The organism is Streptomyces sp. NPDC127100 (assembly GCF_042724095.1).
In the GTDB taxonomy this organism is placed as follows: domain Bacteria; phylum Actinomycetota; class Actinomycetes; order Streptomycetales; family Streptomycetaceae; genus Streptomyces.
In genome coordinates this window covers 352,613-396,864 of record NZ_JBHXFL010000002.1, presented here as the reverse complement: position 1 = coordinate 396,864, position 44,252 = coordinate 352,613, and the positions used below count along the sequence as shown (strand labels likewise).

General features: G+C 73.5%; 35 protein-coding genes (1 of these 35 cut by a window edge). 17 read left to right on the top strand and 18 right to left on the bottom strand.

The features are described 5' to 3' along the window. Nucleotides 1–96: 96 nt before the first annotated feature. Entirely contained in the window at nucleotides 97–678 is a 582-nt protein-coding gene (locus ACFWJB_RS04580) for a biotin transporter BioY (RefSeq protein WP_385470357.1), read from the bottom strand. 403 nt (nucleotides 679–1,081) lie between these two features. Here ACFWJB_RS04580 and ACFWJB_RS04575 point away from each other — a divergent pair, with 403 nt between their 5' ends. Then, nucleotides 1,082–2,464: an amino acid permease gene (locus ACFWJB_RS04575; protein ID WP_386920230.1), complete on the top strand. Its 1,383-nt coding sequence runs from the start codon at nucleotides 1,082–1,084 to the stop codon at nucleotides 2,462–2,464. Between the two features lie 142 nt (nucleotides 2,465–2,606). On the opposite strand, the gene ACFWJB_RS04570 is transcribed toward ACFWJB_RS04575, so the two are convergent. From ACFWJB_RS04570 to ACFWJB_RS04555, 4 genes are all read right to left on the bottom strand, one after another. Next, nucleotides 2,607–4,814: a S1 family peptidase gene (locus tag ACFWJB_RS04570; RefSeq protein ID WP_386920228.1), complete on the bottom strand. Its 2,208-nt coding sequence runs from the start codon at nucleotides 4,812–4,814 to the stop codon at nucleotides 2,607–2,609. Nucleotides 4,815–4,848: 34 nt separating this feature from the next. Further along, nucleotides 4,849–5,355: a hypothetical protein gene (locus tag ACFWJB_RS04565; RefSeq protein ID WP_385470363.1), complete on the bottom strand. Its 507-nt coding sequence runs from the start codon at nucleotides 5,353–5,355 to the stop codon at nucleotides 4,849–4,851. 268 nt (nucleotides 5,356–5,623) lie between these two features. Next, entirely contained in the window at nucleotides 5,624–6,013 is a 390-nt protein-coding gene (locus ACFWJB_RS04560; RefSeq protein WP_385470365.1) for a hypothetical protein, read from the bottom strand. Then, entirely contained in the window at nucleotides 6,010–9,354 is a 3,345-nt protein-coding gene (locus tag ACFWJB_RS04555) for a hypothetical protein (RefSeq protein WP_386920225.1), read from the bottom strand. Before ACFWJB_RS04555 ends, ACFWJB_RS04560 begins: the two co-directional genes overlap by 4 nt. A gap of 523 nt (nucleotides 9,355–9,877) precedes the next feature. Between ACFWJB_RS04555 and ACFWJB_RS04550 the strand changes: the two genes are divergently transcribed. Both ACFWJB_RS04550 and ACFWJB_RS04545 read left to right on the top strand, forming a co-directional pair. Next, nucleotides 9,878–10,519: a superoxide dismutase gene (locus ACFWJB_RS04550; protein WP_386920223.1), complete on the top strand. Its 642-nt coding sequence runs from the start codon at nucleotides 9,878–9,880 to the stop codon at nucleotides 10,517–10,519. A gap of 170 nt (nucleotides 10,520–10,689) precedes the next feature. Then, entirely contained in the window at nucleotides 10,690–10,917 is a 228-nt protein-coding gene (locus tag ACFWJB_RS04545; RefSeq protein WP_385470370.1) for a hypothetical protein, read from the top strand. Here the strand turns inward: ACFWJB_RS04545 and ACFWJB_RS04540 are convergent. Further along, entirely contained in the window at nucleotides 10,904–11,542 is a 639-nt protein-coding gene (locus ACFWJB_RS04540) for a DsbA family protein (protein WP_386920221.1), read from the bottom strand. The two genes, ACFWJB_RS04545 and ACFWJB_RS04540, sit on opposite strands and share 14 nt — an antisense overlap. A gap of 147 nt (nucleotides 11,543–11,689) precedes the next feature. Between ACFWJB_RS04540 and pepN (ACFWJB_RS04535) the strand changes: the two genes are divergently transcribed. The 3 genes from pepN (ACFWJB_RS04535) to ACFWJB_RS04525 all read left to right on the top strand — a co-directional run bounded on the left by pepN (ACFWJB_RS04535) (nucleotide 11,690) and on the right by ACFWJB_RS04525 (nucleotide 15,801). Further along, nucleotides 11,690–14,272, top strand: coding sequence for an aminopeptidase N (gene pepN / locus ACFWJB_RS04535; protein WP_385470374.1), 2,583 nt, complete (start codon nucleotides 11,690–11,692; stop codon nucleotides 14,270–14,272). Nucleotides 14,273–14,470: 198 nt separating this feature from the next. Further along, the gene (locus tag ACFWJB_RS04530; RefSeq protein ID WP_385470375.1) at nucleotides 14,471–15,055 is read left to right on the top strand and encodes a sigma-70 family RNA polymerase sigma factor; all 585 of its coding nucleotides are present in this window, start codon (nucleotides 14,471–14,473) and stop codon (nucleotides 15,053–15,055) included. After that, complete coding sequence (locus ACFWJB_RS04525; RefSeq protein WP_385470377.1) at nucleotides 15,052–15,801, top strand: anti-sigma factor domain-containing protein; 750 nt, start codon at nucleotides 15,052–15,054, stop codon at nucleotides 15,799–15,801. Before ACFWJB_RS04530 ends, ACFWJB_RS04525 begins: the two co-directional genes overlap by 4 nt. Before the next feature lie 55 nt (nucleotides 15,802–15,856). Here ACFWJB_RS04525 and ACFWJB_RS04520 read toward each other — a convergent pair whose 3' ends face one another. Continuing rightward, a complete protein-coding gene (locus ACFWJB_RS04520; protein WP_385470379.1) occupies nucleotides 15,857–16,519 on the bottom strand; it encodes a fasciclin domain-containing protein in 663 nt (220 codons plus the stop codon). 102 nt (nucleotides 16,520–16,621) lie between these two features. Beyond that, nucleotides 16,622–18,241, bottom strand: coding sequence for a molybdopterin-dependent oxidoreductase (locus ACFWJB_RS04515; RefSeq protein ID WP_386920217.1), 1,620 nt, complete (start codon nucleotides 18,239–18,241; stop codon nucleotides 16,622–16,624). A 305-nt stretch (nucleotides 18,242–18,546) separates the two neighbouring features. Between ACFWJB_RS04515 and ACFWJB_RS04510 the strand changes: the two genes are divergently transcribed. Beyond that, complete coding sequence (locus tag ACFWJB_RS04510) at nucleotides 18,547–19,599, top strand: hypothetical protein (RefSeq protein WP_385465099.1); 1,053 nt, start codon at nucleotides 18,547–18,549, stop codon at nucleotides 19,597–19,599. Nucleotides 19,600–19,881: 282 nt separating this feature from the next. Beyond that, on the top strand, nucleotides 19,882–23,175 hold the full coding sequence (locus ACFWJB_RS04505) for a S8 family serine peptidase (protein WP_386920215.1): 3,294 nt from the start codon (nucleotides 19,882–19,884) through the stop codon (nucleotides 23,173–23,175). Nucleotides 23,176–23,253: 78 nt separating this feature from the next. Here the strand turns inward: ACFWJB_RS04505 and ACFWJB_RS04500 are convergent, their stop codons facing one another. Together ACFWJB_RS04500 and ACFWJB_RS04495 are read right to left on the bottom strand one after the other, a co-directional pair. Beyond that, nucleotides 23,254–24,018, bottom strand: a complete 765-nt coding sequence (locus tag ACFWJB_RS04500; protein WP_386920213.1) for a hypothetical protein — start codon at nucleotides 24,016–24,018, stop codon at nucleotides 23,254–23,256. Between the two features lies 1 nt (nucleotide 24,019). Continuing rightward, a complete protein-coding gene (locus tag ACFWJB_RS04495; protein ID WP_386920211.1) occupies nucleotides 24,020–24,550 on the bottom strand; it encodes an RNA polymerase sigma factor in 531 nt (176 codons plus the stop codon). A gap of 146 nt (nucleotides 24,551–24,696) precedes the next feature. Between ACFWJB_RS04495 and ACFWJB_RS04490 the strand changes: the two genes are divergently transcribed. Both ACFWJB_RS04490 and ACFWJB_RS04485 read left to right on the top strand, forming a co-directional pair. Next, nucleotides 24,697–26,799, top strand: a complete 2,103-nt coding sequence (locus tag ACFWJB_RS04490; RefSeq protein WP_386920209.1) for a TerD family protein — start codon at nucleotides 24,697–24,699, stop codon at nucleotides 26,797–26,799. 129 nt (nucleotides 26,800–26,928) lie between these two features. Then, the gene (locus tag ACFWJB_RS04485; protein WP_385471888.1) at nucleotides 26,929–27,945 is read left to right on the top strand and encodes an aspartate-semialdehyde dehydrogenase; all 1,017 of its coding nucleotides are present in this window, start codon (nucleotides 26,929–26,931) and stop codon (nucleotides 27,943–27,945) included. On the opposite strand, the gene ACFWJB_RS04480 is transcribed toward ACFWJB_RS04485, so the two are convergent. Continuing rightward, on the bottom strand, nucleotides 27,942–28,418 hold the full coding sequence (locus ACFWJB_RS04480; RefSeq protein WP_385471885.1) for a DUF1203 domain-containing protein: 477 nt from the start codon (nucleotides 28,416–28,418) through the stop codon (nucleotides 27,942–27,944). The genes ACFWJB_RS04485 and ACFWJB_RS04480 overlap by 4 nt on opposite strands. Before the next feature lie 111 nt (nucleotides 28,419–28,529). Here ACFWJB_RS04480 and pepN (ACFWJB_RS04475) point away from each other — a divergent pair, with 111 nt between their 5' ends. Beyond that, complete coding sequence (pepN, locus tag ACFWJB_RS04475) at nucleotides 28,530–31,103, top strand: aminopeptidase N (RefSeq protein WP_386920206.1); 2,574 nt, start codon at nucleotides 28,530–28,532, stop codon at nucleotides 31,101–31,103. Between the two features lie 29 nt (nucleotides 31,104–31,132). On the opposite strand, the gene ACFWJB_RS04470 is transcribed toward pepN (ACFWJB_RS04475), so the two are convergent. Genes ACFWJB_RS04470 through ACFWJB_RS04460 form a run of 3 tightly spaced genes read right to left on the bottom strand, consistent with a single transcriptional unit; the run spans nucleotide 31,133 to nucleotide 34,011 of the window. Next, nucleotides 31,133–32,062 carry a LysR family transcriptional regulator gene (locus ACFWJB_RS04470; protein ID WP_386920204.1) on the bottom strand — a complete coding sequence of 310 codons (930 nt, stop codon included), beginning with the start codon at nucleotides 32,060–32,062 and terminating at the stop codon, nucleotides 31,133–31,135. Nucleotides 32,063–32,091: 29 nt separating this feature from the next. Beyond that, nucleotides 32,092–33,030, bottom strand: coding sequence for a DMT family transporter (locus ACFWJB_RS04465; protein ID WP_386920202.1), 939 nt, complete (start codon nucleotides 33,028–33,030; stop codon nucleotides 32,092–32,094). A 33-nt stretch (nucleotides 33,031–33,063) separates the two neighbouring features. Further along, on the bottom strand, nucleotides 33,064–34,011 hold the full coding sequence (locus ACFWJB_RS04460; protein ID WP_386920200.1) for an EamA family transporter: 948 nt from the start codon (nucleotides 34,009–34,011) through the stop codon (nucleotides 33,064–33,066). 127 nt (nucleotides 34,012–34,138) lie between these two features. Between ACFWJB_RS04460 and ACFWJB_RS04455 the strand changes: the two genes are divergently transcribed. Next, a complete protein-coding gene (locus ACFWJB_RS04455) occupies nucleotides 34,139–34,660 on the top strand; it encodes a MarR family winged helix-turn-helix transcriptional regulator (protein ID WP_386920198.1) in 522 nt (173 codons plus the stop codon). A gap of 38 nt (nucleotides 34,661–34,698) precedes the next feature. Here ACFWJB_RS04455 and ACFWJB_RS04450 read toward each other — a convergent pair whose 3' ends face one another. The 4 genes from ACFWJB_RS04450 to ACFWJB_RS04435 form a co-directional block, all read right to left on the bottom strand. Continuing rightward, nucleotides 34,699–34,974 carry a hypothetical protein gene (locus ACFWJB_RS04450; RefSeq protein WP_385460010.1) on the bottom strand — a complete coding sequence of 92 codons (276 nt, stop codon included), beginning with the start codon at nucleotides 34,972–34,974 and terminating at the stop codon, nucleotides 34,699–34,701. Between the two features lie 70 nt (nucleotides 34,975–35,044). Beyond that, nucleotides 35,045–37,147 (bottom strand): 4-alpha-glucanotransferase, encoded by a 2,103-nt coding sequence (gene malQ, locus ACFWJB_RS04445; RefSeq protein ID WP_386920195.1) that lies wholly within the window; start codon nucleotides 37,145–37,147, stop codon nucleotides 35,045–35,047. Then, a complete protein-coding gene (locus tag ACFWJB_RS04440) occupies nucleotides 37,148–37,462 on the bottom strand; it encodes a hypothetical protein (protein ID WP_385460014.1) in 315 nt (104 codons plus the stop codon). It abuts the gene before it with no gap. 286 nt (nucleotides 37,463–37,748) lie between these two features. Next, entirely contained in the window at nucleotides 37,749–38,285 is a 537-nt protein-coding gene (locus tag ACFWJB_RS04435; protein WP_359397602.1) for an HNH endonuclease, read from the bottom strand. A 333-nt stretch (nucleotides 38,286–38,618) separates the two neighbouring features. Between ACFWJB_RS04435 and ACFWJB_RS04430 the strand changes: the two genes are divergently transcribed. The 5 genes from ACFWJB_RS04430 to ACFWJB_RS04410 all read left to right on the top strand — a co-directional run. Continuing rightward, the gene (locus ACFWJB_RS04430; protein WP_385460016.1) at nucleotides 38,619–39,713 is read left to right on the top strand and encodes a mechanosensitive ion channel family protein; all 1,095 of its coding nucleotides are present in this window, start codon (nucleotides 38,619–38,621) and stop codon (nucleotides 39,711–39,713) included. Between the two features lie 199 nt (nucleotides 39,714–39,912). After that, a complete protein-coding gene (locus ACFWJB_RS04425; RefSeq protein WP_386920192.1) occupies nucleotides 39,913–41,124 on the top strand; it encodes an ROK family protein in 1,212 nt (403 codons plus the stop codon). Between the two features lie 134 nt (nucleotides 41,125–41,258). Beyond that, entirely contained in the window at nucleotides 41,259–42,524 is a 1,266-nt protein-coding gene (locus ACFWJB_RS04420; RefSeq protein ID WP_386920190.1) for a 6-phospho-beta-glucosidase, read from the top strand. Beyond that, entirely contained in the window at nucleotides 42,515–43,486 is a 972-nt protein-coding gene (locus tag ACFWJB_RS04415; protein ID WP_386920188.1) for an N-acetylglucosamine kinase, read from the top strand. The genes ACFWJB_RS04420 and ACFWJB_RS04415 overlap by 10 nt, the downstream gene beginning before the upstream one ends. A 193-nt stretch (nucleotides 43,487–43,679) precedes the next feature. Beyond that, nucleotides 43,680–44,252, top strand: partial view of a hypothetical protein gene (locus ACFWJB_RS04410; protein WP_385460024.1) — the 5' portion only. Its footprint extends 864 nt past the window's final position; 573 of the gene's 1,437 nt are visible here — the first part of the coding sequence; the start codon lies at nucleotides 43,680–43,682; its stop codon lies beyond the right edge, outside the window.

Sequence of the window (44,252 nt, the reverse complement as noted above, 5' to 3'; positions counted from 1 at the left end):
CGGGGGCGGGCCCCGGCGGGGGGGCCGAACGTCCTAGGGGGCGGGGGGGGCCCCCCGCCCCCCCGCCGCGCCTCTTGCGTGTCTGCCGCTACGGCGTCAGCGCCGGCCGGCCAGCTTCCAGGCGGCCGGCAGCACGCCCATGGCCAGGGCGGCCTTGAGGGCGTCGCCGATCAGGAACGGCGTGAGGCCGGCCGCGACCGCGGCGCCGAGGGACATGTCAGCGGCGAGGGCCAGGTACGGGACGCCGACGGCGTAGATGACCGCCTCGCCCAGCAGCATCGTGCCGGCCGTGCGCAGCACCGAGCGGTCGGCGCCGCGCCGGGCGAGGGCGCCCACGACCGTGGCGGCGAGCATCATGCCGAAGACGTAGCCGAGGGACGGGGCGCCGGTGCCGGAGCCGCCCTCCGCGAACCACGGCACGCCCGCCATGCCCACCAGCGCGTACAGCGCGAGGGACAGCAGGCCGCGGCCGGCGCCGAGGGAGGTGCCGACGAGCAGCGCCGCGAAGGTCTGGCCGGTCACCGGCACCGGGGAGCCGGGCACGGGCACCGCGATCTGGGCCGCGACGCCGGTGAGCACGGCGCCGCCCGCCACGAGCGCGACGTCCCGGACTCGGGAGGAGGGGAGGAGGTCGGCGAGGACCTGCCGGGTGCGGACGGGGACGGCAGCGGTGCTCATGGGGGACTCCGCGGTGGTGTGGACATGTCGGGACACCGCGACGCTATCCCAGCGGGCCGGAGCCGATCACGAGCAGCGCTCGACAAAGGCTGGATCGGGGACTTGGTGGGCTCCCGACAAAGAACGCCGGGCACGCCCGTTCCGGCGTGATACCGGTCACTGAGGTGGGGAGGTGAGCGTCACCGGAGACCGGGAGCGACGGCTGTGGGGTCCCGCCAAACACCTCGGGGCACGAGGGGCCGGGGAGGAGCGGCGGACGTCCGGACGGCCGGCGGGCTACTGGACGATCACGTTCCGTATCGTGGTCGTCCGCATGGTGGGCAACCGCTGTCGCCGCCCGGCGGCACCGCCCAGACTGTGGGCGTTTTACCCCCGTCCCCCCACGCATTGGACGAGCCGCCAGATGCCCGAAAGCACCACCACCGAGGCGCCGCCCCAGTCGGACGAAGTCTCCCTCTCCCACGGCCTCAAGCAGCGCCATCTGTCCATGATCGCCCTCGGCGGAGTGATCGGTGCCGGGCTGTTCGTCGGTTCCGGGGCCGGCATCGCCGCCGCGGGGCCGTCGATCGTCGTCGCCTACACCCTCTCCGGTCTCCTCGTGATGCTGGTGATGCGGATGCTGGGCGAGATGTCCGCCGCGTATCCCTCGTCGGGCTCCTTCTCCGCCCACGCCGAGCGGGCGATCGGCCCCTGGGCCGGCTTCACCGCGGGCTGGTCGTTCTGGGTGCTGCTGTGCACGGCCGTCGGCCTGGAGGGCATCGGCGCCGCGCAGATCGTGCACGGCTGGCTGCCGGGCACGCCCGAGTGGGCCTGGGTGGCGCTGTTCATGGTGGTGTTCTGCGGGACGAACCTGGCCGCCGTGAAGAACTTCGGCGAGTTCGAGTTCTGGTTCGCGACCCTCAAGGTCGGCGCGATCTCGCTGTTCCTGGTGCTCGGCGTGCTGGCCATCGCCGGCGTCCTGCCCGGCACCGACTCCCCCGGCGCCTCCCACCTGAACGACTTCCTGCCCAACGGCGGCAACGGCCTGATCATCGGCCTGCTCGCCTCGGTGTTCGCCTACGGCGGCCTGGAGACGGTCACCATCGCCGCGGCCGAGTCGGAGAACCCGGTCAAGGGCGTGGCGAGCGCCGTGCGCACGGCGATGTGGCGGATCGCGCTGTTCTACATCGGGTCGATGGCGGTGATCGTCACCCTGGTGCCCTGGGACTCCGAGGAGGTCGTGGCGAAGGGCCCGTACGTCGCCGCCCTCGACGAACTGGGCATTCCGGGTGCCGGCCAGCTCATGAACGTCGTCGTGCTGGTCGCGCTGCTCAGCGCGATGAACGCCAACATCTACGGCGCCTCGCGCATCGGCTACTCGCTGGTCGAGCGCGGCCAGGGCCCGAAGGCGCTGGGCCGGGTGTCGGGCGGGGTGCCGCGGATCGCGGTGCTCGTCTCCTCCCTCTTCGGCTTCGGCTGCGTGCTGCTCAGCTACTGGCGGCCCGACGACGTCTTCTCCTGGCTGCTGAACATGATCGGCGCCGTCATCCTGGTCGTCTGGATCTTCATCGCCGTCTCCCAGCTGCGGCTGCGGCGCCGCCTGGAGCGGGAGGCGCCCGAGAAGCTGGTCGTGCGCATGTGGGCCTTCCCGTGGCTGACCTGGGTCGCGCTGGCGGGCATGGCCACGGTGTTCGTACTCATGGCCCGAGAGCCGGACACGCGGGTGCAGCTCTACTCGACGGGCGGGATGACGCTGGCCCTGGCGGCCGTCGGCTACGCCCGGCAGCGGCGACGGGCCCGCGCCTAGCCCTCACGGCTCCTTCCGTCCGGGACGCCCCCGCGGCCCCGCCGAGCCGAAGCCCGGCGGGGCCGAGAAGAGCCTGCCCCCGAATCGACCGACGTCGTGACCGCCGGCCTCCCCGGGGGCTCATGGCGCACGGCGGCAGCCGTCAACCCACCGAGTACCCGAAGTAGTCGCCGTTGGCCGGGAGTCCGCCCTTGCCCGGCTGGTACGTGGTCGCCGGCAGGCTCGTACCGCCCGGCACTGCGTTCGGGAAGGGCAGGACGTGCAGGGCTCCGGTGGCGGCGGGCCCGTAGGGCATACCGGCGTAGAGGTTCCGCGGCGTGAAGAGGATGCTCGTGCCGAGCTTCTCGCCCTCACCCGGGGTACCGGGGATGCCGTCGCCGTCGCCGGCCTCGATCCACAGGTCGTTGGCGCCTGCCGCGTCCATCAGCGAGAAGGTGTGGATGGCACCGGCGTCGGTGAAGCCCGCGAGGTCCTCACCGGGTGAGCCCACGGCGATCTTCAGGGTGGCGGCCGAACCGACCTTCCGGGGAGCGGTGTTGACCGCGCTGAGGGAGGCGCCCACGGAGTCGCCGGCCTCGATGGTGCCGGAGCGGTCGTCGGTCGCGGAGCCCTGGTTGAGCGCGTGCAGGTAGTCCCAGGTGCCGTTGGCAGCGAAGTGCACGAGTACGACGTTGCCGGCGCCGGCCGCCTGCGCGGCGCCGGTCTCAGGGGCGAGGGCCTCGCCGGGCGCGCCGATGGCGAGGATCGAGTCGGTCGCCGCGGCCGCACCGGACGGGCGGTAGGCGACCAGCGCGAGGGCCTGACCGAACTTGTCACCGGCCTCGGCGGCGCCGCTGATCTTCTCGTTGTCCTGGTCCAGGCCCGCGACCACGGTGGGCCGTCCGGCGGCGTCCAGCTTGTGGCTGAGCACGGCCAGGTTGCCGGCGTTCGCGTTGTCGCCGATGGCGTCGCCGGGAGCGCCGATGGCGATGAAGTTGGAGTCGCCCGCGACGGACGTGCCGAAGGCGTCGTTGGCCTCGGCCGCGCCGGGGACGTCCGCCGTGTCCTGGTTGATGGCGATGTTGGTGTCGCCGTGCACGTAGAAGGCGGCGCCCGCCTTGGCGAGCGAGCCGAGCGCCTCGCCCGGCGTGCCGATCAGGATCCACGGCTCGCCCGCGGCGGTGGTGCCCGCGGCGAGGGAGGCGCCCATCCGGTCGCCCGTCTCCGGCGCGGAGCCCTTGATGGAGCCGTTGCCGGAGCCCTGCTCGAAGTGGCGGGTGGCCGGGCCGCTGCCGAGGCCGTTGCTGCCCCCGAACAGGATGTCGACGAGGCCGGCGTCGACCGCGGTGCCGACGTTCTCCTCGGACGCGGAGACGACGAGGTCGGTGTAGCCGTCCTCGTTGTAGTCGACGGTCGCGAGGTGGTTGCCGAAGTGGTCCCCGGCCTCGGTGCCGCCGGGCACCCAGTCGAGGTCCTGGGTGATCTCGGCGGTGCCCTTGCCGCCGCCGTGGACGACGCGGACGAGACCCGCGGTGGTGTCGCCGCCGACCGTGGCCATCGGGTCGCCGATGGCGATGTCCTCGACGGCGTCGCCGTTGAAGTCGACGATGCGGGTCGCGCCGACCGCCGCGTCGATCCAGGAGGCGAGGTCGTCGACGCGCGCGATGACGCCCGCGGTGGAGGTCTGGGTCTCGTCGGTGCCGAGGCAGCCGCCCTGGAAGGACTGGCTGTTGAGGCCGACGAGCTTGCCGCCGGAGATGACCGGGCCGCCGGTGTCGCCCATGCAGGCGGCCGCGCCGCCCTTGCCGGTGACGCCCGCGGAGGTGGCCGCGGTGGAGTCGACGGTGTAGGTGCCGGTGTGCAGTTGGAGCGGCGCCCACACGGTCTTCGTACGGCCGTAGCCGGCGAAGGTCAGCTCCGCACCGGCCGCGGGCGCGGTGGTGGCGAGCTGGGCCGGGACCACGTCGGTGACGGGCCGGTTGAGGCGGGCCAGGACCACATCGCGGTCCGTGCGCGGCACGATCTCGACGACGCGGCGCTCGGCGCCCTGCGTGCCGGAGAGGTCGGAGCGGCCGATGACGGCGGTGGTCGCCTTGGCGGGGACGCCGGCCGGGACGGCGAGCGAGGCGGCCGGGTTCTCGGCGAAGCAACTGGCCGCGGTGAGCAGCCATTCGGCGTCGACGAGGACGGCGGAGCAGCCGCGGTCGTGGTCGCCGATGGTGATCTGTGCGGTGTAGGCGTGGGTGGTGTCCGAGCCGGCGACCGGCGTGCCGCCGGTGATGGCGACGGCGGGTGCCGCGCTCAGCGCGAGCGACCCGGCGGCCACGACCGCGCCGAGCGCGGCCAGACGGGGACGTCTGATGGAAGACATACGAGTGGTTTCCTCAATCACGGGGCGATCCCGGCTAGTTGTTGACGCGGATCTCGACCAGGACGTGCTCGCGGCCGTCGACGGACTCGCCGACGCCCTTCCACGTGTCAGCGGGGATGTCGTACTCGACCTGGTCGCCCTCGGCGGTCATCTCCAGGTGGGTGTTGGTGGAGTCGTCCGTCTTCACCCCGTGCACCGCGGGCAGTTCGAGGGTCAGGAAGCCCTCGTCGGCGGTGACCTGGAAGCAGACGTCCTCGTGGTCGCGCGCGAGGAACTGCAGGAGGTTGCCCCCGCCGGCGCAGTCGGCGAGCACGATGTGGCCGTCGCCGCGCTTGAGGACGACGTTCTGCTCGGCCAGGATCTTGTCGGCGTTCGGGTAGTTGTAGTCCTCGACGGCGTAGCCGGGCGTGCCATCGGCGACGGCATGGGTGGCGGACCCGGTGGCGGCACCCGCGCCGCCCTGGGCGAGTACGGCCCATGCCAGGGCGCCGGCGGTGGCCGCGGCGCCCAGAATGCGCACGAATGCGCTGCGTGACTTCATCACAGTCCTAAAACTCGGCAGTTCTTCGGTTCAAGTCCCTTATCGAAGCGGGCAATTGGCGAGCGCGTCCAATACCGGAAACGGACGGAAACCGGATAACCGGCGGGTATGGATCGTGATCCGCGTCACACCCGAGAAGGGTTGTGGCAATCTCCATAACGACTTCGCAATAGCTCGCCGTGCGGCCCGCCGAGAGGCGCCCGGGAAGGAGAGGGAAAGGGCGCGAAGGAGAACTTCGCACCCTTTCCGCCCCGCGCCGTCAGATCACTCAGCTCGTCTTGTTGAGCTCCTGCGTGACCGGCCCGTCCGGATCGGACTGGAAATACAGCGTGTCCTGATCGTCTACATAGAGCTGGATTCCGGCGGTCTTGCCGAGCGCGCCGTCCTCGACGCCCAGGTACACGAAATCACTCGAAGTTCCCGGGTCCTCGTAATCCCAGCTGCCATGGAAATCGACCGGATCCGCGCCCTCGCTCGTCGTCACACCGGTGGCCGTGAACGTGCCCTTCGCCGAGAGCTCGATCCGCCCGCCGTCGTCGGATCGGTACACACCGGGCAGCTTCTCCGGGTCGACCGCCCCCGAGCACCCCGAGACGAGCACCGCCGAGGCGGCGAGTACGGCGAAGAGCCACCGTTCGCCTGTCCTCCTGCGTGTCACGGGCCCAGCGTAACGTCGAACTCGATCACCTGGGTCTTGGGCGACATCGGCCCCTCGTCACCGACGACCTTGTCCACGAACGCGCCGACGGTGTCGCTCCACCATTCGGTGTACCCGATGACCGGGGGGTGCGTCGCCGACTCTATGTCCGACTCGTTGTACGCGGTGTAGCGCCAGGTGACCGACCCGTCCGAGTTCTCCCGGATGGGCGTCATACGGACCTGGTGCGAGCCCAGGAAGGTGTACGCGAGGTTGCCGGTGAGCCCGCCCGTGGTGAGGGTCCCGTAGTCCGTGAGGTACTTGCCCACCCCTTCGGGGCCGCTGAGCGCGTAGTCGTACAGGTAGGTGTGCCCCAACTCGTACTTCCCGGTCCGCTGCCACTCCCTGAGGAAGTACTCGAGCGCCCCCTTCGTGTGCGCGTGCTCGCGGTAGATGCGGGTGAACTCGTCGTTCGGACCGAAGCACTGCGTTCCGGGACCGCTACCGGTGAGCCAGCTCCATCCCAGCTCCCACGGGTTGGTGTTGTTGCGGTGCTCGATCGGGTCTCCGAACGGCGTCAGGCAGCTCTCGGCGCCGTCGGGAAGCCCGGTCTCGCCGTCGATCGGCACCTTCGAGTTGTTGATCGAGTCCTGGATCGCCTGCTTGATCGCGGCCTTGACGACCTCGATCCACGCCTCGGTCGCGGCTACGGCCGCCTCGGCGTAGGACTTGCCCGCCGCGAGTTCGGCCTGCCGGGCACGCGTGGCGGAGGCCTGCGCGTCCGCGGCGTACGACGCCGCCGTCTCGGCGGAGCGCACGGCCCGGTTCGCCGCGTCCCGCGCCACACTGCTCGCCCTGCGGGCCGCCGCGGCCGCGTTCGCCGCGGTCTGCGCCGACTTGGCGGCGGCGTCCGCGGAGGCTTCCGCGGCCTCCGCGTTCTGCCGGGCCTCCTCGGCGGATGCCTTGGCGTCCTTCGCCCAGCCCTCGGCCTTGTTGGACCACTCGGTCGCCTTGTCGGCGGCCTGGCGTGCGAGCGCCGCGGCCTCGGATGCGCGTGCCGCGTCCTCCAGAGCGTCCTGGGCGACCTTGGCCGCCCGCGCGATCGCCGCACGGATGGCGCTGACGTGCGTGGCGTAGTCGTGGTCGATGCGCGCGAACTCGTGCTGCGTCGTGCCGATGAACTGGCGCAGCATGTGCGTGTCGCCTTCGAGGGCGACCTTCGCCGCGGCCTGGACGTACGGGCCGCCGTTCACCAGGAGCGTGGTGGCCGCGACCTTGTCGTCCTCGTGGACTGCCGCGGCGCGCGTCACGTGCAGGAAGGTGTGCAGCGCCTCGGCGGAGCCGTCCGTCAGGGCGGCCTCGGCGGCACGCCGTACGGCGGTGCCGGTGGACGGGTCCGCGAGGAGCGTGGTGATCTCGACCTCGTTGTCGTCCCTGGCCGCCTCGACCGCGCCCTTCTCCAGGAAGGTCCTGATGGCGGCGGCGTCCTCGGTCTCCAGCGCCGCCGCGGCCGCCTCGGCCACGTTCTGCGTGGAGATCGCGGCGGTGGACGCGACGAACTCCGCGTTGTCCTGCTGCAGGGCGATGAGCCGGTCGGCCTCGATCCAGCGCAGGACGTCCTCGTCCACTCCGGCCAGCGCGTACGCGGCGGCCTCCCGGGTCCACGTGCCCGGCCCGTCGAGCAGCTGGACGGCGGCCTGCCGCCCCTTGCTCACGGCCTCCCCGGTCCGGCCGTCCTCGAGCGCCGCCTCCATGGCGGTGATCAGCGCGACGAGCTCCTCGGACAGGCGCGCTTCCTGCGTGCGCTCCCGGTTGGCCCGCTCCAGGCGGTCGCTCTCCTCGCTCCGCTGCTGCCTGGCGACCTCGATCGCTTCCTCGGTCTCCTCGTTCAGGCGGGCGATCTCTGCCTCCCGGGCCTCCTTCTCGACCTCACGCGCCTCGGTGACGGCGTCGTACGCCTTGGTCGCGGCCTCCACGGCGGCGTCCGCGGCGGCGGTGGAGCGGTTGGCGTAGTCCACGGCCTTGCCGGCGTTGCGGGCCGCTTCCTCGGCGGCGTCGGCAGCCTTCTCCGCGTGATTGGCCGCGCTGTCGGCGGCGGCGGACGCGGAGCGCGCGGCGGCGGCAGACCTGCGGGACAGGGTCGAGGCCCGGCTCGCGGCCGCCGTGGCGCGGCCGGCGGCGGCCTCCGCGATGGAGGCCTGGCGCTGCGCCTCGGCGGCCTGGGACTGCGCGGCACCGGCGGACACGGCGGCGTCGGCCGAAGCGCGGGCGGCTGCGGCCGAGTTGACCGCGGCTCCCGCGGCGGCGTTGCCCGCGGCCTCGGCCGCGTCGGAGGCGAGGGCCGCGAGCTTGGCCTTCGCGGCCACGGAGCGCACCCAGTCGACCATGAGCCGTGCGGCCTGCGCCGCCTGGTTGGCGGCATCCGCCATGTTGGCGTTCTTGGAGGCGCTGATCGCGGCGTGGTAGGCACGCGACGCGGCGCGCCCCGCGGCGGCGGCGGCCGCCGCGGCGGCGTTGGCGGCGGCCACCGAACGCCGGGCCGCGGCCTGCGCGGTACGGGAGGCGGACACCGCGGTCGACGCGGCGGCCGCGGCGCCCTGGGCGGCCCGAGCCGCCTTGTTCGCGGCCTTGGCCGAGCGCTGCACGTCCTGCTCCGCGGCCTGCGCCTCGGCCTTCGCCTCCAGCGCGGCCGTCTTGGCCTTGTCGGCGGCCTCGACCGCCTGCTCGGACAGCTGGACCGCTTCGTCGGTCTTGCGCTCGGCGAGCCGACCCTCCGACTCCACGATCTTGACCAGCTGCTGGATCTCCGCCGTCTCCTCGTCCCGCGCCCGGGCGATGTACTGCCCCGTCGTCAGGAACCACTGGATCGCCCGCGGCGATCCGTCGTCGAGCGCCCGCTCCGCGTACTCCCGCACCTGCGGCGAGGCGGTCACGAGGATGGAGGTCACCTGGACGCGCCGGTCCTCGTGGAGGGCGTCGTACTGGCCGGTGCTGAGGAAGGCCCGCAGCGCGAAGTCCGTGCCGGCCGTGAGCGCCTCGGAGGACTCGCGCTGCACGGCCCTGCCACCGTGCGCGTTGACCGTGGTCACGCCCACTTCGAGGTCTTCGGTCACGGCGGCCGCGAAGCCGCCCTCCAGAAAGGCGGCGACCGCCGCGTCCCCGCCGGACAGCGCCTGACCGATTCCGGCACGCGTCGCCTTGCCCGCGGTGACCAGGGCCTCGGTGAGCGTGAACCGGTTGTCCTCGGCCGTGGCCGCCGGCAGCCTCTCGCTGAGAAACGTGGCCACGTCGTCCGCGTTGCCCACGAGCGCCGCCGCCGCGGCCGTGCGCACCGCGCGGCCACCGGTCCGGTACGCCTGCACGACCTTTCCGCGGTCGGTGTCGGGCAGCCCCGTACCGGCCTCGGCCGCCGCCGTGCCCGCCGCGTACGCGGGCCGGGACCCGAATGCCCCCAGAGGCAGTGCGGTACCTGCCGCAATCCCGCCGAAAATGGCCAGAGACTGGCGTCTGCTGAATATCCGTCGTGATGGTGACATCACGACTCCCTTCTCGATTACGAGGGGAAATCTCGCCGCCCCCCTGAATGCCAAGTCCCTTATCGAAGCCGGGGGTTGCCGGACTCGTCCATTGCAGAAACCGGGCAGAAATCGGGTAACCGTCAGGTATTCGCTGTGATGTGCACCACACGCTAAAAGGGTTGTAGTGATCTCTGTAAAGAAATTGTGGGCCGATTCGGAGGCAGGTCCCTCCGGCGCCGGTCTCCCGCTCGGCCCGAGCGACCCCCGTCAACACGCCCGGCCGCCCCCTCGGACGCCCCCGCAGCCACTCTTGCTGCTAGCCTGCACTTGCAAGTAGGTTGCAATAAGACCTCGGAGGGGATCCGCCATGTCCGTCTACACGCTCCCTGAACTGCCCTACGACTACTCCGCGCTGGCCCCCGTGATCAGCCCCGAGATCATCGAGCTGCACCACGACAAGCACCACGCGGCCTATGTGAAGGGCGCCAACGACACGCTGGAGCAGCTCGCCGAGGCGCGGGACAAGGAGCAGTGGGGCACGATCAACGGCCTGGAGAAGAACCTGGCCTTCCACCTCTCCGGCCACATCCTGCACTCCATCTACTGGCACAACATGTCCGGCGACGGCGGCGGCGAGCCGCTGGCGGAGGACGGCGTGGGCGGGCTCGCGGACGCGATCGCCGAGTCGTTCGGCTCCTTCGCGGGTTTCAAGGCGCAGCTCACCAAGGCCGCCGCGACCACGCAGGGCTCCGGCTGGGGCGTGCTGGCGTACGAGCCGCTGAGCGGGCGCCTGATCGTCGAGCAGGTCTACGACCACCAGGGCAACGTCGGCCAGGGATCCGTCCCGATCCTGGTCTTCGACGCCTGGGAGCACGCCTTCTACCTGCAGTACAGGAACCAGAAGGTCGACTTCATCGACGCCATGTGGGCCGTGGTCGACTGGCAGGACGTGGCCAGGCGGTACGACGCCGCCGCGTCCCGTGCGGACACGCTGCTGCTGGCGCCCTGACACCCCCCCGGACGTCCCGCCTCGTGATCGTCTTCTCACCCTTCACGGCGGCGGGCGGAATGAGGGAAGCCCCCGCGAGGACGTGACTCGCGGGGGCTTCCTGTCCCCCTTCGGGGGAATCCGCGCGGCGGGCTCCCCGGTGGGAGGGGTTCCGGGCGACAGTGGCCCGTATGGGTCTTCCGAACAGGCGGTGCCCCAACTGCGGGGACACGGACCAGGACTTCCGGCCGCTGACCGACGACGAGAAGGCGTACGCCCTGGGGGCGGGCCAGGTGCCCAGGGCCGACCTGGGCACCTACCGGCGCTGCGCCCGCGACGGATGCGTGCGGGTGCAGTCCTACTTCAACTGGAGGTCCGGCTTCGATCTGCCGGAGTCCTTCCGCACTACAGGTTGCTGAAGTCCGGGCCCTTGGTGCGGGTGCGCTTGATCTCGTAGAAGCCGGGGACGGAGGCGACCGCGAGGGTGCCGTCCCAGAGCTTGGCGGCGTCCTCGCCCTTGGGGGCCGGGGTGACGACCGGGCCGAAGAAGGCGAGCTGCCGGCCGTCGGCGCCGGGGACGGCGATGACGGGGGTGCCGACCTCCTGGCCGACCTTGTCGATGCCCTCCTTGTGGGAGGCGCGCAGCTGGGGCTCGTAGGGGGTGGAGTCCCAGTGCTCCATGAGCGACTCGGGCAGGCCGACGTCCTTCAGGGCGGCGGCGATCGTCTCCTTGCTCAGGCCCTCGCCCCGGTTGTGGATGCGGGTGCCGAGCGCGGTGTACAGGTCGCCGAGCACCTCGGCGCCGTGCTCCTCCTGGGCCGCGATGACGATCCGGACCGGGCCCCAGGCCTTGGTCTCCAGCATGTCGCGGTAGTCCTCGGGCAGCTCGTCGAGCTTGTCCTCGTTGAGGACGGAGAGACTCATCACGTGCCAGCGGACCTCGATGTCCCGCACCTTCTCGACCTCGAGGACCCAGCGGGAGGTCATCCAGGCCCAGGGGCACAGCGGGTCGAACCAGAAGTCGACGGGAGTCTTGTCCGACATGTCTCTCCTCATGGGGCGTGCGCAACCGTGCGTTCCTCCGGGCAACGCGACAGCTCACCCCCGCCATTCCCGCCTGCCGCGTGTTCGGGTCGCATGGCAGGATCAGTGCTGTCCGCATACTGAACACCTTCCGAGGGAGTGCCGCCCGTGCCCGGTGAGAATCTGTCCCGCGACGAGGCCCGGGAGCGGGCCGCCCTGCTGTCCGTCGACGGGTACGAGGTGTCCCTCGACGTGCGCTCGGCCGTCGGTGACGCGGCGGGCGGGGGACCGCGCACGTTCCGCTCCGTCACCACGATCCGCTTCCGCTGCAACGAGCCCGGCGCGAGCAGCTTCGCCGACCTGGTCGCGCCGAGCGTGACCGCCGTGTCCCTCAACGGCCGGGACCTCGACCCGAGCGAGGTCTTCGACGGCTCCCGGATCGTCCTGGAGGACCTGGCCGCCGACAACGAGCTGGTCGTCGACGCCCAGTGCGCCTACTCCCGCACCGGCGAGGGCCTGCACCGCTTCGTCGACCCCGAGGACGGCGAGGTGTATCTGTACACCCAGTACGAGCCGGCCGACTCCCGCCGGGTCATGGCCTGCTTCGAGCAGCCCGACCTCAAGGCCCCGTTCCGCTTCGAGGTGCGCGCGCCCGAGGAGTGGACGGTGTGGAGCAACGGCGCCGGTGAGTGCGCGGACGGTGTGTGGCGGTTCGCGGAGACCAAGGCGATCTCGACGTACATCACGTGCGTGGTCGCGGGGCCGTACCACTACGTCACGGACTCCTACGAGCGCGTCCTCGAGGACGGTACGCGGCTGGAGATCCCGCTCGGCGCGATGTGCCGCAAGGGACTCGCGCCGCACTTCGACGCCGAGGACGTCTTCCTGATCACCAAGCAGGGCCTGGACTTCTTCCACGACCACTTCGACTACCCGTACCCCTTCGGGAAGTACGACCAGGCGTTCGTCCCCGAGTACAACCTCGGCGCGATGGAGAACCCGGGGATGGTGACCTTCCGGGAGGAGTACATCTTCCGCGGGAAGGTGACGCGGGCGTCGTACGAGGGCCGCGCCAACACGATCCTGCACGAGATGGCGCACATGTGGTTCGGCGACCTGGTCACCATGGAGTGGTGGGACGACCTGTGGCTGAAGGAGTCCTTCGCGGACTTCATGGGCGCCTTCGCGAACGTCGGCGCGACGCGCTTCAAGGACGCCTGGATCACGTTCGCCAACCGCCGCAAGGCCTGGGCCTACCGCGCCGACCAGCTGCCCTCCACCCACCCGATCACGGCCGACATCCGTGACCTGGAGGACGCCAAGCTCAACTTCGACGGCATCACGTACGCCAAGGGCGCCTCCGTGCTCAAGCAGCTCGTGGCGTACGTCGGCCAGGACGCCTTCATGGAGGGCGCCCGGCGCTACTTCAAGCGGCACGCCTACGGCAACACCCGCCTCGGCGACCTGCTGTCGGTGCTGGAGGAGACCAGCGGGCGGGACATGGCGGCCTGGGCACGCTCCTGGCTCCAGACGGCGGGCGTCAACTCGCTGACCCCGCAGGTGCTGCTGAGCGCCGAGGGCCGCGTCGACGAGCTGGCCGTCGTGCAGGAGGCCGCCGAGTCGCACCCCGAACTGCGCCCGCACCGCGTGGCGGTGGGCCTGTACCGGCGTACGGCCCAGGGCGCGCTGGAGCGGTACGCGCGCGCCGAGGTGGACGTCGAGGGGCCCCGCACGGTGGTGACGGAGCTGGCCGGCGCCGAGGCGCCCGAGCTGGTCCTGGTCAACGACGACGACCTCACGTACTGCAAGACGCGCTTCGACGACACGTCGCTGGCGACCCTGCGCGAGCACCTGGGCGCCCTGACCGACCCGCTGGCCCGTGCCCTGTGCTGGTCGGCGCTGTGGAACATGACGCGGGACGCGCTGCTGCCGGCGCGGGACTTCGCCGGCCTGGTGCTGCGGTACGCCGGGCGCGAGTCCGACATCGGCGTCCTCCAGATGCTGCACGCCTGGGCCGGCTCGGCGCTGGTGCACTACGTGGCCCCCGACGCCCGCGAGGCCTGCGGCCGGCTGCTGGCCGAGGGCGCGCTGCGGGAGCTGCGCGACGCGGAGCCGGGCGGCGAGCAGCAGCTCGCGTGGGCGCGGTTCTTCGCGACGGTCGCCTCCGGCGGGGAGGAGCTGCGGCTGCTGCGCGGTCTGCTGGAGGGCACGGAGAAGATCGACGGGCTGGACGTGGACCAGGAGCTGCGCTGGGCGTTCCTGGAGCCGCTCGCCGCGCACGGCGAGGCCGACGAGGCCGTGCTGGCGGCCGAGCTGGCCCGGGACGACACGGCCTCCGGCAAGCGGCACCAGGTGCGCTGCCTGGCCGCCCGTCCGTCGGCGGCGGTGAAGGCCCAGGCCTGGGCGCAGGTCGTGGAGTCCGACGCGCTGTCGAACGCCCTGGTGGAGGCGACCATCGCGGGCTTCGCGCAGGCCTCGCAGCGGGAGCTGGTCGCGCCGTACGCGGAGCGGTACTTCGCGGCGATCGAGCGGGTGTGGAGCGAGCGGTCGATCCAGATCGGGATGGACGTGGTCCGGGGCCTGTTCCCGTCGCTGCGCGACTCCCAGGACACGCTCGACGCGACGGACGCCTGGCTGTCCGCCCACGAACAGGCCGCGCCAGCCCTGCGCCGGCTGGTGCTGGAGGCGCGCGACGACCTGGCACGGGCCCTGCGGGGACAGGCCTGCGACGCGGCCGCCGGCGGCCGGTGAGACGGACGCCCCGCCGGGCCGCCGGCCGTCCGGCGGGGCCCCGCCGACCATGACACCCTCCGCCCGGCCACCGGGCGGAACCGCCTCTCCACGGGACAGGGCGTCCCGGGTCCGCATCGGGGCCGTGCCGCACCAATCCGCAGCTCACGTGGCCTCGGAATACCTATGGACACCAGTCGCGCCCACAGGAGAGGCATTGTGAAGGAACCAGTACACATCGGGGTCAACCCTTCCGCGAAACCTGATCTGCAGCACCTGATGCGCGAGGTGGCGCTGGGGGACCAGGACGCGTTCGCCGCGGTCTACGACGCCGTGGCCGGCTCCGTGCTCGGAGTCGCTCGCGCGGTGCTGCGCGACCGGGCACAGTCGGAGGAAGTCGCCCAGGAGGCGCTGGTCGAGGTGTGGCGTACCGCGCCGCGCTACCGGCCCGAGCGCGGTTCGGCCCTCAACTGGATCCTCACTCTCGCCCACCGGCGGGCCGTGGACCGGGTCCGGTCGGTGGAGGCCGCCGCGGCTCGCGACACCAGGGCCGCCCTGCTCGAACGGCAGCCGGCCTATGACGAGGTGACCGAGCAGGTCGAGACCCGGCTGGAGCAGGAGCAGGTGCGGCGCTGCCTGCGCACCCTGACCGAGCTCCAGCGCCAGTCGGTCACCCTGGCCTACTACCGCGGACTGACCTACCGCCAGGTCGCCGAGGCCCTCGCTCTGCCGCTCGGCACGGTCAAGACGCGGCTGCGTGACGGACTCATCCGGCTCCGCGACTGCCTGGGGGTGACGGCATGACCACGACCGATCCGCACGCCCTGACCGGTGCCTACGCGGTGCACGCGCTGGACGGCGAGGAACGCGCCGCCTTCGAGCGCCACCTGGCCGCGTGCGACGCCTGCGCACAGGAGGTCGCGGAGTTCACGTCCACCGCCGGACGCCTGGCCCTGGCCGCCACCGTGCGCCCGCGCCCCGCCCTGCGGGAGCAGGTACTGCGGCGCATCACCGCCGTGCGGCAGGTGACGCCCGGTGCCGCGCCCGCGGAGCGGGTGCGCCGTGGCGAGCGGGGCGGACGGAGCCCGGCGCGGTGGGCGCTGGCCGCGTGCGTGGCCGCCGCGGCCGCTCTCGGCGGCACCGCCGTGTGGCAGTACGAGCGCGCCCAGGACGCCCGGCACGAGGCCGCCCGGGCGCAGCGGCAGGTCGAGGACCTGGCGGGGGTGCTGGCGGCGCCCGACGCCGAGTACCGCTCCGCCCGCCTGGCGGGCGGCACGGGAACACTGGTCGTGTCGGCCGGCCGGGACCGGGCCGTCTTCATGGCCTCGGACCTGGCCGCACCGCCCGAGGGCAAGGTCTACCAGCTGTGGTTCGCCGACGGCGAGGCGATGCGCCCGGCCGGCCTGATGGATCCCGGCCGCGGCGACCAGGCCGTGCTCATGCGGGGTACCGTCGACGGTGCCTCCGAAGTCGGCATCACCGTGGAGCCGGCCGGTGGGTCCGACCAGCCCACCTCGGCGCCGCTCGCCCTGCTCGACGTACCGGCGTGACGGGCGCGCGGGGGCGCTCGGCCCCCGCTGCCCTGCCCCGGCCCGCGAGCGGATGTCAGCTCATGGGCATGAGGACGGTGTCGATGATGTAGACGTTGGCGTTGGCGGTCTTCACGTTGCCACAGACGACCTTGGCGGAGTCGTCGACCGTGTAGGACTCGTCCGAGCCGGAGGTCGTCACCTTGGACTTCTCCAGGGTGTCGAAGGAGCCGTTCTCCAGGTCGTTCGGGGTGAGCTTCTGACCGACGACGTGGTAAGTGAGGATCTTCGTCAGCTGGGCCTTGTCGTTGAGGACCTTGTCCAGGGTCGCCTTCGGGATCTTCGCGAAGGCGTCGTTGGTCGGCGCGAACACGGTGATGTTCTGCGCGTTGTTGAGGGTGTCGACCAGGCCCGCCTTCTTCACCGCCGTCACCAGGGTGGACAGCGCCGGGTTGTTGGAGGCCGCGGTGGCGACCGGGTCCTCGGCCATGCCGTCGAAGGAACCGGCGCCGTCCTTCGGCACGGCGGAACAGGCCGGGCCGAAGGGCTGGTCCATGCTGCTCGTGGCGTTGCTCGAGCCGCCCATGTCGTCGCTGCTCCCGGTGGCCGAGGCCGACGCCTTGCCGGAGGAGTCGGCCTTGCCGGAGTCGCCGCTGTCGTCGGAGCAGGCGGTGAGTGCGAGCGGCAGGGCGGCGGCTGCGGCGAGAAGGCCGGCGGTGCGACGGATACGCGTGTTCATCAGGTTCTCCTGTCGGTGGGCGCAGCACGGTGCGGCTGCGTCTCGGGGTGGTGCCAGGTGGTGCGGAAAGGGCACGAGGCCCTTGTGTGTGGGGGGGGTCGGTCAGTCGACCGTGACGACGACGGAGTGCCACCCGCTGGCGCCGTCGGGGATCGTCCGGGCGCGTTCGCCGGTCTGGACGGTGCCGGTGCGGTCGGTCGCCCGGACCGTGAGGGTGTGGCCGCCTCTGGTGGCCTGCCAGGGGATCGACCACTGGCGCCAGGTGTCGCGGGTGTCCTCGGCGGCCAGCCGGGCTTCCTCCCAGGGACCGTCGTCGATGCGGACCTCGACCTTGTCGATGCCCCGGTGCTGGGCCCAGGCGACGCCCGCGATCATCACCGTGCCCGCCGCGGGCCGGGCGAAGGGCTTGGGTGTGTCGATACGCGACTGCGTCTTGATCGGGGCTGTGCGGGCCCAGCCGCGCTCGACCCAGTACGGGTCGTAGGCGTCGAACGTGGTGAGTTCGATGTCCTCGATCCACTTGCAGGCCGAGACGAAGCCGTACAGACCCGGGACCACCATCCGAACCGGGAAGCCGTGTTCGAAGGGCAGGGGCTCGCCGTTCATGCCGAGGGCGAGCATCGCGTCCCGGCCGTCCATGACGTCCTCGACCGGGGTACCCAGCGTCATGCCGTCCACCGACCGCGCCACCAGCTGGTCCGCCGGGCCGCCCTCGGACGGAGCCCGCACCCCGCACTCTGCCAGCAGCTGTGCCAGCCGCACGCCGGTCCAGCGGGCGTTACCCACGTAGGGGCCGCCGACCTCGTTGGAGACACATGTCAGGGTGATGTCCCGCTCGACGAGCTCCCTGCGCAACAGGTCGTCGAAGGAGTACGTGGCGGGGCGGCGTACGCCCTTGCCGTGGATCCGCAGGCGCCACTCGGTGGCGTCGATCCTGGGCACGACCAGAGCGGTGTCCACCCGGTAGAAGTCGTCGTGCGGGGTCACGAAGGAGCTGAGTCCGGGGACGCGCGGTGCGGCCCTCCTGGGTACCGGTCGTGCCGGTGACCCGGGACGCGGCAGGACGAGGTTCTCGCGCGAGGCGACGGCCTCCTTGCCGTGCGAGGCGTTCAGCGACCTGCCGACGGCGCCCAGCCCGGCGGAGGCCGCCGCGGCGGACGCGGCCACCAGGACGAATCCCCGCCGGTCCCACTCCCGGCTCGCGGACGGACCGTCAGCCGCCTCCTGGGCCACGGACGCCGATGACCTCCTCGCCGCGGTCAGGCGGCCCGCCAGGACGTACAGAAGCGCGGCGCCGGCCACGGCCCCCACGACGGAGGGCAGCGCGTCGGCCGGGCCGACGGAGTCCGGCCGGCTCACGGCGGCCCCTGCCCCCACCGCCCCGAACAGAAGGACACCGGCGGCGCCGGCCCGCCGGAACCGCACCGCCAGCACGCCCAGGGCCAGAGCCAGGACGGCCAGCACGGCCAGGATGCCGAGCTGCAGCGCCGGCTTGTCGTTGGTGCCGAAGTGGCGGATCGCCCAGTCCTTGACCGCGGTGGGCGCCGCGTCGATCGACGCGCCGCCCACCGCTACGACCGGACTGGACTGCGGACGCGCCGCCGTCGAGGCCAGTTCGGCCACCGCGAGCGCGGCGAAGCCGGCCAGCGCCCCGCCGAGCGCGCCGGCCGCCGCACGCGGCAGCCCCGGCCGTACTCGCTGGTCCTTCTCCTCGTCCCTCACGCGGGGAATCCGGTCCCGCGCGCCGGGCGGATTGGTCCCGAACCCGATCAGGTGGAAAAAAACTTTCCCGCCCTGCGGAGGGAGAGGGCCGTACGGGCCAGGGGCCAGAGCTTTGGCCAACGATTGGGCGTTCCGTCATCGTTACGGAATACGGGCAATCACAGCCGTAACCCCTGGCCGCGCCTCGGCGGACCAGGGGTTTTCGGCATCCGAACACCCGTCCTTTAGGGCGGGCTTGTCCGGATTCGGCGATGGGCTTGTAACAACGGTTAACGGGCGGACCGGGTACGGGAAAGTCCCCGGTCATGACGCACAACACCCCGCTCTCCCCCCGCCCCCTCCACCGCCTGGCCGACGGCCGGCGCCGCCTGATGACGGCCGCGCAGCTGCGGGCGCACGGTGTCTCGGCCGCCGAGGCCAACGAGCAGTGCCGACCCGGCGGGCCCTGGCAGCAGTTGCTGCCGAACGTCGTCCTGCTCCACCCGGGTCCGCCGACCAGCGACGAGCGGCTGCACGCGGTGCTGCTGTACGCGGCCCGGGAGCGACCCGCCGGCGGAGCGGCCGGGGTGCCGGTCCAGCCCGGCGCGCGGCAGGCGCCGGACACCGCCTACGCGGAGGCGGTGATCACGGGCCTGGCCGCCCTGACCCTGCACGGCTTCTGCGCCGCTCCCCCGCTGCCGTCCCTGGACGCCGTCGACGTGCTGGTGCCGCGGATGCGCCGGCTGCGCTCGACGGGCTGCGCGCGGATCGTGCGCACGGCCGCGATGCCCGCCGCCGTACAGGTCACCGGGGTGCCGGTGGCGCCGGTGGCGCGGGCCCTGGCCGACGCGGTGGCCGGGCTGACGGACGCGGGCCTCGTCCGCCGGCTGCTCACGGAAGCGGTGCGCGCCGGACACTGCGAACCGGCGGCGGTGGTGCGGGAGCTGAACCGGGCGCGGCTGCTGGGCCGGCCGCACGTGGTGGACGCCGTGGACTCGCTGGTGGCCGAGGGGCGGGCGATCGCCGAGCAGCGCCTGTACCGGATGGTGCGCGAGCACGGCCTGCCGGACCCGGTGTGGAACGTCGACCTGCGCCTGCCCGGCGGCCCCCACCTCGGCGGCCTGGACGCCTACTGGCCGGAGCAGGCGGTGGCCCTGGAGCTGGACACCCGCGCCCAGCGCCGGGAGGACGACGCGCTGTGGTCGGAATACGCCCGCAAGCGCGAGCACTTGGAACGACTGGGCATCACGGTCGTGCACGTCACCCCGCGCAAGCTGCGGGAGTCGCCGGAGCATCAGGCGGCCGTGGTGCGAACGGCGTTGATGGCGGCCGGAGACAGGGAACCCGCCGCGTACGTCGTGGTACTGCCCCGGTCGTGACGGACCGGGGCGTACCAGGAGGGGAGAGGAGGGGCCGGCGGGCATGACTGTCCGCCGGTCCCTCCTCGTGCCGCACGGCATTGTCACGGACCGTCCCTTACGTCCCCGATGGCGTATGGCGGAAGTACGCCATGACTCCCTCACGTCACGGACAACTCTCCCCAGACAGTGACCCCTTGGGTAAAGCTGAGCGGTCGTCCGGGATCGCATTCCGGACTCCTTCGGCCAGGGCCGATCGGCCCCGGTCGTACCCGCTCGCTCCTTCACCACCAAGGGATGCCGATGACCCACACCCCTCAGCGTGAACCGATACCGGGCGCGAGACGCGCGGCCCGCCTGGCCGTGGCCGCGGGGCTCGTCGCCGCGCTCTCCGCGGCCGGGCCGATACCGCTGGCCCTCGCGGCCGACGGGCCGGGCACCGGGACCACGCCGCCGGCCGACGTCTCCGTCAAGTCAGCGCACGACAAGCTCGGTTCGGACGACGCGGACCGGCTCGCCGAGGCGAAGGCCGACGGCACCAGGAACGTCACGATGATGGTCGCCACCGCGCCCGGCCGGACGGAGCAGGTCGCCGAGGCGCTGGACGCCGTGGGCGGCGGCGCGGTCGGCCGCACCGACGACCGGCTCGGCTACGTCCGCGCCACCGTCCCCACCGCCAAGGCCGACTCGGCCATCGCGGCCGCCGCGAAGCTCTCCTCCGTGCAGGGCATCGACCTGCGCGACGAGATACCGCTGGACGACCCGACGCCGGGCGCCGACACGGCGAAGGGCGCCCCGCAGCAGGTCCGCGCCTACCCGGCGCCCGGCCGGAGCACGCCCGCCGAGAACCCGTACAACCCGTCCTTCGAGACGGGCGCCGTCGACTTCGTGAAGAAGAACCCGAAGGCGGACGGCCGGGGCATCACCATCGGCATCCTCGACTCGGGTGTGGACCTGGCCCACCCGGCGCTGCAGCGGACCACCACCGGCGAGCGCAAGATCGTCGACTGGGTCACCGCGACCGACCCGGTCGTCGACCAGGACGCCACCTGGCGGCGCATGGACACCGCGGTCTCCGGGCCCGTCTTCACCTACGGCGGACAGACCTGGACGGCGCCCGCCGGGTCCTACGGGGTCAACGTCTTCCGCGAGTCCGTCACCGCCGGCGGCGACGCCAAGGGCGACGCTAACCGGGACGGCGACACCACCGACTCCTGGGGCGTCCTGTACGACGCGCAGGCCGGCACCGTCCGCGTCGACCTGAACAACAACCACGACTTCACCGACGACACCGCGATGAAGCCGTACAAGGACGGTCTCCAGGTCGGGTACTTCGGCACCGACGACCCGGGGACGGACGTGGCCGAGCGCCAGCCGTTCGTGGTCGAGATCCGCAAGGACGTCGTCGACGGGGCGGGCACCAAGGCCGACTTCGTCAACATCGGTGTCATCGAGTCCGAGCACGGCACGCACGTGGCCGGCCTCACCGCCGCCAACGGCCTGTTCGGCGGGAAGATGAACGGCGCGGCCCCGGGCGCGAAGATCGTCTCCTCGCGCGCCTGCACCTGGTCCGGCGGCTGCACCAACATCGCGCTCACCGAGGGCATGATCGACCTCGTCGTGAACCGCGGCGTCGACATCGTCAACATGTCCATCGGCGGGCTCCCGGCGCTGAACGACGGCAACAACGCGCGTGCCCTCCTCTACACGCGGCTCATCGACACCTACGGCGTCCAGCTGGTGATCTCCGCGGGCAACTCGGGCCCCGGCGCCAACACCATCGGCGACCCGGGCCTGGCCGACAAGGTCATCTCGGTGGGCGCGTCCATCTCCCGTGAGACATGGGCCGCCAACTACGGCTCCGCGGTGCGGACCAAGTACGCGATGATGCCGTTCTCCTCGCGCGGCCCGCGCGAGGACGGCGGGTTCACGCCGACCCTCACCGCGCCCGGCGCCGCCGTCAACGCCATCCAGACCTGGCTGCCCGGCGCCCCCGTCCCGGAGGCGGGCTACGACCTCCCGGCCGGCTACGGCATGCTCCAGGGCACCTCGATGGCCTCCCCGCAGGCCGCCGGCGCCGCCGCCCTGCTGCTGTCCGCCGCCAAGCGTGAGGGCATCGACCTCACCCCGGCGAAGCTGCGTACCGCGCTGACCTCCACCGCCGACCACATCAAGGGCGCGCAGGCGTACGAGGAGGGCGCGGGCCTGGTCAACGTGCCCGACGCCTGGCGCGCGGTCGAGCGCGGCGCCACCGCGCACGACTACACCGTCAAGGCGCCGGTCGACACCGCGATCGACCAGTTCCTGAAGACCCCGGGCTACGGCACCGGCCTGTACGACCGCGAGGGCGGCCTGCAGGCGGGACAGAAGAAGACGTACGAGATCACGCTCACCCGTACCTCGGGCGCCGACAAGGCGATCCGGCACGAGCTGCACTTCGAGAACAACGCCGGGCGCACCTTCCGGATCGTCGGCTCCGACGAGGTGAAGCTGCCGCTGAACGAGCCGGTGACCGTCAAGGTCGAGGCGCGGCCGGGCTCCGAGGGCCTCAAGAGCGCGATCCTCGAGGTCGACGACCCGCGCACCGAGGGCATCGACAAGCAGGTCCTGACCACCGTCGTGGTCTCCGCGCCGCTGAAGTACACCTTCTCCGCGAAGAGCTCCGTGCAGCGCAACAGCACCCAGTCGTACTTCGTGACCGTCCCCGAGGGCGCCAGGACGCTCGAGGTGGCGATCGGCGGGCTGAAGGACGGGAGCCAGACCCGGTTCATCGCCATCCACCCGTACGGCGTCGCGGTCGACAACACCTCCACCCCGTACTGCTACAACAACTACCTCGACGGCAACGGCTGCCGGCCCGACGTGCGCGCGTACGCCGACCCGCAGCCCGGCGTCTGGGAGATCGAGGTCGAGTCGCGGCGCACCTCGCCGCTGCTGGACAACCCCTACACGCTGGACGCCGGCATCCTCGGCGCCGTCTTCGACCCGGAGGTCGTGACCGTGCCCGAGGCGAAGGCGGGCACCCCGGTGACCGCCTCCTGGACGGTGACGAACCAGTACGCCGCCCTGGAGGGCAAGCTGGTCGGCGGCCCGCTCGGCTCGGCCGCCACGTCCCGCCCGACCATCACGCAGGGCCAGACCAGGACCTCGACGGTGGAGGTGCCCGCGGGCGCCACGTCGCTGGACGTCGCCATCGGGGGCGTCTCCGACGCGGCCGCCGACCTGGACCTGACGGTCTACAAGGACGGCAAGGCCGTCGGCCAGTCCGCCGACGGCGACTCGGAGGAGTCGGTGTCGATCCCGAACCCGGCCGTCGGTACCTACACCGTGGCGGTCGCGGGCTACTCCGTGCCGTCCGGCACCACCGAGTACGACTACCGGGACGTGTACTTCGCCGCGTCCCTCGGCTCGGTCACCGTGGACGGCTCCGCGCCGGTGAAGCTCGGCACGGGCGAGTCCGCGACGGTCTCCGGCAGCGTGACCGCGCTGGCCGCCGCGCCGGCGGGCCGTGAGTTCTTCGGCCGGGTCCAGCTGGTGAACGCCCACGGCACGGTCGCGGGCCTCGGCAGCGTCCGGATCGGGACGGTCGTGCCGTAGTCCGGTACGGCACACGGCAGTCCCTGAGGGGGCGGGCGCCCTGCGGCGCCCGCCCCCTTCTGCGTGCCGCCCTCCGGGTCAGCCGTCGCAGCCGACGGTGCGGGACCCGGGCAGGGAGGCGACGACCTCGGCCCGGACGGCGGCGACGTCCTGCTCGCCGGTGACCACCTCGTCCGGGGCGGAGCCGCCCCGGGGGATGCCGATCATCAGCGCGTCACCGGCCCGGAGCACGGGCGCGTCGCCGTCCAGCAGGAAGCTGATGCCCGGCTCCTCCGCCTTCCTGCCGTCCGGCCCCGGCCCCGGCTCCGGCTTGTAGAGACGGGTGACCCGCATGGTGATCCGCGTTCCCGCCCCGGGCACCGGGGCCGTGCCGGTCACCCGGCCCTCGGCCACCGTGGCCGCGCAGGCGAGGTAGTCCGCGGTGCCGAGGGCGTGGGCGGGTCCGCCGGTGTCCTCCTTGGCCGCGCTGCTCGCCGAGTCGGCGCTCCCGCCACCGGCCGGCAACGACCACCCCAGGCCGGCCACGACCGCGCCCGCGCAGGCCGCCGCGAGGGCCCCGAGGACGAGGCCGCGCCGGCGCCGGGACCGAGGGCCCGGACGAGGAGCGGAACGGAACGGCGGCAGGAGCTCCGGCTCCCCGAACCCGAGGGTGTCCGGTTCGGTGGCCGGTGCGTCGCCCAGCGTCCGCCCGATGATCCCCAACTGCTCCCGCAGCAGCGCCACGTCGGCCGTCGCCGCCCGGTACGCGTCGCGGGCGCCCGCGTCCGCGCCGGGCGGCAGCGGCTCGCCCGTGATCGCGGCCATCAGCGCGTCGTGCCCACCTGGGGGCTGTTCGGCGGCCATCTCACACCACCTCGTCCTCGTGCAGGCGGGCCCGCAGCGCCCGTACCGCCGTGTGCAGCCTGCTCTTGACCGTGCCCTCCGGGACGCCGAGCTGCTCGGCGATGGCGCGCACCGGCAGGTCGGCGAAGAAGCGCAGGACCACCACCTGCCGCTGGGTGTCGGGGAGCCCGTCCAGGCCCTGGGCGACGGCGACGGAGAGGACGCTGGTGTCCTCCCCCGACGGCTGGGCGGACTGCCGCAGCGCCGCCAGCCGCTCGCCGAGCCGGTCCTGGCGGTGCCGGGCCCGGTGCCAGTCCATGGCCAGGTTGGAGGCGACGACCGCCGCCCACGCGGACACGTCCCGCGGCGCCTCGTGTCCCCGCGCCGCCCGCTCCAGCAGCCGCAGGCGGACCTGCTGCACCCCGTCCGGCAGGTCCGCCTGCGGCACGCCGCCCAGCGCGAGCACCGCCCGCACCCGGCGTTCCTGGGCCGCGTCCAGGGGATCGTCGCGAACGGCGTCCCCCTGGCCGCGGCGGCCTCTTCCGCGCAGCACGACCACCCCTCCCCTCACGGCGTTTCCCCTATGACGCCGGTCCGGGGCGAAACGTTCGCCCGGTGCGGCGGCGATCTTCCGGACCACCGACCTCCACTTCTTCCGGCCATCGACTTCACAGCTTCTTCACTGTCACCATGTGCCTCATGACGCACATCACCAAGGGCGCCAACACCCCTGTCCCCGCCGGGCTCCTGCGGGTCGCGGTCTGCCGGCAGAACGTCCCGGGGACACCGGCGGTGGACGCCTCCGCCCTGCTGCTCGACGCCGTGGGCAAGGTGCGCGGCGACGCCGACCTCGTCTTCTACAACCAGCCCGCGCACCCCTCGGGGGCCGTGCGCCACGCGGGTACGGCCGAAGGGGGCGGGCAGCTCGCGGAGTGGCTGGAGGTGGACCTGCCGCGCGTGGAACCCGCCGTGCAGCGGGTGCTGATCGCCGCGTCCTGCGACGGCGGGGTCTTCGGCCAGGTGCCCGGGCTGCAGGTGCAGGCCCTGACGGCCGAGGGTGTGACGGCGGCGCACTACGCGGTGAGCGACGCGCGGGACGAGACGGCGTTCGTGCTCGGGGAGTTCTACCGCCGGGACGGCCAGTGGAAGTTCCGGGCGGTGGGCCAGGGATACGCGTCCGGACTGGCGGGCCTGGCGACGGACTTCGGCATAGCCGTGGAGGACCCGGCCCCGCCGGCGCCGGCCGCCGCGCCCGCACCCGCCCCTGCCTTCGTCCCCGCCCCGGCGGTCGCCGCGCCCGCCCCGGCCGGTGCGCCGACGGGCGGCCACCCCGCCGCCCCGTCACCGGTCACGGCACCCGCCGCCGCGCCGGTGGACGCGGTGCCGTACTCCTTCGGCCCCGAGTTCCACCCGTACACCCAGCGCGGACAGGGCAACGGCGTGGTCTCCGTGGACGCGCCCCTGCCGCCGGGGCCGGTCGTCGTCGAGGCCTGGCACCAGGGCGAGGGCTACTTCGGGCTGCACACCCTCTCCCGCCGCAACAAGGACGACGACCTGCTGTTCAACTCCACGCTGCGCGACTTCCGCGGCCGCGTCCTGGTCCAGCCCCCGAAGGACCGCCCCCTGCGGCTGCGCGTGGAGGCGGACAACGACTGGACGGTGCTCGTGCAGCCCCTGTCGGTGCTCCGCCGCCTGGGAACCGGCCCCCTCAGCGGCTACGGCCCCGAGGTCGTCGCCTACACCGGGCCCGTGGCCGACCTGGACGTGGACTTCGCCGGTGACGAGGACGGCGGCGGGTACTTCGGCCTGTGGACCCTGGAGGCGTCCCGGCTGCACGACCTCGACGACCGCGACCTGCTGGTCAACGACACCGACCGGCTGCGGCAGACGGTCCCGATCGCCGACGGCCCGCTCCTGGTGCTCCTGGAGGCCGACGGCGCCTGGCAGCTCGGCGCCCGCCCCCTGGACGTGCCCGACCAGGCCGCCGCGCAGGCCTCCGGCGTCCACTCCGGCCGCGGCGACACAACGCTCACGCTGGTCAACCCAGCCCCGGGGCGGCCGGCCCTGCTGGAGTACGCCTGCCCGGACACCCGGGGCGGCCTCGGCCACCGGCTGCTGCTCGTCGACGAGTACGACGACGAGGAGGAACTGGTGCAGGGCTACCGGCACGGGGAGCACGGCCGCACCCTGCTGTTCACCAGGGGCGAGGCCCAGGTCCGGCTGCGGCTGGCGGACGTCGGCGACTGGACCCTGCGGCTGCTGCCGGTGGAGCAGGCACCCCTGCTCACCGGACCGGCCGAGGGACAGGGCAGCACCGTCTTCCGCTACGAGGGGCCGCCCGCCCTGCTCGGCCTGTGCCGGACCGCCGCCGGCGACCAGATGGTGACCGCGCGTACGGTCCAGGCCGACGGCCGGTCGAAGATCTCCGCCGACACCACGCGCCGGCGTCCGGTCACCGGGCCGCTGTGGGTGTCGGAGGCCGGCTACTGCTACGTGCAGATCTGGACCGCCGACGGGACCGGATGGCGGATCGAGCCGGCCGCCCTGGCCACCGCGCCGGTGCTGGACCGGGCGCCCGTCGAGGGCCAGGGCTACGGAGTCGTACGTCACACCGGACCCGAGGCCGAGGTGATGGTCCAGCACGACGCGCTGGGCGGGGCCACCCTGCCGGTGCTGTGGGAACTGGACGAACGCCTGCAACCGGTACGCCGGATCAGTACGGCTTCCGGTCTGCAGCGCGTTCCGGGCGGATATCTCCAGATGCGGACGTCCGGCCGCTGGGCCCTCGAACCCCGGGCGTGACCCCTCTCACCACCCCTTTCGTGTCCCGGTCCGTGGGCAAAGGATTGGACATGTGGCCGTTGGAGAGACGCATGATGGACAGGTCTCGGCCACGCAGGCCGGCAACGCACGTCACGAGAAGGAGTCACCGTGAGGGTCGGAATCGTCGGAGCCACCGGTCAGGTCGGCACGGTCATGCGCAGGATCCTCACGGAGCGCGACTTCCCGGTCACCGAGCTGCGGCTGTTCGCCTCGGCCCGCAGCGCCGGCAAGGAGCTCGACGGCGTGACGGTGGAGGACGCGGCCACGGCCGACTACTCCGGGCTGGACATCGTGCTGTTCTCCGCGGGCGGCGCCACCTCCAAGGCGCTGGCCGAGAAGGTCGCCGCCCAGGGCCCGGTCGTGATCGACAACTCCTCCGCCTGGCGCCGCGACCCCGAGGTGCCCCTCGTGGTCTCCGAGGTGAACCCGCACGCGATCGCCGACCGCCCCAAGGGCATCATCGCCAACCCGAACTGCACCACGATGGCCGCGATGCCCGTGCTGCGTCCGCTGCACGCGGAGGCGGGCCTCGAGGCGCTGGTCGTCGCCACCTACCAGGCGGTGTCCGGCTCCGGCGTGGCCGGCGTGGACGAGCTGTTCGAGCAGGTGAAGAAGGTCGGCGAGGACGCCCCGAAGCTCACCCACGACGGGTCGGCGGCCGAGTTCCCGAAGCCGGAGAAGTACGTGGCGCCGATCGCGTACAACGTGCTGCCGCTGGCCGGCTCGATCGTCGACGACGGCCTGCACGAGACGGACGAGGAGCAGAAGCTCCGCAACGAGTCCCGCAAGATCCTGGAGATCCCGGAGCTGAAGGTCTCCGGCACCTGCGTGCGCGTGCCCGTCTTCAGCGGCCACTCCCTCCAGATCAACGCCCGTTTCGCCCGCCCGATCAGCGTGGAGCGTGCCAAGGAGCTGCTGGCCGGCGCCCCCGGCGTGGCGCTCACCGAGGTGCCCACCCCGCTCCAGGCGGCCGGCCAGGACCCGTCGTACGTGGGCCGCATCCGCCGGGACGAGACCGTCGAGAACGGCCTCGCCCTGTTCGTCTCCAACGACAACCTGCGCAAGGGCGCGGCCCTGAACGCGGTGCAGATCGCGGAGCTCGTGGCGGCGGAGCTGAAGGGCTAGCCGCGCCCGACCTCGTAGAGGAAGCAGCCGTACTCGACGGCCCGGACGTGGACGAGCGCCACGGCCGGGTCGTCGAACGCTTCCCGGAGGGCGGGTCCGAAGGCATCGGGCTCCCCGACCAGCCGCCCGCCCAGGATGTGCCCGTCGGCGGAGTAGCGGCGCAGGACGCGGTGGGCGTTCGTGAAGGCCGGGCCGTCCGTCTCCGGTCCCGCGCACTCCTCGGCGTGGACGAAGACCGGCCCCTGCTCGTCGTACGCGCCCGGGTCGGCGCCCGTCGCCGCCGCCCAGCGGCGCAGCGGGGCGTAGGACACCAGGGCGACGCGCTCGCCCGGGCGGCTGCGGCGCAGGCAGCAGCGCAGCGGCGCGCCGCCCTCGTCGTCGGTCACGGGGACGGGGACGCGGCCCGCGTCGTCGGCGGCGCGCAGTTCCCTCAGTACGGCCGGGGCGATGGGTCGTGCGGTGTGGCTGCTCATGGCACCAGGTTCCCGCGCGCGCTCCACCGCCACCGGCGGTAAACGGACATCGCGTCGGATGCGGTCCCGTGGAAGGATGGCGCAACCCACACATAACGAGGAGATGACCGCGTGCCTGGCACAAACCTGACTCGCGAAGAGGCGCAGCAGCGGGCGAAGCTGCTGACCGTTGACTCGTACGAGATCGATCTCGATCTCACCGGCGCGCAGGAGGGCGGCACCTACCGGTCCGTGACCACGGTGCGCTTCGACGTCGCGGAGACCGGCGCCGAGTCCTTCATCGACCTGGTCGCTCCGGCCGTCCACGAGGTGACCCTCAACGGCGACGCGCTCGACCCGGCCGAGGTGTTCCAGGACTCCCGCATCGCCCTGCCGGGGCTGCTGGAGGGCCGCAACGTCCTCCGCGTGGCCGCCGACTGCGCGTACACCAACACCGGTGAGGGCCTGCACCGGTTCGTCGACCCGGTCGACGACCAGGCGTACCTCTACACCCAGTTCGAGGTGCCGGACGCGCGCCGGGTCTTCGCGAGCTTCGAGCAGCCGGACCTGAAGGCGACCTTCCAGTTCACCGTGAAGGCGCCCGAGGGCTGGACGGTCATCTCCAACTCGCCGGCGCCCGAGCCGAAGGACCACGTCTGGTCCTTCGAGCCGACCCCGCGCATCTCGTCGTACGTCACGGCGCTGATCGTCGGCCCGTACCACTCGGTGCACAGCGTGTACGAGAAGGACGGCCAGTCGGTGCCGCTCGGCATCTACTGCCGGCCCTCGCTCGCCGAGCACCTCGACGCGGACGCCATCTTCGAGGTGACCCGGCAGGGCTTCGACTGGTTCCAGGAGAAGTTCGACTACCGGTACCCGTTCAAGAAGTACGACCAGCTCTTCGTGCCGGAGTTCAACGCGGGCGCGATGGAGAACGCGGGCGCGGTCACCATCCGCGACCAGTACGTCTTCCGTTCCAAGGTGACGGACGCCGCGTACGAGGTGCGGGCGGCGACGATCCTGCACGAGCTGGCGCACATGTGGTTCGGCGACCTGGTCACCATGGAGTGGTGGAACGACCTGTGGCTGAACGAGTCGTTCGCCACCTTCGCCGAGGCCGCCTGCCAGGCCGACGCCCCCGGCTCCAAGTGGCCGCACTCGTGGACGACGTTCGCGAACTCCATGAAGACCTGGGCGTACCGGCAGGACCAGCTGCCGTCCACGCACCCGATCATGGCGGACATCAGCGACCTGGACGACGTGCTCGTCAACTTCGACGGCATCACGTACGCCAAGGGCGCCTCGGTGCTCAAGCAGCTCGTCGCGTACGTCGGTGAGGACGCGTTCTTCCGGGGCGTGCAGGCGTACTTCAAGCGTCACGCGTTCGGCAACACGCGCCTGTCCGACCTGCTGGGCGCGCTGGAGGAGACCTCCGGCCGCGACCTGAAGACCTGGTCGAAGGCGTGGCTGGAGACGGCCGGCATCAACGTGCTGCGGCCGGAGATCGAGACGGACGCCGAGGGCGTGATCACCTCCTTCTCCGTCCGCCAGGAGGCCCCGGCGCTCCCGGCCGGTGCCAAGGGCGAGCCCACCCTGCGCCCGCACCGCATCGCGATCGGCGCCTACGACCTGGACGCCGACGGCAAGCTGGTGCGCGGCGACCGGATCGAGCTGGACGTCGACGGCGAGCTGACGGCCGTGCCGCAGCTGGTCGGCAAGCGCCGTCCGGCGGTGGTGCTGCTCAACGACGACGACCTGTCGTACGCGAAGGTCCGGCTGGACGAGCGGTCCCTCGCGGTGGTCACCGAGCACCTGGGCGACTTCACCGAGTCGCTGCCGCGCGCCCTGTGCTGGGCGTCGGCGTGGGACATGACCCGGGACGCGGAGCTGGCGACCCGCGACTACCTGTCGCTGGTGCTGTCCGGCATCGGCAAGGAGTCCGACATCGGTGTCGTGCAGTCGCTGCACCGCCAGGTGAAGCTGGCCATCGACCAGTACGCGGCCCCCGCCGCCCGCGAGACGCTGCTGGCCCGCTGGACCGAGGCGACGCTGGCCCACCTGCGCGCCGCCGAGGCGGGCAGCGACCACCAGCTCGCGTGGGCCCGCGCGTTCGCGGCGACGGCGCGGACGCCGGAGCAGCTCGACCTGCTGGACGCGCTGCTGGACGGCACGCGCACGATCGAGGGCCTGGCCGTCGACACCGAGCTGCGCTGGGCCTTCGTGCAGCGGCTGGCGGCCGTGGGCCGGTTCGGCGGCTCGGAGATCGCGGCCGAGTACGAGCGGGACAGGACCGCCGCCGGTGAGCGCCACGCGGCCACCGCGCGGGCGGCCCGGCCCACCGAGCAGGCCAAGGCGGAGGCCTGGGAGTCGGTCGTGGAGTCCGACAAGCTGCCGAACGCCGTGCAGGAGGCGGTCATCGCCGGCTTCGTCCAGACCGACCAGCGCGAGCTGCTGGCGCCGTACACGGAGCGGTACTTCGAGGCGCTCAAGGGCGTCTGGGAATCCCGTTCGCACGAGATGGCCCAGCAGATCGCGATCGGCCTGTACCCGGCGGTGCAGGTGTCCCGGGAGACCCTGGACCGCACGGACGCCTGGCTGGCCTCCGCCGAGCCGAACGCGGCCCTGCGCCGGCTGGTCTCGGAGTCCCGCTCGGGCGTGGAGCGCGCCCTGAAGGCCCAGGCCGCGGACGCGGCGGCGGGCGAGTAGGGGATACGCCCACGGGGGGGCGTCCGGCATCACGCCGGGCGCCCCTCTTCCCGTGGCGGGCGCCGTGCGTCCGCCGCCGTGCGCAGCGCGGTGAGGACGGTGGCGACGGCCGCGCCCTCCCCCGCCCCCCTGCGCACCGCCGCGACCACGTGCCGTACCGGGCGGTCCTCGTGGAGGTCGCGCATCACCACGCCGTCGCGGTGGACGGCCGCCATCCGCGGTACCAGGGCCACGCCCATGCCCGCCTCGACCATCGCCAGGATCGCCGTCCAGCCGGCCGCCGTGTGGGCCTGGTGCGGGCGGAAGCCGGCCGTCTCGCAGGCCGCCCTGGTGATGTCCGACCAGGGTCCGCTGCCGCCGAAGATCCACGGCTCGGCGGCGAGGTCGGCCATCCGCAGCCCGTCCGCGGCGGCCAGCGCGTGTCCGCGGGGCAGGGCCACGTCCAGCGGGTCGGCGAGCAGGGTTACGCGGGTGAAGCGGGGGTCGCCGGCGGTGGGCGCCTGGGCCGCCAGGGACAGGGCGAGGTCCACGTCCTGGGCGGCCAGCAGCTCGTACGCCTCCTGCGCCTCGGCCTCCCGCACCCGCACGGTGATGCCCGGGTGCGTCGCCCGCAGCGCGGTGACGGCCGGGACGACGAGGGCGGGCACGGCGGTGGAGAAGGCCCCGACCCGTACCTCGCCGGCCTCCCCGTGCAGGTAGGCCGCCAGGTCGGCGTCCGCGCGCTCCAGTTGCTCGAAGACCGCCTCGGCGTGGCGCAGTACCAGCCGGGCCGCGTCCGTCAGCCGGACCCGCCTGCCCTGGGCCCGCAGCAGTTCCACCCCGAGCTGCCGGGAGAGGTTCGTCAGCTGCTGGGACACGGCCGACGGCGTCATGTGCAGGGCCTCGGCCGTCGCGGTCACCGTGCCTCGTTCCCGCAGCGTGCGCAGGATCAGCAGCTTGCGGATGTCCCAGTCGGCCATGGCCGCAATGTATCCGCGGGCCGCGCCCGTCACCGACGCGGCCCGGCCCCCGATGCCGCGCCGAGCACGACCCCGCCGAGGATCAGCGCCATGCACCCGGCCTGCGCCCAGCCGGTCGGTTCGGCCAGCAGCGCCCAGGACAGCAGGGCGACGCACACCGGCTGGAGGTAGTAGACGACGCCCGCGCGGGCCGGGCCGATGAGGGAGATCGCCTTGTTCCAGGCGAAGAAGGCCACGGCCGAGGAGGCCACGCCGACGTAGAGGAGCGGCAGGACCGTGCCGGCCGTCGGGGTGAAGCCGCCCTGGACGGCGAGGCTGACGCCCTGCGCGGGCAGGAGCAGCACCGTGCCGGCCAGGAAGGTGGTGAACAGGAACGCGGCGCCGTCGAGGCCGGCGGGTCGGCGGCGCAGCAGCGCGCTGTAGGAGCCGAAGCAGCAGGCGGCGGCGATCATCCACAGGTCGCCGGCCGAGAACGACGTCCCGCCCCCGACCAGCAGGAGCACGCCCGTGCAGGCGATGAGGAGGCCGGCCACCCGGCGGGCGCCGAGCCGGACGCCGCCCGCGCGCTCGAAGACCGCCATCAGCACCGGCGAGGCGGCCATGATCATGCCCATGTTGGCGGCGGGGGTGGTGACGCCCGCCTGGTTGACGAGGGTGTTGTAGACGGTCACGCCGAGCAGCGAGGCGAGCAGCACGAAGCCGAGGTGGCGGCGGATCAGCTCGCGCTGCCGCCAGGCCCGCCGGGCTCCGAAGGGGGCGACGACGGCGAGGGCCACCACCCAGCGCCAGAAGGCGTGCTGGACGGGCGGGACGCTGTCGCCGAGGGCCCGGGAGGTGACGAAGCTGCCGGACCAGACGAGGGTCGCGAGGACGGCGAGCGCGAGGCCGAGGGCGACGGGAGTCGTCGGCCCCGGCCCGGCGGGGTTTCCGGCGGAGTGGCCGGTGGTGCGGCGGTCGGCGATGGCCACGGAGGTCCTTTCCTGGTGGCAGGCCCGGTGCCGCTACCGTCGCAGGGCCGGAACCGTCAGGTCCATCGAATCCTCGTGACCGTTCTTTGAAGGAGAACTGAAAGGTCGGGTCCGCACGGCCCGGCTGCGCGGGGCGAGCTGGCCCGCGACGGTCGCACCGAAGGCCAGGGCCATGCCCGCCGTCTGAACGGGTGTCAGCGACTGTCCCAGCGCCACCCAGCCGACCACGGCGGCGGTCAGCGGGGAGAGCGGGCCGAGGAAGGTGACCTGGGTGGCGGAGAGCCGCCCGATGCCGCGGAACCAGAGCCAGTACGCCACCGCCGTGTTCGCCAGCGCGAGGTAGAGGTAGCCGCCGACGGCCGGGCCGTCCAGCGCGGGCGGGGCTCCCTCGGCCAGGAGGGCGAGCGGCGCGACGAGCAGACCGCCCGCGGTGAGCTGCCAGCCGGTGAGGGCGAGCGGGCCGACGCCGTCGGGGCGTCCCCACCGCTTGGTCAGGACGGTGCCGGCGGACATCGACGCGGTGGAGGCGAGGGCGGCCAGGACGCCGACCGGGTCCAGCGCCCCGGCAGCCTTCAGCACGACCAGGCTGACGCCGAACGCGGCGACGAGGCCGGTCAGCACGGCCCGGACGGTGGGCCGCTGCCCCAGCAGCGGCGCCGAGAGCCCGACGACGAGGAGCGGGCCGACCGAGCCGACGACGGCGGCCATGCCGCCCGGCAGCCGGTAGGCGGAGAGGAACAGCAGCGGGAAGAAGGCCCCGATGTTCAGCGCCCCCAGCACGGCCGCCTTTCCCCACCAGGCGCCCCGCGGCAGCACCCGGGCGAGGGCGAGCAGCAGCAGACCGGCGGGCAGGGCGCGCAGCACCGCCGTGAACAGGGGGCGGTCGGGCGGCAGGAACTCGGTGGTGACGGCGTAGGTGGTGCCCCAGGAGACGGGGGCGAGGGCGGTGAGCGCGATGAGGGCGGGGCGGCCGGTGGCCATGGGTGCACCCTTCGGGACGGCGAAGTGACTCGACCGAAGTAGGTCGGTTGCAAGTAGCTTAGCGTTAAGCAAGTTTCCGTCAAGCTACTTTCTTGCGGGCGACCGGACGGCCCCCGATACTCGTCCCATGACTGAAAGCCCCGAGACGCGGCCCGCCCGGCGCGCGGACCCCGTCGACGCGATCATCGACCAGTGGGCGGCGGTGCGGCCCGACCTGGACACGGCCGCCATGGAGGTGTTCGGCCGCGTCTTCCGGCTGTCCCGCGCGATGGGCGACCGGATGGAGAAGGCGTACACGCCCTACGGCATCTCCCGGGGCGAGTTCGACGTGCTGGCCACCCTGCGCCGCTCCGGCGAGCCCTACGCCCTCTCGCCCCGGCAGCTCTCGGCCACGCTGATGCTCACCACCGGCGGCATGACCGGCCGCCTCGACAAGCTGGAGCGGGCCGGGCTGCTGCGCCGCTCCCCCGACCCGCACGACCGGCGCGCCCTGCGGGTCACGCTCACCGGGAAGGGGCTCACGCTGATCGACGAGGCGGTCGGCGCCGGCCTCGCCGTCCAGACCGAGGCACTGTCCGCCCTCGGCGCCGACCGGGTCGGCCACCTGGCCGACCTGCTGCGCGAACTCCTCGCCGGCACCGAGGAGTAGCCGGCCGCCGGCGCCCTCGGTGGAACGGAGTCGGGCCGTCAGGCCTTCGCGTCGGCCTTGGTCTTCACGTTGCGGCTGGGCGTGCGGTACTTGTCCGGGGTCCGGTCCAGGACCATGCACAGGCCCGCGATGACCACGAACAGGCCGATCGGGAGCAGGACGTAGAGGCCCAGCGTCTCGATGACGCTCAGGCCCGTGCCGGGGTCGTCGCCGTCGTCGCGGGTCAGCGCGAGCGCGGGGGACGACATGAGCAGCATCATCAGCGTCGTACCGGCTGCCAGGGCGCCGGCGCGCAGGGCGTTCTTCTTGTCCACGGTGCAAAGTTAGCGAACGGCGGAACGGGGCGCGCGCCCGGGGTGCCGTACGGGGCCCCGGACGCCCCGTTCAGCGCGCGGACTGAGCCCGCATCACCTCGATCAGGGCGTGCAGGCGCGGGGAGGCGGCCAGTTCCTCCAGGGTCACCGGGCGGCCCCCGGCGTCGGCGACGGGCAGCCGCCAGTTGGGGTACTGGTCCCAGGTGCCGGGGAGGTTCTGCGGGCGGCGGTCGCCGACGGCGTCGGGGAGCCAGAGGCCGACCATGCGGGCGGGGGTGCGCAGCAGGAAGCGGTGGACGGCCTGGATCTCGGCCTCCTCGGAGGAGGGGTCGGTGCCGCCCCCGGTGCCCTCCAGCAGGCCGAGGTGGGCGAGCCGTTCGAGCCACTCCGCGGTGTCCGTCGCCGCCTCGGCCCGCTCCTGTTCCAGCGGGCGGGTGAGGAGGCCCAGGCGGTCGCGGAGTTCGACGTGTTCGCCGGTGAGCCGGGCCGCGGTGGACGGCAGGTCGTGGGTGGTGGCGGTGGCCAGGCAGTCGGCGCGCCACTGTTCGGGCGCCAGGGGCCGGCCGTCGCCCGCCCAGTCCCGTTCGAACCAGAGCACCGACGTGCCGAGCACCCCGCGTTCGCGCAGCGCCTCGCGCACGCCTGGCTCCACGGTGCCGAGGTCCTCGCCGATGACGACGGCACCGGCCCGGGTGGCCTCCAGGACGAGGACGGCGAGCATGGCCTCCGCGTCGTAGCGGACGTAGGTGCCCTCGGTCGGCGGGTGGCCCTCGGGGACCCACCAGAGCCGGAAGAGGCCCATGACGTGGTCGATGCGCAGGGCGCCCGCGTACCGGAACAGGCCGCGCAGCAGGCGCCGGAAGGGGGCGTACCCGGAGTCGGCCAGGCGGTCGGGGCGCCACGGGGGCAGGCCCCAGTCCTGGCCGCGGGCGTTGAAGGCGTCGGGCGGTGCGCCGACCGACATGCCGGCGGCGAAGTACTCCTGCTGGGCCCAGGCGTCGGCGCCCTGCGGGTGCACGCCCACCGCGAGGTCGTGCACGATCCCGACCGGCATCCCGGCGTCGCGGGCGGTGCGCTGGGCGGCGGTGAGCTGGGTGTCGGTGAGCCAGGCCAGGCGCGAGTGGAAGTCGACGCGGTCCGCCAGTTCGCCGCGGGCGCGGGCGGTCTCGGCCGAGCGCGGGTCGCGCAGCCCCTCGGGCCACCGGCGCCAGTCGCAGCCGTGCACCTCGGCGAGGGCGCACCAGGTGGCGTGGTCCTCCAGGGCCGTGCCCTGTTCGGCGAGGTAGTCGCAGTAGGCGGCGCGGCGGCCGGGTCCGAGGGGGACCTCGTGGAGCAGCTCCAGGGCGTCGCGCTTGAGCTCCCACACCGCGTCCCGGTCGATGAGGGCGCCCTTCTCCAGTACGGCCTCCCGCAGCCGTCCGGCCCGCTCCTGGAGGGCGCGCACGCGGTCGGGGCCGGGGACGTACGCGAACTCGGGCACGGCCTCGATCCGCAGGTGCACGGGGTCGGGGAAGCGCCGGGAGGAGGGGCGGTAGGGCGAGGGGTCGGTGGGGGCGCCGGGTACGGCCGCGTGCAGCGGGTTGACCTGCACGAATCCGGCGTCGAGGGCGCGGCCGGCCCAGGCGGCCAGTTCCCCGAGGTCGCCGAGGTCGCCCATGCCCCAGGAGCGGCCGGACAGCAGGGAGTAGAGCTGGACCAGGAGTCCGTAGGAGCGTCCGGCCGGGGTGGGCAGGCGGTCGGGGGCGACGATCAGGTGGGCCCGTGCGGTCCGGCCGTCGGGCGCGGTGGCGGTCACGCGGTGGTATCCGGGAGGAAGCCGCCCGGCGTCGTCGTGGATCTCGCCCTGCTCGGTCTCGACGCGCAGCGCGGTGCCCTCGGGCAGCGCGGACAGGGCGTCCGGTGTGCCGCCGCCGGTGCGGGCGACCACGGTGGGCGGCAGCAGGCGCTCGCGCAGTTCCTCCTCGCGGGCGGCGAGGGCGGCGCGCACCGCTGCGGGTCCGCCGGTGCCGACGCCGAGGGCGGCCAGGGCGTGGGTGACGGCGGTGACCGAGGCCGTGACGGTTCGGTCCGGTGACGGATGGTAGGCGGTGGCGACCCCGTGCAGTGCGGCGAGCCGGGTCAGGTCCTCGGGCAGGTCCTCGACGGGGGGCTCGGCCGGCCGGGCTGCGGTCATCTACGGCCTCTGGGACCGCGTGGGTTCCGGAACGGCGAAGGAGGGGCCGCCCTGCTCCGGCACGTCGGCCGTGAGCTCGGGGGAGGATTCGCTGGTCAGCGGCACGGCGTCGGCGAACGGCGACTCGCTGGTGAGGGGCTCGGCGTCGGGCAGCGGCGGTTCGCTGGTGAGGGGGGTCTCGGCGCAGCTGCCGGTGGCGCCGAAGACGCAGTAGTGCGGGGTACCGGAGTCGGCGGAGGGCTCCGCCCAGGGGGTGGACGGCTCCGCCGCGGGTTTGGAAGGGGCCGGGAGCAGCAGGGGTGCCATTGCAGCCACGGTGATCTCCTTTGTGTCGGGCACGCTTTTGGCGGGTTACGGCAGCCCTACCCAGTCGGCGCCAGGACAGACGCCCCGGGACGGACAACGTGGCCCTGGTCACATTCTGCCCGCGACAAAGACCCTGAACCCGGACGAAGACGCCACTCCGGCCGTCACTCGTTCGGGTGAAGTGCGCGATCGGCCGCGCGCGGCCGATAGAAGCCGGTGCGGATCGCTCCGGACGCACGGACCCCGGGGAACCGGGCGCGCCGAGCGGCCCCGGTCCCCCCGGTCCCCCGGGCCGTCAGGCCGAGATGCCGTCGATCCGGGCCAGCGCGTCGTCCGCTCCGTACGGCTGCAGGTACGGCAGCCAGCGCGGGTCCCGGTGACCGGTGCCGATGATGCGCCAGGCCAGGCCGGTGGGCGGGGCGGGCTTGTGGCGCAGGCGCCAGCCGATCTCACCGAGGTGGCGGTCGGCCTTGACGTGGTTGCAGCGGCGGCAGGAGGCCACCACGTTGTCCCACACGTGCTGTCCCCCGCGGCTGCGGGGGACGACGTGATCGACGCTGGTGGCGACCCCGCCGCAGTACATGCACCGGCCCCCGTCGCGCGCGAAGAGCGCCCGCCTGGTGAGAGGAACGGGCCCCCGGTAGGGGACCCGCACGAATCGCTTGAGCCGGACCACGCTGGGTGCGGGGACGGTGACGGTCGCGCTGTGCAGGAAGGCGCCGGACTCCTCGAGGCACACGGCCTTGTTCTCGAGGACGAGGACGAGCGCGCGGCGGAGCGGTACGACGCCGAGTGGCTCGTACGACGCGTTGAGAACCAGGACGTGCGGCACGGATGCCTCCTTGTACGCCGGCGGCGCGTGGCTCGCGCCGGGACGATCCGTAGTCAGTCTCCCCTCATGCCTGGTGGACGCGCCACCATCTCCCGGTAACGGGCTGGGAGTGTTTTCGACCACACCCGATGTGTCCCCCGGAGTCTGACCAGTTCAAGCGCGGGTGAGCGCGGTCTCTCCCGCGGACTTCGCACCGATCCCCACAAGGTGCCCCGTTAGTGTGGTTGTCCTGCCCGTCCGGTGACCTTCCCGTGACCTTGGACCAGACCCTTGGACCGTCGTCGCCCGGCCGCCCGCGCCGCGGGACGGGCACCGCACCTGGAGGTATCCGCCGTGTCCCTGTCCGCCGCCGTCCTCTCGGCCGCCGGTTCGTCGCCGTCGCCCTCGCCGTCCCCGACGGCCCCCGGGGTGCCCTCGCTCCAGGACGCCCAGGAGCACGCGACGAACGCGGCGAGCTGGGTCGAGCAGAACTGGTCGACGTGGCTCGCGATCGGGCTGCGGGTGCTGCTGATCCTGGTGATCGCGGTGGTGCTGCGGGCGGCGGTGCGGCGGGGGATCACCAAGCTGATAGACCGCATGAACCGCACCGCCGGGGCGGTGGACGGCACCGCGCTGGGCGGGCTGCTGGTGAACGCCGAGCGGCGCCGGCAGCGGTCGCAGGCCATCGGCTCGGTGCTGCGTTCGGTGGCGAGCTTCCTCATCCTGGGCACCGCGGCCCTGATGGTCCTCGGCACCTTCCAGATCAATCTGGCCCCGCTGCTGGCGTCCGCCGGTGTCGCGGGCGTCGCGATCGGCTTCGGCGCCCGCAACCTGGTCACCGACTTCCTCTCCGGCGTCTTCATGATCCTGGAGGACCAGTACGGCGTCGGCGACACCATCGACGCGGGCGTGGCCTCCGGCGAGGTCGTCGAGGTCGGGCTGCGGGTGACCAAGCTGCGCGGCGCCGACGGCGAGATCTGGTACGTCCGCAACGGCGAGGTCAAGCGCATCGGCAACCTGTCCCAGGGCTGGTCGACGGCGGGTGTGGACGTGACGGTCCGCTCCGGCGAGGACCTGGACAAGGTCAAGGAGACCCTCGACGCGGTCGCCGAGCGGATGAGCAAGGAGGAGCCCTGGAACGAGCTCCTGTGGGGCCCGATCGAGGTGCTGGGCCTGGACAGCGTCCTGCTGGACTCGATGGTCGTGCGCGTCTCGGCGAAGACCATGCCCGGCAAGGCCCTGACCGTGGAGCGCGAGCTGCGCTGGCGCATCAAGCGGGCCTTCGACGCGGCCGACATCCCGATCGTCGGCGGTGCCACGGTCCCGGTGGACGGGACCGCGGCCGCCGACCCGACGGCGGGCGTGGCGGCACCGTCGGCGTACGCGAGCACCGTGTCGCCGCAGTCGATGGCCGCCTCCCCGATCACTCCGCCCAGCACCACCAAGTAGCCGGGCTCCTCCCCGCCCCCGAGGTGACGACCGCGTCGCCCCGGGGGCGGTGTCGTGCCCGGGGCGTCCGGGCGATCCCTTGACGGCTCCCCGGGGCGGGCCTACGTTTCTCGACCGACAGGAAACTTTCCTTACAGTCGCGCCGGTTCCCCACGGCTCGGTGGAAGGCCCAGCGGCCGAGAGGCAGGTGTGGACCCGTATGGCAGCAGCCGCCGGTACGCCGGGCACCCCGCGCGTCCTGCGCGCCATGAACGACCGGGCCGCCCTGGATCTCCTGCTGGAGCACGGGCCGCTGTCCCGCGCCCGGATCGGCAGGCTCACCGGTCTGTCGAAGCCGACCGCCTCGCAGCTCCTGGCCCGCCTGGAGGCCGCGGGGCTCGTGCTGGCCGGCGGCACCACGGAGGGCCGGCCGGGACCCGGCGCCCAGCTCTTCCGGGTGAACCCGGCCGCCGGGTACGCCGCCGGACTCGACGTCACCCGGGCCCGCGTCCTCGCCGCGGTCGCCGACATCACCGGACGCACGGTCGGCCGGTACGAGCTGCCCACCCCGCACCGGCGCACCGGCGTCCCCGTCGTCCGGCAGGTCACCGAGGCCCTGGACGGCGCGGTGAGGGCCGCGGGGCTGACCCGGGACGACGTCCGCCGCCTCGTCGTCGGCACGCCGGGCGCCTTCGACCCGAACACCGGCCGGCTGCGCTACGCCGCTCACCTGCCCGGCTGGCACTCCCCCGGCCTGCTGGAGGAACTCTCCGGCGCCCTGCCGATGCCGGTCGAGTACGAGAACGACGTGAACCTCGTCGCCCTGGCCGAGCAGCGCCTGGGCGCGGCCCGGGGACACGGGGACTTCGTGCTGCTGTGGAACCAGGAGGGCCTCGGGGCCGCCCTGGTCCTCGGCGGCCGGCTGCACCGCGGCTGGACGGGCGGCGCCGGCGAGGTCGGCTTCCTGCCGGTGCCGGGCACGCCGCTGGTGCGCGGGGTCGCCCGGACCAACAGCGGCGGCTTCCAGGAGCTGGCCGGTTCGCAGGCGGTGCCAAAACTGGCCCGGGAACTGGGCGTGACCCCCGTACCCGGCGGAGGGCCCCTGGAGGCCGCCGCCGCCCTCCTCGCCCGCGCGGCCGGGGCGGAGGACGAGCCGCACCGCCTGCTGCTGCGGGCGTACGCGACCCGCCTGGCGACCGGTCTGGCCTCCCTCGTCTCCGTGCTGGACCCCGAACTGGTCGTGCTCAGCGGCACCTCGCTGACCGCGGGCGGCGAGGCGCTGCGCGACCTCGTCCGGGAGGAACTGGGCGAACTGGCCGCCTCCCGGCCTCGCCTCGTCCTCGGCTCCGTCACCGGAGACCCCGTACTGCGCGGCGCGCTGGAGAGCGCGCTCGCCACGACCCGCGACGAGGTCTTCGACACCTCGCGCTGACGCCCGCACACCCCGCAGCACCGCCACCGCGGACCGGAGTCCGCCGGCGGCGCCCACCACCGGAACCCCACCATGGCGGCGACCGTGCCGGTCACGGCTCGTCGCGCCGACTGGAGCAAAGGGCTGATGACCGAATGAAACTCACCGTGGTCGGCGGCGGTTCGACCTACACGCCCGAACTCGTCGACGGCTTCGCCCGGCTGCGGGACACCCTGCCGGTCGAGGAGCTGGTGCTGGTCGACCCGGCCGCGGACCGGCTGGAACTGGTCGGCGGACTGGCCCGCCGCATCTTCGCCCGGCAGGGCCACGGCGCCCGGGTCGTGACCACCTCGGACCTGGACGCGGCCGTGGACGGCGCCGACGCCGTCCTGCTCCAGCTCCGCGTCGGCGGCCAGGCGGCCCGCGAGCGGGACGAGACGTGGCCGCTGGAGTGCGGCTGCGTCGGCCAGGAGACCACCGGCGCGGGCGGCCTCGCCAAGGCGCTGCGCACCGTGCCGGTGGTGCTGGACATCGCCGAACGGGTGCGCCGGACCAACCCGGACGCCTGGATCATCGACTTCACCAACCCGGTCGGCATCGTCACCCGCGCCCTGCTCGGGGCCGGCCACCGGGCGGTCGGCCTGTGCAACGTGGCGATCGGGCTCCAGCGCAAGTTCGCCGCGCTGCTCGGCACGGCACCCGCCGACGTGCACCTGGACCACGTCGGCCTGAACCACCTCACCTGGGAGACCGGCGTCCGCCTCGGCGGCCCCGGGGGCGAGGACGTCCTGCCCCGGCTGCTGGCCGAGCACGGCGACGCCGTCGCCGCCGACCTCCGCCTGCCGCGGCCCCTGCTGGACCGCCTGGGCGTCGTCCCGTCGTACTACCTGCGCTACTACTACGCGCACGACGAGGTCGTCGAGGAGCTGCGCCACAAGCCGTCCAGGGCCGCCGAGGTCGCGGACATGGAACGGCGGCTGCTGGAGATGTACGCCGATCCCGCCCTGGACGAGAAGCCCGCGCTGCTGGCCAGGCGCGGCGGCGCCTACTACTCGGAGGCCGCCGTGGACCTGGCGGCGGCCCTGCTGGGCGGCACCGGGTCCCCGTACCAGGTGGTGAACACGTACAACCGGGGCACGCTGCCCTTCCTGCCCGACGACGCGGTGATCGAGGTGCAGGCCGCGGTGGGCCGCGAGGGCGCGTCGCCGCTGGCCGTCCCGGCCGTGGACCCGCTGTTCGCGGGCCTGATGGCGAACGTGACCGCGTACGAGGACCTGGCCCTGGACGCGGCCCTGCGCGGCGGCCGGGAACGGGTGTTCCGGGCGCTGCTCGCCCACCCCCTCGTCGGCCAGTACGCCTACGCCGAACGGCTCACCGACCAGCTGGTCGCGCACAACCGGGAGCACCTGGCGTGGGCCTGACCGCGAGCGTGCTCGCCGTCGACGCGGGCAACAGCAAGACGGACGTCGCGGTCGTGACGGCGGACGGGCAGGTGCTCGCCACGGCACGCGGCGGCGGCTTCCGCCCGCCCGCCGTGGGGGTCGGGCGGGCGGTGGACGTCCTCGCCGAGGCGGTGACGCGGGCGTTCGCCGCGGCCGGCGTCCGCCGGGTCGACCACGTCTCGGCGTGCCTGGCCAACGCGGACCTGCCCGTGGAGGAGGCGGAGCTCTCCGCCGCGCTGCACGCGCGCGCGTGGGGCACGACCGTCGAGGTGCGCAACGACACCTTCGCGATCCTGCGGGCCGGCGTCACCGAGCCGCGCGGGGTCGCCGTCGTGTGCGGCGCCGGCGTCAACTGCGTCGGCATGCGCCCCGACGGCCGCACCGCCCGCTTCCCGGCCCTGGGCCGCATCTCCGGCGACTGGGGCGGCGGCTGGGCCCTGGCCGAGGAGGCGCTGTGGCACGCGGCGCGGGCGGAGGACGGGCGGGGCGAGCAGACGGCGCTGGCCCGGACCCTGCCGGCGCACTTCGGGCTCGGTTCGATGTCCGCCCTCGTCGAGGCCCTGCACCTGCGGCACATCGAGCCGGAACGGCGCCACGAGCTGGCCCCCGTCCTGTTCGCCACGGCGGACGGCGGCGACGCCGTGGCCGGGGCGGTCGTCGACCGGCAGGCGGACGAGGTGGTGGCGATGGCCACGGTCGCGCTGACCCGCCTCGACCTGCTCGGCGAACGGACGCAGGTCCTGCTCGGCGGCAGCGTCCTGGCCGCCCGCCACCCCCGGCTCGACGGCCGGATACGGGAGCTGCTGGCGGCCCGCGCGCCCAGGGCCGTGCCGCGGGTGGTGACCGCGCCCCCGGTGCTCGGCGCGGTGCTGCTGGGGCTCGACCGGACGGCGGCGGGCCACGGGGCGCAGGACCGGGTGCGGGCGCACTTCGGCGCCTGAGGTCCCCGCCGGGGAACCGAACCGGCCCCGCACGCGTATTCCTAGGCAGGGCCGAAGCGTTCCGGCCGGTCGGCCGGCGCCGGGGAACGGGGTGCGGAACCCCGCGTTCGGACCAAGATCGGGTAAGGCCGGTGCGAATGCCGGTGCGGGGCGCGATACTTGCGGCGACGGATGACCCTGGGGGAGGTCAGCAGTGACTCGACCGCCGAAGAGCAGCGCGGCGCCACCGCCGGGCGCGAGCGTGCCCCCGCCGCCCGCCGTGCCGCCGCAGCGCTCCGCCGGCGGCGCCCCGTCCGCGTCCCCGCCGTCGGCGCCCCGCCGCACCGCGTTCGCCGAGGGCGTGGACCGCCTGCGCGCCGCGGCCACCACCGAGCCCGGCCGGCTGCGCGTCATCGGCGCCCTGCTCGCCGTGCTCGTCCTCGCCTTCGGCGCCGTCACCGCCTGGCAGATGACCGAGCGGTCCGCAGCCGCGGACGACGTGCTCCACCGCAGCCAGCCGCTCAGCTCCTCCGCCGCCGACATCTACCGCTCCCTCGCCGACGCCAACACCGCGGCGTCCAGCGGGTTCCTGGCCGGCGGCCAGGAGACGAAGGCCTCCCGCGACCGGTACGAGAAGGGCGTCCGCACGGCCGCCGAGGGGCTCGTGGCGGCCGCCGCCAACTCCGACGCCGGCTCCCCCGCGGCCACGACCATCACCCGGCTGAACCGCCTGCTGCCCGAGTACAAGGGCCTGATCGAGCGGGCCCGCACCTACAACCGGCAGGGC

What these genes read in the sequence shown, in the direction of transcription:
- ACFWJB_RS04580 (WP_385470357.1), bottom strand. Translation starts at nt 678, where the DNA reads ATGAGCACCGCTGCCGTCCCCGTCCGCACCCGGCAGGTCCTCGCCGAC.
- ACFWJB_RS04575 (WP_386920230.1), top strand. Translation starts at nt 1,082, where the DNA reads ATGCCCGAAAGCACCACCACCGAGGCGCCGCCCCAGTCGGACGAAGTC.
- ACFWJB_RS04570 (WP_386920228.1), bottom strand. Translation starts at nt 4,814, where the DNA reads ATGTCTTCCATCAGACGTCCCCGTCTGGCCGCGCTCGGCGCGGTCGTG.
- ACFWJB_RS04565 (WP_385470363.1), bottom strand. Translation starts at nt 5,355, where the DNA reads ATGAAGTCACGCAGCGCATTCGTGCGCATTCTGGGCGCCGCGGCCACC.
- ACFWJB_RS04550 (WP_386920223.1), top strand. Translation starts at nt 9,878, where the DNA reads ATGTCCGTCTACACGCTCCCTGAACTGCCCTACGACTACTCCGCGCTG.
- ACFWJB_RS04545 (WP_385470370.1), top strand. Translation starts at nt 10,690, where the DNA reads ATGGGTCTTCCGAACAGGCGGTGCCCCAACTGCGGGGACACGGACCAG.
- ACFWJB_RS04540 (WP_386920221.1), bottom strand. Translation starts at nt 11,542, where the DNA reads ATGTCGGACAAGACTCCCGTCGACTTCTGGTTCGACCCGCTGTGCCCC.
- ACFWJB_RS04525 (WP_385470377.1), top strand. Translation starts at nt 15,052, where the DNA reads ATGACCACGACCGATCCGCACGCCCTGACCGGTGCCTACGCGGTGCAC.
- ACFWJB_RS04520 (WP_385470379.1), bottom strand. Translation starts at nt 16,519, where the DNA reads ATGAACACGCGTATCCGTCGCACCGCCGGCCTTCTCGCCGCAGCCGCC.
- ACFWJB_RS04510 (WP_385465099.1), top strand. Translation starts at nt 18,547, where the DNA reads ATGACGCACAACACCCCGCTCTCCCCCCGCCCCCTCCACCGCCTGGCC.
- ACFWJB_RS04505 (WP_386920215.1), top strand. Translation starts at nt 19,882, where the DNA reads ATGACCCACACCCCTCAGCGTGAACCGATACCGGGCGCGAGACGCGCG.
- ACFWJB_RS04500 (WP_386920213.1), bottom strand. Translation starts at nt 24,018, where the DNA reads ATGGCCGCCGAACAGCCCCCAGGTGGGCACGACGCGCTGATGGCCGCG.
- ACFWJB_RS04490 (WP_386920209.1), top strand. Translation starts at nt 24,697, where the DNA reads ATGACGCACATCACCAAGGGCGCCAACACCCCTGTCCCCGCCGGGCTC.
- ACFWJB_RS04480 (WP_385471885.1), bottom strand. Translation starts at nt 28,418, where the DNA reads ATGAGCAGCCACACCGCACGACCCATCGCCCCGGCCGTACTGAGGGAA.
- ACFWJB_RS04470 (WP_386920204.1), bottom strand. Translation starts at nt 32,062, where the DNA reads ATGGCCGACTGGGACATCCGCAAGCTGCTGATCCTGCGCACGCTGCGG.
- ACFWJB_RS04460 (WP_386920200.1), bottom strand. Translation starts at nt 34,011, where the DNA reads ATGGCCACCGGCCGCCCCGCCCTCATCGCGCTCACCGCCCTCGCCCCC.
- ACFWJB_RS04455 (WP_386920198.1), top strand. Translation starts at nt 34,139, where the DNA reads ATGACTGAAAGCCCCGAGACGCGGCCCGCCCGGCGCGCGGACCCCGTC.
- malQ (WP_386920195.1), bottom strand. Translation starts at nt 37,147, where the DNA reads ATGACCGCAGCCCGGCCGGCCGAGCCCCCCGTCGAGGACCTGCCCGAG.
- ACFWJB_RS04425 (WP_386920192.1), top strand. Translation starts at nt 39,913, where the DNA reads ATGGCAGCAGCCGCCGGTACGCCGGGCACCCCGCGCGTCCTGCGCGCC.
- ACFWJB_RS04420 (WP_386920190.1), top strand. Translation starts at nt 41,259, where the DNA reads ATGAAACTCACCGTGGTCGGCGGCGGTTCGACCTACACGCCCGAACTC.